This window comes from Isoptericola sp. BMS4 (assembly GCF_011634835.1).
Taxonomy (GTDB): Bacteria; Actinomycetota; Actinomycetes; order Actinomycetales; family Cellulomonadaceae; genus Isoptericola.
The window spans coordinates 3,947,822-4,004,501 of the sequence record NZ_SIRP01000001.1 but is presented as its reverse complement, the minus strand read 5'-3'; the positions used below and the strand labels follow the sequence as shown (position 1 = coordinate 4,004,501).

General features: G+C 76.3%; 51 protein-coding genes (2 of these 51 cut by a window edge). 37 read left to right on the top strand and 14 right to left on the bottom strand.

Annotation, left to right across the window (positions count from 1 at the left end; all coding sequences use genetic code 11):
- From EYB28_RS18050 to EYB28_RS18010, 9 genes are all read left to right on the top strand, one after another.
- Positions 1–789, top strand: partial view of an ABC transporter permease gene (locus tag EYB28_RS18050; RefSeq protein ID WP_166850793.1) — the 3' portion only. It extends 30 nt beyond the left edge of the window; only the last 789 of its 819 coding nucleotides appear in the window; its start codon lies beyond the left edge, outside the window; the stop codon is at positions 787–789.
- A gap of 153 nt (positions 790–942) precedes the next feature.
- Positions 943–1,242: a type II toxin-antitoxin system Phd/YefM family antitoxin gene (locus tag EYB28_RS18045; RefSeq protein ID WP_166850790.1), complete on the top strand. Its 300-nt coding sequence runs from the start codon at positions 943–945 to the stop codon at positions 1,240–1,242.
- 64 nt (positions 1,243–1,306) lie between these two features.
- Entirely contained in the window at positions 1,307–1,732 is a 426-nt protein-coding gene (locus EYB28_RS18040; RefSeq protein WP_166850787.1) for a type II toxin-antitoxin system VapC family toxin, read from the top strand.
- 35 nt (positions 1,733–1,767) lie between these two features.
- Complete coding sequence (locus tag EYB28_RS18035; protein WP_240930634.1) at positions 1,768–2,079, top strand: DUF2516 family protein; 312 nt, start codon at positions 1,768–1,770, stop codon at positions 2,077–2,079.
- Positions 2,080–2,081: 2 nt separating this feature from the next.
- On the top strand, positions 2,082–3,116 hold the full coding sequence (locus EYB28_RS18030; RefSeq protein WP_240930633.1) for an asparaginase: 1,035 nt from the start codon (positions 2,082–2,084) through the stop codon (positions 3,114–3,116).
- Complete coding sequence (dtd, locus tag EYB28_RS18025; protein ID WP_166850784.1) at positions 3,113–3,538, top strand: D-aminoacyl-tRNA deacylase; 426 nt, start codon at positions 3,113–3,115, stop codon at positions 3,536–3,538. Before EYB28_RS18030 ends, dtd begins: the two co-directional genes overlap by 4 nt.
- 94 nt (positions 3,539–3,632) lie before the next feature.
- A complete protein-coding gene (locus EYB28_RS20555; RefSeq protein ID WP_304599256.1) occupies positions 3,633–5,231 on the top strand; it encodes a helix-turn-helix transcriptional regulator in 1,599 nt (532 codons plus the stop codon).
- Positions 5,232–5,476: 245 nt separating this feature from the next.
- On the top strand, positions 5,477–7,756 hold the full coding sequence (locus tag EYB28_RS18015) for a glycosyl hydrolase family 18 protein (protein ID WP_205710957.1): 2,280 nt from the start codon (positions 5,477–5,479) through the stop codon (positions 7,754–7,756).
- A 104-nt stretch (positions 7,757–7,860) separates the two neighbouring features.
- Positions 7,861–9,504, top strand: coding sequence for a glycosyl hydrolase family 18 protein (locus EYB28_RS18010; RefSeq protein WP_240930632.1), 1,644 nt, complete (start codon positions 7,861–7,863; stop codon positions 9,502–9,504).
- A 112-nt stretch (positions 9,505–9,616) separates the two neighbouring features.
- Here EYB28_RS18010 and EYB28_RS18005 read toward each other — a convergent pair whose 3' ends face one another.
- Positions 9,617–10,357 (bottom strand): LPXTG cell wall anchor domain-containing protein, encoded by a 741-nt coding sequence (locus EYB28_RS18005; protein WP_166850778.1) that lies wholly within the window; start codon positions 10,355–10,357, stop codon positions 9,617–9,619.
- Between the two features lie 113 nt (positions 10,358–10,470).
- Positions 10,471–12,360, bottom strand: coding sequence for a DUF4012 domain-containing protein (locus EYB28_RS18000; RefSeq protein ID WP_166850775.1), 1,890 nt, complete (start codon positions 12,358–12,360; stop codon positions 10,471–10,473).
- A gap of 130 nt (positions 12,361–12,490) precedes the next feature.
- On the opposite strand from EYB28_RS18000, the gene EYB28_RS17995 reads away from it, so the two are divergent.
- The 3 genes from EYB28_RS17995 to EYB28_RS17985 all read left to right on the top strand — a co-directional run bounded on the left by EYB28_RS17995 (position 12,491) and on the right by EYB28_RS17985 (position 15,119).
- Positions 12,491–13,042, top strand: coding sequence for an RNA polymerase sigma factor (locus tag EYB28_RS17995; RefSeq protein ID WP_240930631.1), 552 nt, complete (start codon positions 12,491–12,493; stop codon positions 13,040–13,042).
- A 54-nt stretch (positions 13,043–13,096) separates the two neighbouring features.
- The gene (locus EYB28_RS17990; protein WP_166850772.1) at positions 13,097–14,575 is read left to right on the top strand and encodes a hypothetical protein; all 1,479 of its coding nucleotides are present in this window, start codon (positions 13,097–13,099) and stop codon (positions 14,573–14,575) included.
- Between the two features lie 100 nt (positions 14,576–14,675).
- Complete coding sequence (locus EYB28_RS17985; protein ID WP_166850769.1) at positions 14,676–15,119, top strand: OsmC family peroxiredoxin; 444 nt, start codon at positions 14,676–14,678, stop codon at positions 15,117–15,119.
- A gap of 62 nt (positions 15,120–15,181) precedes the next feature.
- On the opposite strand, the gene EYB28_RS17980 is transcribed toward EYB28_RS17985, so the two are convergent.
- Positions 15,182–15,838 (bottom strand): FMN-dependent NADH-azoreductase, encoded by a 657-nt coding sequence (locus EYB28_RS17980; RefSeq protein ID WP_166850767.1) that lies wholly within the window; start codon positions 15,836–15,838, stop codon positions 15,182–15,184.
- A gap of 119 nt (positions 15,839–15,957) precedes the next feature.
- Positions 15,958–17,016: an NAD-dependent epimerase/dehydratase family protein gene (locus EYB28_RS17975; protein WP_166850764.1), complete on the bottom strand. Its 1,059-nt coding sequence runs from the start codon at positions 17,014–17,016 to the stop codon at positions 15,958–15,960.
- Between the two features lie 270 nt (positions 17,017–17,286).
- On the opposite strand from EYB28_RS17975, the gene EYB28_RS17970 reads away from it, so the two are divergent.
- The 5 genes from EYB28_RS17970 (at position 17,287) to EYB28_RS17950 (ending at position 24,738) form a co-directional block, all read left to right on the top strand.
- Positions 17,287–18,090 carry a hypothetical protein gene (locus EYB28_RS17970; protein WP_166850761.1) on the top strand — a complete coding sequence of 268 codons (804 nt, stop codon included), beginning with the start codon at positions 17,287–17,289 and terminating at the stop codon, positions 18,088–18,090.
- A complete protein-coding gene (locus tag EYB28_RS17965; protein ID WP_166850759.1) occupies positions 18,087–20,309 on the top strand; it encodes a YhgE/Pip domain-containing protein in 2,223 nt (740 codons plus the stop codon). The genes EYB28_RS17970 and EYB28_RS17965 overlap by 4 nt, the downstream gene beginning before the upstream one ends.
- Before the next feature lie 105 nt (positions 20,310–20,414).
- Positions 20,415–23,438, top strand: coding sequence for an FAD-binding and (Fe-S)-binding domain-containing protein (locus EYB28_RS17960; protein ID WP_166852732.1), 3,024 nt, complete (start codon positions 20,415–20,417; stop codon positions 23,436–23,438).
- Positions 23,439–23,549: 111 nt separating this feature from the next.
- Positions 23,550–24,155, top strand: a complete 606-nt coding sequence (locus EYB28_RS17955; RefSeq protein ID WP_166850756.1) for a nitroreductase family protein — start codon at positions 23,550–23,552, stop codon at positions 24,153–24,155.
- A gap of 73 nt (positions 24,156–24,228) precedes the next feature.
- On the top strand, positions 24,229–24,738 hold the full coding sequence (locus EYB28_RS17950; RefSeq protein WP_240930630.1) for a hypothetical protein: 510 nt from the start codon (positions 24,229–24,231) through the stop codon (positions 24,736–24,738).
- 40 nt (positions 24,739–24,778) lie between these two features.
- Here EYB28_RS17950 and EYB28_RS17945 read toward each other — a convergent pair whose 3' ends face one another.
- A complete protein-coding gene (locus EYB28_RS17945; protein WP_166850753.1) occupies positions 24,779–26,200 on the bottom strand; it encodes a PLP-dependent aminotransferase family protein in 1,422 nt (473 codons plus the stop codon).
- 77 nt (positions 26,201–26,277) lie between these two features.
- Between EYB28_RS17945 and EYB28_RS17940 the strand changes: the two genes are divergently transcribed.
- Complete coding sequence (locus EYB28_RS17940; protein WP_166850750.1) at positions 26,278–27,258, top strand: aldo/keto reductase; 981 nt, start codon at positions 26,278–26,280, stop codon at positions 27,256–27,258.
- Here the strand turns inward: EYB28_RS17940 and EYB28_RS17935 are convergent, their stop codons facing one another.
- The 3 genes from EYB28_RS17935 to cofD form a co-directional block, all read right to left on the bottom strand.
- Positions 27,259–27,588, bottom strand: a complete 330-nt coding sequence (locus EYB28_RS17935) for a cupin domain-containing protein (protein ID WP_205710956.1) — start codon at positions 27,586–27,588, stop codon at positions 27,259–27,261.
- Positions 27,589–27,628: 40 nt separating this feature from the next.
- Positions 27,629–28,342 carry an NTP transferase domain-containing protein gene (locus EYB28_RS17930; protein WP_166850747.1) on the bottom strand — a complete coding sequence of 238 codons (714 nt, stop codon included), beginning with the start codon at positions 28,340–28,342 and terminating at the stop codon, positions 27,629–27,631.
- Between the two features lie 89 nt (positions 28,343–28,431).
- Positions 28,432–29,400 (bottom strand): 2-phospho-L-lactate transferase, encoded by a 969-nt coding sequence (cofD, locus tag EYB28_RS17925; protein WP_166850744.1) that lies wholly within the window; start codon positions 29,398–29,400, stop codon positions 28,432–28,434.
- A gap of 115 nt (positions 29,401–29,515) precedes the next feature.
- On the opposite strand from cofD, the gene EYB28_RS17920 reads away from it, so the two are divergent.
- Both EYB28_RS17920 and EYB28_RS17915 read left to right on the top strand, forming a co-directional pair.
- Positions 29,516–29,848, top strand: a complete 333-nt coding sequence (locus EYB28_RS17920) for an MTH1187 family thiamine-binding protein (protein ID WP_166850742.1) — start codon at positions 29,516–29,518, stop codon at positions 29,846–29,848.
- Between the two features lie 150 nt (positions 29,849–29,998).
- Complete coding sequence (locus EYB28_RS17915; RefSeq protein ID WP_166850739.1) at positions 29,999–31,582, top strand: hypothetical protein; 1,584 nt, start codon at positions 29,999–30,001, stop codon at positions 31,580–31,582.
- A 16-nt stretch (positions 31,583–31,598) separates the two neighbouring features.
- On the opposite strand, the gene EYB28_RS17910 is transcribed toward EYB28_RS17915, so the two are convergent.
- Entirely contained in the window at positions 31,599–32,558 is a 960-nt protein-coding gene (locus EYB28_RS17910; protein WP_166850737.1) for a zinc-binding dehydrogenase, read from the bottom strand.
- A gap of 65 nt (positions 32,559–32,623) precedes the next feature.
- Between EYB28_RS17910 and EYB28_RS17905 the strand changes: the two genes are divergently transcribed.
- On the top strand, positions 32,624–33,613 hold the full coding sequence (locus EYB28_RS17905) for a hypothetical protein (protein ID WP_166850734.1): 990 nt from the start codon (positions 32,624–32,626) through the stop codon (positions 33,611–33,613).
- Between the two features lie 24 nt (positions 33,614–33,637).
- Here the strand turns inward: EYB28_RS17905 and EYB28_RS17900 are convergent, their stop codons facing one another.
- The 3 genes from EYB28_RS17900 to EYB28_RS17890 all read right to left on the bottom strand — a co-directional run bounded on the left by EYB28_RS17900 (position 33,638) and on the right by EYB28_RS17890 (position 36,766).
- Positions 33,638–34,054, bottom strand: a complete 417-nt coding sequence (locus EYB28_RS17900; RefSeq protein WP_166850732.1) for a VOC family protein — start codon at positions 34,052–34,054, stop codon at positions 33,638–33,640.
- Between the two features lie 112 nt (positions 34,055–34,166).
- A complete protein-coding gene (locus EYB28_RS17895; protein WP_166850729.1) occupies positions 34,167–35,393 on the bottom strand; it encodes a homoserine O-acetyltransferase in 1,227 nt (408 codons plus the stop codon).
- Complete coding sequence (locus EYB28_RS17890; RefSeq protein ID WP_166850728.1) at positions 35,390–36,766, bottom strand: bifunctional o-acetylhomoserine/o-acetylserine sulfhydrylase; 1,377 nt, start codon at positions 36,764–36,766, stop codon at positions 35,390–35,392. Before EYB28_RS17890 ends, EYB28_RS17895 begins: the two co-directional genes overlap by 4 nt.
- A 359-nt stretch (positions 36,767–37,125) precedes the next feature.
- On the opposite strand from EYB28_RS17890, the gene EYB28_RS17885 reads away from it, so the two are divergent.
- Entirely contained in the window at positions 37,126–38,652 is a 1,527-nt protein-coding gene (locus EYB28_RS17885) for an NlpC/P60 family protein (RefSeq protein WP_166850727.1), read from the top strand.
- 67 nt (positions 38,653–38,719) lie between these two features.
- Here EYB28_RS17885 and EYB28_RS17880 read toward each other — a convergent pair whose 3' ends face one another.
- Together EYB28_RS17880 and EYB28_RS17875 are read right to left on the bottom strand one after the other, a co-directional pair.
- Positions 38,720–39,781 (bottom strand): zinc-binding dehydrogenase, encoded by a 1,062-nt coding sequence (locus tag EYB28_RS17880; RefSeq protein WP_166850725.1) that lies wholly within the window; start codon positions 39,779–39,781, stop codon positions 38,720–38,722.
- 38 nt (positions 39,782–39,819) lie between these two features.
- Complete coding sequence (locus tag EYB28_RS17875; RefSeq protein ID WP_166850724.1) at positions 39,820–40,320, bottom strand: inorganic diphosphatase; 501 nt, start codon at positions 40,318–40,320, stop codon at positions 39,820–39,822.
- A gap of 245 nt (positions 40,321–40,565) precedes the next feature.
- Between EYB28_RS17875 and EYB28_RS17870 the strand changes: the two genes are divergently transcribed.
- The 15 genes from EYB28_RS17870 to EYB28_RS17800 all read left to right on the top strand — a co-directional run.
- Entirely contained in the window at positions 40,566–41,981 is a 1,416-nt protein-coding gene (locus EYB28_RS17870; RefSeq protein ID WP_166850722.1) for a D-alanyl-D-alanine carboxypeptidase/D-alanyl-D-alanine-endopeptidase, read from the top strand.
- 43 nt (positions 41,982–42,024) lie between these two features.
- Complete coding sequence (locus EYB28_RS17865; RefSeq protein WP_166850721.1) at positions 42,025–43,122, top strand: zinc-dependent metalloprotease; 1,098 nt, start codon at positions 42,025–42,027, stop codon at positions 43,120–43,122.
- 46 nt (positions 43,123–43,168) lie between these two features.
- Positions 43,169–44,332, top strand: coding sequence for a tRNA lysidine(34) synthetase TilS (gene tilS / locus EYB28_RS17860; RefSeq protein ID WP_166850719.1), 1,164 nt, complete (start codon positions 43,169–43,171; stop codon positions 44,330–44,332).
- 3 nt (positions 44,333–44,335) lie between these two features.
- Positions 44,336–44,887 (top strand): hypoxanthine phosphoribosyltransferase, encoded by a 552-nt coding sequence (gene hpt, locus EYB28_RS17855; protein ID WP_166850716.1) that lies wholly within the window; start codon positions 44,336–44,338, stop codon positions 44,885–44,887.
- A 151-nt stretch (positions 44,888–45,038) separates the two neighbouring features.
- Positions 45,039–47,114, top strand: a complete 2,076-nt coding sequence (gene ftsH, locus EYB28_RS17850; RefSeq protein WP_166850714.1) for an ATP-dependent zinc metalloprotease FtsH — start codon at positions 45,039–45,041, stop codon at positions 47,112–47,114.
- 23 nt (positions 47,115–47,137) lie between these two features.
- Positions 47,138–47,725 (top strand): GTP cyclohydrolase I FolE, encoded by a 588-nt coding sequence (gene folE, locus EYB28_RS17845; protein WP_166852724.1) that lies wholly within the window; start codon positions 47,138–47,140, stop codon positions 47,723–47,725.
- A gap of 79 nt (positions 47,726–47,804) precedes the next feature.
- Entirely contained in the window at positions 47,805–48,716 is a 912-nt protein-coding gene (gene folP, locus EYB28_RS17840) for a dihydropteroate synthase (RefSeq protein WP_166852721.1), read from the top strand.
- The gene (gene folK, locus EYB28_RS17835) at positions 48,713–50,920 is read left to right on the top strand and encodes a 2-amino-4-hydroxy-6-hydroxymethyldihydropteridine diphosphokinase (protein ID WP_205710955.1); all 2,208 of its coding nucleotides are present in this window, start codon (positions 48,713–48,715) and stop codon (positions 50,918–50,920) included. Before folP ends, folK begins: the two co-directional genes overlap by 4 nt.
- Position 50,921: 1 nt before the next feature.
- Positions 50,922–51,413, top strand: a complete 492-nt coding sequence (locus tag EYB28_RS17830; protein ID WP_166850712.1) for a DUF3180 domain-containing protein — start codon at positions 50,922–50,924, stop codon at positions 51,411–51,413.
- Between the two features lie 114 nt (positions 51,414–51,527).
- On the top strand, positions 51,528–52,046 hold the full coding sequence (locus EYB28_RS17825; RefSeq protein WP_166850710.1) for a PH domain-containing protein: 519 nt from the start codon (positions 51,528–51,530) through the stop codon (positions 52,044–52,046).
- Between the two features lie 2 nt (positions 52,047–52,048).
- Positions 52,049–53,650 carry a PH domain-containing protein gene (locus tag EYB28_RS17820; protein ID WP_166850708.1) on the top strand — a complete coding sequence of 534 codons (1,602 nt, stop codon included), beginning with the start codon at positions 52,049–52,051 and terminating at the stop codon, positions 53,648–53,650.
- Positions 53,647–54,666 carry a Rossmann-like and DUF2520 domain-containing protein gene (locus EYB28_RS17815; protein ID WP_166850707.1) on the top strand — a complete coding sequence of 340 codons (1,020 nt, stop codon included), beginning with the start codon at positions 53,647–53,649 and terminating at the stop codon, positions 54,664–54,666. Before EYB28_RS17820 ends, EYB28_RS17815 begins: the two co-directional genes overlap by 4 nt.
- Positions 54,663–55,640, top strand: a complete 978-nt coding sequence (gene panC, locus EYB28_RS17810; RefSeq protein ID WP_166850705.1) for a pantoate--beta-alanine ligase — start codon at positions 54,663–54,665, stop codon at positions 55,638–55,640. The genes EYB28_RS17815 and panC overlap by 4 nt, the downstream gene beginning before the upstream one ends.
- An 88-nt stretch (positions 55,641–55,728) precedes the next feature.
- The gene (gene panD / locus EYB28_RS17805; protein WP_240930764.1) at positions 55,729–56,142 is read left to right on the top strand and encodes an aspartate 1-decarboxylase; all 414 of its coding nucleotides are present in this window, start codon (positions 55,729–55,731) and stop codon (positions 56,140–56,142) included.
- Positions 56,139–56,680 carry the 5' end (the start) of an L-aspartate oxidase gene (locus EYB28_RS17800; protein WP_166850704.1) on the top strand. The gene runs 1,183 nt beyond the window's last position, so the window shows 542 of its 1,725 coding nt (coding positions 1–542); its start codon is at positions 56,139–56,141; its stop codon lies off the right edge, out of view. Before panD ends, EYB28_RS17800 begins: the two co-directional genes overlap by 4 nt.

Here is a 56,680-nt window from a genome sequence, read left to right as displayed (position 1 = left end):
GCGCGGACCGGGGCCCTCGTCCAGGCCGCGCTGCTCACCGGCCGCCAGGCGCGCCAGGGCATGCGTATCCCCGTATTCATGGTGATGAACCTGCTGCAGCCGATGATCTGGCTGCTGCTGTTCGGCCAGCTCTTCCGGTCCGTCATCGAGATTCCTGGCTTCGCGGGCGGCGCCGACGTCACCTACCTGGAGTACCTCACGCCCGGCGTGGTGATGATGACGGCGATGGGCGGCGCCGCGTGGGCCGGCACCACGTTCGTGCAGGACATGGAGCGGGGCGTCATGGACCGCTTCCTCGCCTCGCCGACCAGCCGGGGCGCGCTGCTCGCCGCGACGATGGCCTGGTACGCGCTGCTCGCGTGCGCGCAGGCGCTCGTGGTGGTCGGGGTGGCCTGGCTCGGCGGCGCCCGGTTCCCCGGCGGGTGGGCCGGGGTCGCGGTGATGCTCGTGGCCGTGGCGCTGCTGAGCTGCCTGTTCGCGGCGCTCTCCGGTGCCGTCGCGCTGCTCACCCGGCAGCAGGAGGCGCTGATCGGCGTCTCCCAGCTGCTCACCATCCCGCTGATGTTCCTCTCGTCGGCGGTCATGGACCCGTCGCTGGCGCCCGACTGGATCGCCGGCGTCGCGCGGTTCAACCCGTTCGACTGGGCCGTCGTCGTCGCGCGGGACGCGCTGCAGGGCTTCGCCGACCCGGCCGCCGTCTGGGGCCACCTGGCGCTGCTCGCCGCCGCCGTCACGCTGATGGGGGCGCTCGCGACGTCGGCCTTCCAGGCCTACCGTCGCTCGCTCTGAACCGCGCGGGTCGCGACCAGGCGCTTCCTGGGTGCCGAACATGTGGTTGGTCCGGGACTCAGGTCATGAGTCCCGGACCAACCACATGTTCGGCACCCAGGTCGGGCATGTTGGGCCGGAGGGTTCGGGGCGGGCAGGGTACCGTCGTCGGTCATGGAGGTCGCCGTCAGCGCCCTGCGCGCCGAGCTGAAGTCGTGGATCGAGAAGGCCCGCGCGGGCGAGGAGGTCGTCATCACCGACCGCGGGGTCCCCGTGGCGCGGCTCAGCGGGGTCGAGTCGGCGGACCTCGTCGCCGGGCTGGTGCGCGACGGGCTCCTCACCCCGGCCACGGCCGACCGCCCCGCGCACGCCGTGCCCGACGGGGCGCCGACGACGGGCGGCCCGCGCCCCGGCGGGCGCTCGCCGTCACGCGTGTCGGGCATGTCCGAGCTCGTGCGGCGCATCCGCCGCTGACGGCCCGACCCACGACGACGCACCCCGCGACGACCGCACCCACCCACGGACCGGACGGAGCACGATGGCCCTCGTCTACCTCGACGCGAGCGCACTGGTGAAGCTGTGCGTGCGCGAGCCCGGCTCCGAGCTCGCCAGCGCCCTGTGGAACCGGGCCGACGTCGTGGCGACCTCCCGCGTGGCGGACGCCGAGGTCCGCGCGGCGCTGGCCGCGGGGGAGCGCGCCGGCGTGCTCGACCCGCTCGCGCGGCGCCGCGGCCTGGCCACGTGGGAGACGCTGTGGCCGGCGCTGCACGTCGTCGAGGTGTCGCCTCAGGTCACCGAGCGCGCGGCGGAGCTGCTCGACACCTGCCCGGTCCCGCTGCGCGGCGGCGACGCCCTGCACGTGGCCAGCGCCCTGACCGTCGGGCACGACGACACGGTCGTCGCCGCCTGGGACGAGCAGGTCGCGGGCGCCGCGCGCGCGGCCCGGCTGCGCGTCCTGCCGTAGCCGCCCGCGTGGCGTTCTCCCGTAGGCTCGAACCCGTGCTCCCGACCTTCATCATGTTCGTGCTCAGTCTGGTCGTGTTCGCGGTTCAGGCTGTCGCTTTCGTCGACGCCGTGCGACGCCCCGGCAAGGCCTTCACCTCCGAGGGCAAGCTCACCAAGAACATCTGGCTGCTGATCCTCGGCATCGCGGGGGCACTCGGCCTGCTCGCGGTCCTGGGGGTGCCCATGGGCTTCCTCAACGTCTTCGCGGTGGCCCCGGCGATGATCTACTGGGTCGACGTGCGGCCCCGCATCCAGCCGTACGGCACCGGCAAGCGGCGCCCGCAGGGCCCCACGGGCGGGTGGTGACGGTGACCGTGCCGACGACGGCGCCCGTGGCGCGGCAGGCGGTCCCGCTCGCGGAGGTGGTCCGCGGCGACCTGGTGGAGTCGGTGCACCTGGGGCACCTCGTGGTGCTCGACCCCGCCGGCGAGGCGCGCCTCGCGCTCGGTGATCCCGCCACGACGATCTGGCCGCGCTCGTCCGTCAAGCCGCTGCAGGCCGTGGCGATGCTCCGCTCGGGGCTGGACCTGCCCGACGGGCTGCTGGCGCTCGCCGCCGCCAGCCACAGCGGCGACGCCGGCCACCTCGCCGGGGTGCGGGAGATCCTCGCGGGCGCCGGGCTCGACGAGTCCGCCCTGCGCAACACCCCCGACCTGCCGCTCGGCGCCGCGGAGGCGCTCGCCTGGCAGGAGTCCGGCCGCGGGCCCGAGCGCGTCGTGCAGAACTGCTCCGGCAAGCACGCCGCCATGCTCGCGACGTGCGTCGCCGCGGGCTGGGACACGGCGTCCTACCTGGACACCGGCCACCCGCTGCAGGCGGCGGTGCGGTCCGCGGTCGTCGAGCTGACGGGCGGGGACGACGACGGCACGCACGGCACCGTCGACGGCTGCGGCGCGCCGCTGTTCTCGACGACGGTGCTCGGCCTGGCGCGGTCGTTCGGCCGGCTGGCGGCCGAGGCGTCCGACGGCGGGTCCACGGACCTCGGCCGGGTCGGGCGCGCGATGGCCGCCCACCCGGAGATGGTGGCGGGCCGCGGCCGCGAGGACACGCTGGTGATGCGGGCCGTGCCCGGCGCGGTCGCGAAGATCGGGGCCGACGGCGTGTGCGCGGCGGGCCTCCCGGACGGGTCGGCCGTCGCGTTCAAGATCCTCGACGGCGCGAACCGGCCCCGGCCGGCGATCCTCGCCGCCGCCCTGCGCGCCGCGGGCGCGGCCGGCGTGCCCGGCGCCGACCCGGCGGCCCTGGACGCCGCGGGGGACACGCCCGTGCTGGGCGGCGGCCGGCCGGTCGGGCTGGTCCGGGCGGTGCTCGACGGGGCGCTCGACCGCGAGACCGCGTCGTGAGGGCGGTGGTCCAGCGCGTCACGCGGGCGAGCGTCACGGTCGACGGCGAGGTCGTGGGCGCCATCGACCGTCCGGGTCTCCTGGCGCTGGTCGGGGTGACGCACGACGACGGCCCCGCCGAGGTGGCGACGGTCGCGCGCAAGATCGCCGAGCTGCGGATCCTGCGCGACGAGCGCGCGGCCGTGGACGTCGGGGCGCCGGTCCTCGTGGTTAGCCAGTTCACCCTGTACGCGGACGTGCGCAAGGGGCGCCGCCCCACCTGGAACAAGGCGGCCCCGGGCGCGGTCGCGGAGCCCCTGGTGGACGCGGTCGCCGCCGACCTGCGGCAGCGCGGGCTCGAGGTCGCGACCGGCCGGTTCGGGGCCGACATGGCGGTCGAGCTGGTGAACGACGGCCCGGTGACTATCCTGGTGGAGACCTAACAAACCGCTGAACTGCCCGTTCGCGCTGACCGGGAGGCGTCGGCGGAGAAGGCCGGGTCCGGCGGCGACGCCGCCCGGCATCGGGAGGCCGACGATGACCTCGACCCCGGACGGCCCCGCCACCCTGCCGGCGGGCGCACGGCCCGCCGCGCCGCACGTGGCGCGCCGTGTCGCGCGCCTCGTCGGCGACGACCGCGTCGCCGTCGCGGAGACGCTGGCCCGTCTCTCGCCCGAGCAGGTGGCGGGCCAGGCGGCCCTGCCCGACCCGCTCCCCGTGGCGCCCGCCGTCCGCGCCGCCGTCGAGGAGGCCCGTCTGCACGACGCCGCGCGCCGTGTGGTGCTCGCCGCCGGCGTGCTCGTGCTGGATCGCGTCGACGTGCTCCTGGGCGCGACGGGCGCCCCGGTCGAGCACCTGCTCGTCCCACCGCTCGTCGATCACCTGCGGCCGGCTGACGGGCGGTTCCGGCGCGTCGACCCGCGGGTGCGGGCCGTCGTCCACGAGGACGCCGGCATGGGTGACCGCACACGGGTGCACGCGGACCTGGCGGCGGAGCTCGACCGCGCCGGCGAGCCGGAGGCCGCGCGCTGGCACTCCGCCCTGTCGACGCTCGCGGGTGACCCCGCCCTGGCCGACGGGCTGGTGCGGTTGGCGGAGGACAGGCTCCTCCTGGGCGGGACGGTCACGGCGCACGCGATCGCGCGCGAGGCCGCGAGCCACGGCACGGGCGAGGTCCGGGCCCGTGCCTTCCTGGCCGCGGGCAGGGCAGCCTTGCTGTCCGGCCACCTGGACGACGCCGCGGCCTGGCTGGACCGGGTGACCAGCACCGGCGTGGCGTCCGTGCACGACGACGCAGAACGGGCCCGGGGGGCGGTGCGGGCCCTCGGCGGCCCCGGGGCGCGGGTCGGCATCGGCGCCGGCCCCGAACCGCCGGGCACGACGCTGGCCCGGATGGTGGTGCCGGTGGCGCAGGCTGCGGTGTCCCCGGCGGACATCGCGGCGCTCGTGGCGGTCGTCGATGCTCTCGCCCGGCTGGAGAGGGACCCGCAGGCGGTGGACGCGGTCCTGGCGCGCGCGGTCGTGTCTGCGGTGCCCGCGCGCGAGCCGTGCTCCTGGGACGAGCGGGGCGCGGTGCTCTCGCCGCTGGCCGAGGCGCACCTGCGTGTCGTGCAGGCGCTGGCGCTGCTTCGAAGCGGGGACGGTGCCCGGGCCGGGCACGTGCTCGCCGAGGCCGCGGCCCGGCTCCCGGTTGCTCAGGTGGGCGGGGGACTCGCCGCCGCGGTGGCCGGGTGCGTCCCGGACGGCGAGGAGCTGGCCGAGTCGCTGCGCGCCGTCGGCACGGCGCACGTTCCGGCGGCGTCCGCCGTGTGCCGTGCGGACTCGAGCCGCCCGGACCCCGGGGCCGCGGTGGTGCGCTCGCTGGTCGGCGTGGCGTGCGTGGGAGCCGACGACCGGGTCGCAGCGGAGCCCGGACGGCCCGGAGGGGGCGTCTGGGAGCGCTGGGCGGACGTGCTGACGTCGCGCGAGCTCGACGTCGCGCGGCTGGTGGCCGAGGGGCTGGCGAACAGGCAGGTCGCCGACAGGCTGTGCGTCTCGGTCCGCACGGTGGAGGTCCACCTCGGGCGGGTGTTCCGCAAGGTGGGCGTGGGCTCGCGCGCCGAGCTCACCGTGCGTGCGCTGAGCCCTGCCTCCTGACCGCCACCCGCCGGCCTTCTAGGTGGAATCGCTTAGGTCGGTGCGTGCGGCGTGAGCCACTTCCTGTGGACATCCCGGATGGCAGCGATAGGAAACTCTCCTAACTTTCTCACCAGGGTCATCGTCGACCACGAGGGAGATCGAGGGAGATCATGCGAGCCTCACCTGCCGGACGTCCCACCGCACCCCCTGCCGCTCCGGGCCACGGTCGTGCCCGGTCGTTCGCGGCCGTCACTGCGCTGGCGGTGAGCCTCACGACCGCCCTGACGGGCGGCGCGGCCACCGCGCTCGTGCAGGACACCCCGCCCGCCGCCGCGACCGGGCAGGCCGTCGCGGCCGCCGACCCCGACGAGGCGTGCCGCCCCGACGGCATGCGCCCGACCCCCGGCGTCGCCACGCCGTACTGCGACGTCTACGACACCGACGGGCGCGAGAAGCTCCCCCACGGCCTCGACCGCCGCGTCATCGGCTACTTCTCGTCCTGGCGCACCGGGACGGACGGGCAGCCCGCCTACCTGGCGGGCGACATCCCCTGGGAGTCGCTGAGCCACGTCAACTACGCGTTCGCCCATGTCGGCCCCGACGACCGGGTGTCGGTCAACGCCGACGTGCCCGGCAACCCGGCGACCGACATGACGTGGCCGGGCGTCGCGGGCGCCGAGATGGACCCCGGCCTGCCGTACACCGGCCACTTCAACCTGCTCGCGAAGTATCGCGCCGCGAACCCCGGGGTCAAGGTCATCCCCGCCGTCGGTGGCTGGGCCGAGACCGGCGGCTACTTCGACGGCGAGGGCGACCGCGTCGCCGACGGCGGCTTCTACACGCTCACCGAGTCGCAGGACCGGATGGACACGTTCGCGGCGTCGGTCGTGGACTTCGTCCGGGAGTACGGCTTCGACGGCATCGACATCGACTACGAGTACCCGACGTCCAACGCCGACGCCGGCAACCCGGACGACTTCGAGATCTCCAACGCCCGCCGCGGCGAGCTCTTCGCGGGCTACGTCGCGCTCATGAGGACGCTGCGGGAGCACCTCGACCGGGCGGGCGCCGAGGACGGCGAGTACTACCTGCTCACCACCGCCACGCCGTCGTCCGGCTGGCTGCTGCGCGGCATGGAGGTCTACCAGATCACCGAGTACGTCGACTACGTGAACCTGATGACGTACGACCTGCACGGCGCGTGGAACGAGTACGTGGGCGGCAATGCCGCGCTGTTCGACGACGGCAAGGACCCCGAGCTGGCCGCCGGGAACGTGTACGGCGCGTACGACGGCATCGGCTACCTCAACGGGGACTGGGCGGCCCACTACTTCCGTGGCGCCATGCAGGCGGGCCGCATCAACCTGGGCGTGCCGTTCTACACGCGCGGCTTCCAGGACGTGACCGGCGGCGAGGCAGGGATGGGCGGCCGCGCCCCGGCCCCCGCCGGGTCCACCTGCCCCGCCGGGACCGACGGCAGGTGCGGCAACGGCGCGGACGGCATCGACAACCTCTGGTACGACACCGACCCGCAGGGCAACGCCGTCCCGGCCGGGGTCAACCCGATCTGGCACGTCAAGAACCTGCAGGACGGCGTCGTCGGCGACTACGCAGAGGCCTACGGCGTGCCCACCACCATCGCGGGCACCTACGAGCCGCACTTCGACCCCGTCACCAAGAACCAGTGGTGGTGGAACGCCGAGACGGCGACCTTCCTGTCCGGTGACGCCGCCGAGGCCGTCGGCGCCAAGGCGGACTACGTGGCCGAGACAGGGCTGGGCGGCATGATGATCTGGGAGCTCGCCGGCGACTACGCCTACGACGAGGCCGCCGGGCAGTACACGACGGGCAGCACGCTCGTCGACCTGATGCACGACAAGCTCTCCACGACGACGCCCTACGGCGCCACCAAGGCGGAGCACGCGATGCCCACCGAGGCGCTCGACGTCGACGTCGACTACACCGAGTTCGCGCTCGGCGACAACAACTACCCGATCGCTCCGAAGGTCGTCTTCCGCAACGACGGCGCCACCGGCATCCCGGCCGGCGCCACGGTGTCGTTCCAGTACTCGACCACCGACACGGGGGAGATGAGCGACTGGTCCGGGCTCGGCACGACGACGACGCCCGGGCGCAGCGGCCCGAACGTCGGCGGGCTCGGCGCGAGCTTCCACACCGCGACGTTCGAGGTGCCTGCCGGGGGGATCCCGGCGGGCGGGTCGATCACCAACCAGCTGAAGTGGGCCCTGCCCGTGGCGCAGTTCTCCAACGTCACGGTGACGATCGACGGCACCGAGTACGCCACGACGTACGACCATCCGCGCGGTGCGACGGTCGTCGAACCGGGCGCGGGCGGCGACGACGGCGGCTCCGACGGCGCGCCCGGTGCCTGTGACGCCCCCGCCTGGGACGCGGCCACGGTCTACACCGGCGGTGACGCGGTCTCGTACGGCGAGCACGAGTACACCGCGAAGTGGTGGACCCAGGGCGACGAGCCGGGCGGCTCCGCGTGGGGCCCCTGGGACGACGCCGGCGCCTGCTGACCGCACCACGAGTCACCGGCCGTGCCCCGTCCCCCGTTCGATGGGCGCGGCCGGTACCCACGGCCCGACGACGAGAGCGCGGGCCCCGAGGGAAGGGAACGATGATGTCCAGACACGTCACGAGGGCGCGCCGCGGGGCGGCCGCCCTGGCAGCCGCCGCCATGGTGGTCGCCGGCAGCGTGAGCGCCGTAGCCGCGTCCGCGTCGACGGGTGCCGAGGCGGCGTCCGCCGTCGCCGACCCCGGCGACAGCGCGATCAACGGATACCGCAACGTCGGGTACTTCACCCAGTGGGGCGTCTACGGGCGGGACTTCCAGGTGCAGGACCTGGACACGTCCGGCGCCGCCGAGCAGCTCACCCACGTCAACTACGCGTTCGGCAACATCCACCACGAGACGCTCACCTGCTTCGAGGCCAACAAGGCGCAGGGATCAGGCCCGAACGGCTCCGACGGCGCGGGCGACGCGTACGCCGACTACGGCAAGAGCTACTCCGCCGCCGACAGCGTGTCGGGCGAGGCCGACGCCTGGGACCAGCCGCTCGCCGGCTCGTTCAACCAGCTCAAGCAGCTCAAGGCGAAGCACCCGCACCTCAAGGTCATGCTGTCCCTCGGCGGGTGGACGTGGTCGAAGAACTTCTCGAAGGCCGCCGCGACGCCCGAGTCCCGGCAGAAGTTCGTGTCGTCCTGCGTCGACCTGTACCTCAAGGGCGACCTGCCCGTGATCGACGGGCGCGGCGGGCCGGGTGCGGCCGCCGGCGTGTTCGACGGCTTCGACATCGACTGGGAGTGGCCCGGCTCGCAGAACGGCAACGTGGGCAACCACGTCGACGAGGAGAACGACGCCGCGAACTTCAAGGCGCTGCTCGCGGAGTTCCGCCGCCAGCTGGACGCGTACGGCGCCGAGACCGGCGAGGACTACCTGCTCTCGGCGTTCCTGCCGGCCAACCCGGCCGACATCGCCGCCGGTGGGTGGAACGACCCGGCGGTCTTCGACTCGCTCGACTTCGGGAACGTCCAGGGCTACGACCTGCACGGCGCCTGGGACCCGGCGCTCACCGGCCACCAGATCAACCTGTACGACGACCCGGCGGACCCGCGGGAGCCGAGCCGGCAGTTCTCCGTGGACAGGGCCGTCCAGGAGTACGTCTCGGCGGGTGTCGACCCGGCCCAGCTCGGGCTCGGCATGGCGATGTACGGCCGCGGCTGGACGGGGGCGACCTCGGCGGAGCCGTGGGGACCGGCGACCGGCGCCGCCCCCGCGACGTGGGAGGCCGGCATCGAGGACTACGACGTGCTGAAGTCGCTCGGCACGGGCCACTACGACGAGGCCGTGGGCGCCGCGTGGCGGTACGACGGCAACACCTGGTGGAGCCTGGACACCCCGCGGACCGTCGCGCAGAAGTCCGGATACGTCCGCGAGCAGGGCCTCGGCGGGGCCATGTGGTGGGACCTGTCCGGCGACGAGCCGGGCGAGCTGCTCGACGCGGTCGAGGCGGGGCTGCTCACCGGGGACCCCGGGCCGGTCGACCCCGGTGAGCCGGGGACCGACCCGGAGCCCGACCCGGACCCGACGGACCCGCCGGCAGGTGACTGCGCGGCCGGCGCCTGGGACGCCTCCGCCGTGTACACCGGCGGCGACGTGGTGGCGCACGGCGGCCACGAGTGGCGGGCGCAGTGGTGGACGACCGGGGAGGAGCCCGGCACCACCGGCGAGTGGGGCGTCTGGCGCGACCAGGGCGCCTGCTGAGAAGACCGGTGACGACGGCGGGCCCGCCTCCCGCAGGGGGGCGCGGGGGCTGCCCGCCGCCGTCACCGGGGCCTGTCCTCCGGCCCGGGGTCCGGGGCGGAGCTCGTGCCGGTCAGCGCTGCGCGCGTCGCCGGCGGACCGTGCCGACGGCCAGCGCCCCCGCCCCGACCAGCAGGGCGGCGAGAGCGGCGAGGCCGGCGACCTGTGCCCCGGTGCGGGGCAGGGCCACGGGCCCCTGGGGAGTCGCCGACCCCGGGGGCACGGCCGCCGGCACGGTCGACTGGGAGGCGGGGGTGGTGTCGTCGCCCGGCTCGGGCGGGGTGCTCGGCGGCTGCCCGGGCGGGTTCGTCGCGCAGTCGGGGGACGACGGCGGGTAGTCGGCCGTCAGCGTCAGCTCGGGGTTGACCTCGAACAGCACGTCCACCGAGGGGCGCACCCAGTCGTACTCGTCGCCGACCACCCAGGTGCCGTCCTCGAGGCGCCAGCCGGGCCAGTCGAGCGGCGTGCCGTCGTCGGCCACCTCGGCGCCGGGCCACAGCACCCGCCCGGACAGCGGCAGGCCCGCCTGGACGACGTCCGCGCCCGAGGGGTGGATCCAGGTGATCGTCACGGTGTCGTTCTCCGTGCCCGTGGCCTTCACGGCGTAGCGCAGGTAGGGCACGTCGCCGTCGCACACGGGCTCGAAGATCTCGGCGGTGAGCGTGGGCTCCTCGGGCGGCTCGTAGCCGTCCGCGCCCGGGCTCGGCGTCGTGGCGGCTCCGGCGGACGTCGCGCCGACCGCGCCGAGCGCGAGCAGGGTGCCCGTCACGGTGCCGATGACGGGAGCCACGAGCCTGCGTCCGGCGATGCCCATCTCGACTCCTTCAGCGGTGCTGCGACGGTGGTGCTGCGTGCCGTTCACGCTAGCCGCGCCCGGGCAGGTGAGAACCGTGCTCACCCGGGTGAAAGGCGCGCCGTGCGGGGGATTCACCCGCAGCGGGGCACCGGCACGTCCAGCAGCCCGCCGGCGGAGACCGTCGGGGTGGACCACACCTCGAGCCTGCCCGGCGGCGTGGCCGGGCCGGGCTCGGCGGCGGCCGGGACGCGCAGCCGCAGCGTGGTCGACGCGCCCGGGTCGAGCCGGACGGTCACGGCCGTCGTGGGGCGGCCGTGCGTGGTGGCGGACCGCCCGCCGAACGGGTCGCCGTCCCGCTCCAGCCGCGGCGCCGGGCCGCCGCGGGGGCCGGCGACCGTCACCCCGACCAGGAGCGTGCCGGGCGGGGCCTCGCCGCCGGGCAGGCCCGCCACGTACCAGGGCAGCGCGGTCGCGGCGTCGGCGGGGGCCGTCGACGCGAGCCGGAGCTCGAGCACGTCGACCCTGCCCTCCGGGGTGCAGCGCGAGCGCGCGTGCGTCAGCGACACGTCGAGGTAGGCGGACATCTTGCCGGAGACGTGGTCCGTGAGGAGCACCCCGACGGCGTCGGCCGCCCGCGGCCCGTCGTCGAACCCTCCGGCGAGCACGGTGCCCGCGAGGCGGCGCTGCTCCGCGTCGTGGGCCGACCACACCCGCAGGCGGTGCTCGCCCGCCGCGGCGCGCAGGCCGCCCAGCAGGGCGCCGGGGGCGACGTCGGGCGCCGTCGCGCGGGCCAGGACGGCGCCCGCCACGTCGGCGAAGAACAGGTCGGCGTCGTCGGGCTCCAGGAGGTCGTAGGCGCGCCGGAGCAGCACGTCGACGGCGTCGGCACCGCCCACCTCGACGTGCCGGCGGCCGAGCGCGTCGGCGACCCGCCCGGAGAGCGGGACGTCGACCGGCCCGGTCTCCGTGAGCAGCGCCGCCAGGGCGACGGGATCCGTGGCCAGCACCCCGTCGACCTCCTCGCCCTGCGCCCGGGCCCACATCGCGGCGGCCAGCCGGGCGGACGTCGGGAAGTGCGGGGTGGCGGTGACGTCCTGCACGAACCGGCCCAGCCGCGGCGTGTAGGCGGCGACGTCGTCCGGCGCGAGCGGCAGCACGGGCTCGTCGAACGGGCCGACGGCGGACGCGGGCACCTGGCGCACCAGCTCGACGCGCCCCTCGTCGACGCGCAGCAGGATCAGGGCGCCGGGGATGCCGCCGCCGGCGCGCAGCTCGGCGGAGTTCATCCCCAGCACGAGGTACGTGCGCGGCCCGTCGGCGCCGAGCATGGCGGGGGCCAGCACGGCGGCACGCTCCGCGGTCGCGGCGGCGCCGGCCAGGTCGCCGAGCCGGTCGTGCAGGGTGCGGACCGGGCCCGCGAGCTCCGGCAGCAGGGCGTCGGGGTCCACGCCGTCGAGGCGGGCGCGGGCGGCGTCCACGGTCGCGCGCGCCTCGGTGGCCGCCGGCGCCGCCGCCCGGAGGGGGCCGAGGTCGAGGCCGCCGTCGGGCGTGCGCCCCGTGGCGGCGACGGCGTCGGCCACCTCGACGAGGCCGGGCAGCGCGCGGTCGGCCACGTCGTCGAGCACGAGCGCGACGTCGGCGACCGCCCGGGCCGACGGGCCGACGACGGGCGCGCGGGCCGCGAGCCACCACAGGGGGCCGTCGGTCGCGGCGCGGGCCTCGTCGGTGGCGCGGACGAGCTCTGCGAGCGCGGCCTCCACCTGCGCGCGGTCCGCGCCGTCGGAGCTGTCGCTGCCCGGCGAGGCGGCGTCGCGCAGCTCCTGCTCCACGGTGGGGACCTGCACGGCGACCGCCGCGAGGGCCTCCCGGGCGGCGAGGGCGTCGCGGACCAGCAGGACGGCGCCGGCGAGGCCGGCGGCCAGGAGCACCAGCAGCACGAGCAGGACCCACCGGCCCGTGTGTCGGCGTGTCCGTGCCCGTCCGGGGGCCGGACCGTTCCGCGTGCCGGCGTCCACCGTCATGCTGGAACGGTAGGGCCGCCGCGACGCGGTGGCGGGATGAATCTGCGGGTGAGATCCGCCGGCCGTGCAAGGGTGCGGCGCCCGGCGACACAGGCGGGGTGGAAGCGGACGCAGGACCACGGGAGGCCCGGTGAGCCCAGAGACAGACCCGGCGCCCGTCGACGTGCGCGGGGCCGGGGCGGACGCCGCCTGGTTCGACGCGGTGTTCGCGGCGCACGCCGGCGCGGTGCAGCGCTACCTGGTGCGCCGGCTCCCGGCCGGCTCGGACGACGCCGAGGACCTCGCCGCGGACGTGCTGGCCACGGCGTGGCGGCGGCGTGCCGACGTGCCGCGCGGGGCCGAGCTGCCCTGGTTGTACCGCACGGCCGGGTTCGTGCTGGCGAACCACCGCCGCAAGGCGCGGGCGACGCCGGTCGCCGTGGTGCCCGAGGAGCCCGACGACGTGGACCCGGCCGACCTGGCCGTCGACGACGACCGCGTGCGCGCGGTGCTGGCGAGGCTGTCGGCGCGGGAGCGGCGCGTGCTGCTCCTCGTGGCGTGGGAGGGGCTGGACGGCGACGGCCTCGCGGCGGTGCTCGGCGTCTCGCGCGGGGGCGCGGACGCCGCGCTGTCCCGGGCGCGTGCGCGGCTGCGCGCCGCCTGGGAGGCGGAGGCGGACGAGGTGCAAGCCGGTGCGCGCTGAGCACACAGACCGGGCAGGGGGCCGCAGCGGGCGGCCGGGACCGAGGAGGTCGGCATGAGCCACGACGACGGCCACGACGGCCACGGCGAGAGCACGGGGCGCGCCGCCGGCGACGGGCCCCCGGACGAGGCGTTCGACCGGCTGCGGGCCGCGGACCCGGCGGAGCGCGTCCGGGTGCGCGAGGGCGTGCTGCGGGCCGCGGTGGACGACATCCTCGGCGCGGAGCCGCCCGCTGCCGACGGCGATCCCGACGAGCCTGCCGCGAGGGCGGAGACCGCGGGGGCCGGCGCCGCCGAGGGCGCCGGTGCCGGGACGGAGGGCGACGAGCTCGCGGCGCGCCGGCGCCGGCGCGCGTCGTGGCTGGCGGCCGCTGCCGTGGCGGTCCTGGCCGTGGGCGGTGGCGGCTACGTGCTGGGCACGCAGGCGGGGGAGCCTGACGCGGTCGTGCCGGGCTCGGCCGAGCCCGCGGTCGTGCTGGGCGGCGCCGGCGACGGCGCTCCGGAGCGGGCGGGCACCCTCCCGGGTGCCGCGGACGCGGGTGGCGACGCGGCCGCCGCCACCGAGCCGGGCGCCGCCGACATGGCGTACCCGGGCTGGTACTCCGGGCGCGCGGTGTTCCACGCCCGCGGGCTGTCCACGGAGGCGGGCGAGGCGACGGCCTACGGGGTCGACGCCACGGGCGTCGCGACCCGGGACGGGGCGGCGCGGGTCGCCGCAGCGCTCGGCGTCGACGGCGAGCCGCGCCGGGACCACGGGTCGTGGAGCGTCGGCCCCCGGGACGGCGGGGGACCGAGTGTCTGGCTGTCCGCCGACGGCACGGCGTCGTTCGGCTACCAGGACCCGTCCGCGGACCCGTGGCGCTGCGGCGAGGTCGTCGAGGAGCGTGGCGACGCGGCGACGTCCGACGGCGGGACCGAGCCCGCCGGGTGCGCCGAGCCGGGGGGCGAGGCGGTCACGGCCGGGCAGGCGGTGGACGCCCTGCGCGAGGCGATGCGGTCGCTCGGCGTCGACCCGGCGGGCTTCGAGCTCGAGGCCGACGAGACGGAGGACGAGCCCGCGCGCTGGGTGACCGCCCACCAGGTGGTCGACGGCAGGCGCACCGGGGCGCAGTGGAGCGCGACCGTCGGCGCGTCCGGCATCGCCTGGCTGGACGGGTCGCTCGGGTCCCTCGTGGACCTGGGGGACTACCCGGTGGTCAGCCCGGCCGCGGCGGTGGAACGGCTCGGCGACCCCCGGTTCGCGGGGTCGGCGTGGCCGATCACGTTCGCGGAAGGCGCCGACGTCGACCGGCCCGTCGAGGAACCGACCGAGCCGACGCCCCCGCCCGCGCCGCCGGCGCCGGGCGACCCGGTGCGCTGGCCGGTGTCCGACGTGGAGATCACGAGCGCCCGGCTCGGCCTGACGCAGCAGCACCAGGAGGACGGCGCGGTCCTGGTGGTGCCGGCCTACGAGCTGTCCGACGCCGACGGCAACGTCTGGTCCGTGCTGGCCGTCGCGGACGAGGCGGTCGACTTCACCGCGCCGTCGCGGTGACGGAGCGCACACCGGCGTGCCGCGCGGGAGCGCGTGCCGGGGGCGCGTGCCGGGGGATACCGTCGCAGTGACCTGTCCCGGAGCACGAAGGAGATCTCCTATGCCCACCCGTACCGCACGCACCGCCTGGAACGGCTCGCTCGAGGAGGGGTCCGGCCAGGTCCAGCTCGCCAGCTCGGGCGCCGGCACGTTCGACGTGTCCTTCCCGAAGCGCGCCGCCGAGGACGCCGACGGCACGACCAGCCCGGAGGAGCTCATCGCGGCCGCGCACTCGTCGTGCTTCGCGATGGCGTTCTCCCTGGAGGTCGCGAACGCGGGCGGCACGCCCGGCAAGACCGACGTGAGCGCCGACGTGACGCTGAGCCCGGCCGCCGGCGGCGGCTTCGAGATCTCGAAGGTGCTGCTGAGCGTCGTCGGGTCCGCGACGGGGATCGACGCGGACGCCTACCGCGCGGCGGCCGAGGCCGCGAAGGCCGGCTGCCCCGTCTCCAAGGCGCTCGGGGGCGTCGGGCAGATCGTCCTCGACGTGAAGTTCGAGGGCTGACACCGAGGCGGTGAGGGAGCGGGCGAGGTGGTCGGCCACCTCGCCCGCTCTCGCACGTGGGGTCAGCTCGCGGCGGCCGCCAGCGCGCGGGCAGAGCTCAGCGCGCGGCCGGCCTCGACGGCCTCCCGCTCGGCCTGCGCGGCCATGGCGGCGGCGGGCTCGGCGAACCGGTCGAGCGCGGGGTTGATGCCGACGAGCGTGAACTCGCGCTCGACGACGGTGAGGTCGGCGCCCCAGATGTCCACGAGGATGCGGCGCAGGTAGTCGGTGTTGTGGTCCCAGCCCTCGCGGGGCGTGCCCTCGGCGTACGACCCGCCGCGGGTGGTGACGAGGACGACGGGCTTGCCCTCGAGGATCGGCACGCCGGTGCCGCCGCCGACGATAGCCAGGTCGATCCACGTCTTGGCGTGCTGCGAGACGCCGTAGTTGTACAGCGGCATGGCGAGCACCAGCATCTCGGCGGATCGGGCCTCGTCGGCCAGCGCGGTGGCGAGCTCCGTCGCGGCCCGCTGCTCGGCGGTGCGCTCGGCCTCCGGGACGAACCCGGCGCCGTAGGCCAGCGCCCACGCGTCGGCGGGCAGCGGGTTCTCGCCGAGGTGGCGGGTGACGACCGGCGCGTCGGGGTGCGCGGTCCGGTACTCGCCGACGACGAGGTCGGCGAGGGCGGAGCTCGCCGACCGGTCTCCCTGGATGCTGGTGTCGAGTCGCAGGAGCGTCATGGGTGTGGTCCTTCGGTACGGGGTGCCGACGCGGCGTACGCGCGCGCGTCGACGGAGACGTCGCCCCGACCGTAACCTGATTGCCTGGGAAAACCGTCCGCCGTCCCGGCTCGACCGCCTCAGCCGCTCAGGGGCGGTGAGCCGGCGCCGGCGCCGGCGATGACGCCCTCGACCGTCTCGCGGAGGACGTCCGCGGGGTCGTGGGTCGGCGCCCAGTGCAGCAGCTCGCGGGCGCGGCTCGCGTCCAGGACGACGTCGGCCCGTGCCATGTCGAACCAGCCGACGTCGATCGGGGCGAGGTACAGCCGGGAGGCGACCGCCAGGCCCGTCCGCGCCAGGTCGGGGGAGACGGGGACCCTCCGCCCGCCGGCGAGCGTGTGGGCGAGGTCGTCCCCGGTGAGCCAGCCCTCGGGGGCGACGTTGAACGCACCCGGGTGCCGCCCGACGACCACCGCCCGGTAGGCGTCCGCGGCGTCGTCGGCGTGCAGCACCTGCAGGCGCAGCCCGTCCGGGAAGGGCAGCGCCGGGAGCAGGGCGCCCTCCGGCGCGCGCTTGGCGACGGCCCGGAGGCCCCACGTGCCCAGCGGGCCGAGGAAGTAGCGGGCGAGCTCGGCGCCCGCCTCGCGCTGGAGCATCAGCGACGGGCGCACGCGCGTCACCACGAGGCCGGGGTGCCGCTCCGCGAGGTCGTCGAGCATGCGCTCGACCTCGACCTTCTGCACCGAGTACGCGGAGGTGGGCACGCCGCGCAGCGGCCAGGTCTCCGGGACGGTGCCGCCGGCCGGCCCTGGTGCGTACACGCCGGAGGTGGAGCCGAAGACGAGGTGCGGCACGCCCGCGCGCACCGCGGCCTCGGCGACGGCGCGCGAGCCGTCCAGGTTGATGCGCCGCATGACGTCGGGGTCGCGCGTCGACGGGGACGCCCACACCAGGTGGACGACGGCGTCCGCGCCCCGCACGGCCTCGTCGAGGCCGGCGATGACGGCGTCCGCGGTGTCCGTGAGGTCGACGCGCACCCACCGGGCCGCGTCGTGGGGGAACTCCACCGTGCTGGACCCGTCCGCGCGCGGCACCCGGCGCGCGACCCCGACGATCGAGGTCACGACCGGCTCGCGCGCCAGGGCTCGCAGCACGGCCGTGCCGACGTTCCCGCTGGCTCCGACCACGACGACTCTCACGTGCCCGACCGTAGTCGTCCGAGCGGCAGCGCGCTCGGTGTGTCGGCGCTCACGGGTGAGGCGCCTCACGGAACGGGGCGCGGGCCCCATCTGGGCCGATACATGAGCGTATCCTTTTGGATACAACATTGTATCGAACGGCGGTCGTGCCGGGTGGTCGTGTTCCGCGTGCCGATCGGCGCCCGACGGTGCACCGTCGAGACGCCGGGCCGTCCGGCGCGGCACGACCGGGGGAACGAGGGACGAACGGTGCGGATCAGCCTGCGGGGAGTGAGCGTGCAGGGGCGGCGCGAGCCCGCCCTCGAGCCCATGGACCTCGATCTGTCCACGGGGGAGTGCGTGCTGGTGGCGGCCGAGCCGGGGCACGGGCACACCGCGCTCGCGCTGGTGGCGACCGGGCGGCTGCGCCCGTTCGCCGGCACGGTCGAGCTCGTCGAGGGGCATCGCGCCACCCGCAGCTCTCGCGCCCTGCGAGCCGTCACCGCCGTCGTCGACGTGCCGGGCGTCAACGAGCCCGAGGAGGCGCTGACCGTCGCCGACGTCGTCGCCGAGGGGCTCGCGCTGGCACGCCGCCGCTCCCTGCCGCCCGACGTCTCCCGCTGGCTCGCCGACCAGGACCTCGCCGACGAGCGCCGCCGGCGCGTCGACCAGCTCCCGGGCGTCCTGCGGACCTCCCTGCTCGCCGAGCTCGCGGCCGCCGACCGCGACGTGCGATTCGTCGTGCTCACCGTCCCCGACCGGCACGGCGGCGACCCGTGGGGCTGGTGGTCGGTCGCCGAGACGCTCGCGGCGACCGGGTACGGCGTGCTCGTGCAGTGCACCCGGTCCTCCGCCCGCGACCTGGGCGTCGACCTGCCGCCCGCCCGGGGCCGGACGATGCACGACCCGCCGCTCGAGGTGCTGCGCACCCGGCCCGAGCTGCCCGCCGCTCCCGTCGAGGTGCCGCCGGACCCGCCGTCCGACGACGACGCGGACGCCGAGACCGCAGCCGCCACCGAGGCGGACGTCGAGGCGGGCACCGAGGAAGACACCCAGGCAGACGCCGAGGCAGAGACCGAGGAGACCACCCGATGACCGCGATCCGCCTGGCGCTGTCCGAGCTGCGCCGCATGACGGCGGGCACGCTGCCGAAGCTCGCCGTCCTGGCGCTGGCGCTCATCCCCACCCTCTACGCGGGGCTGTACCTCTTCGCCAACTACGACCCGTACGGGCGCCTGGCCGAGGTGCCGGCCGCCGTCGTCGTCCAGGACGAGGGCACCACGACCACCGACGCCGCGACGGGCGACGAGGAGGACCGCGACTTCGGGCGCGACGTCGCCGACCAGCTCCTCGACGACGGAGGGTTCGGCTGGGTGGAGACGACCCAGCACGACGCCGAGCTGGGCGTGCGCGACGGGCGGTACGACGCCGCGCTCGTCATCGGCCCGGAGTTCTCCGCCGACCTCGTCTCGTCCGGCCGGTTCGAGCCCGAGCAGGCGAGCCTCACGCTCATCACCAACGACGCCAACAACTACCTCGCCCGGACGATCGCCGACACCATCGTGGACCAGGTGCGCGACTCGATCGCCTCCCAGGTCGGCACCGAGGCCGCGGACACGTTCCTGCGCGGGTTCGGCTCCATCCACACCAACCTCGCCGACGCCGTCGACGGCGCGGGCCGGCTCCTCGACGGCACGAAGCAGCTCCGCGCCGGTGTGGCGTCGGCCGACGACGGCGCCCACGACCTCGCCGACGGCGCCGGACAGGCCGCCGACGGCGCGGCGACCCTGGCGGAGAAGGTCGGGCCGCTGTCCGACGCCGTCGGGCAGCTCGACGACGGCGCCCGCCGGCTCGACGACGGCGCGGCCGACCTCGCGGACGGGCTCGGCACGCTGCGCGCGGGGACGGCGGACCTGCCCGCCCAGACGCGGCGGCTCGCGGACGGCGCGCGGCAGGTCGCGGACGGGAACGCGCAGGTCGCGCAGTACGGCGACCAGGCCGCCGCGGCCGCCCGGCAGGTGCTGCCCACCCTGGACGGCGCCCGCTCCGACGCGGCCGACGCCCTCGACCAGGGGCGCAGCGACCTGGACGCGCAGCTCGCCGAGCTGTGCGCGCAGGCGGCCGAGTCGGGCGACGACCTGGGCGCGCGCTGCGAGGAGCTCCGCGCCGACGCCCTCGACCGGCTCGACACCACACGGTCCGACGTCGACGCCGCCCTGGACGCCCAGCGGCAGGACGTGACGTCCGCCGTCGACCAGGTCGAGGACGCCTCCGCCCGGCTCGACCGGCTCGCCGACGGGTCGCAGGAGGTGGCCGACGGCGCGGCGACCCTGGCGGCCGCGACGCCGCGGCTGGCGTCCGGCATCGCGTCCGCCGCCGACGGCGCGGGCACGCTCGCCGACGGCGCCGGCCGGCTGGCGGACGGGACCGGCGAGCTCGCGGCGTCCACCCCCGCGCTGGTCGACGGCGTGCGGCGGCTCGCGGACGGCACCGGGCAGGTGTCCGACGGCGCCGCGCGGCTCGCCGACGGCACGTTCGAGCTGCGCTCCGGGGCGAAGGACCTCGTGGGCGGCACCACGGACCTGCGGGACGGCCTGGCCGACGGCCTCGGCCAGGTGCCGAACCCCGACGACGCCACCCGCGAGGACACGGCGGAGACCATCGGCAACCCCGTCGAGGTGCGGAACGACGCCCTGTCGTCGGCGGGGACCTACGGCGGCGGCCTCGCCCCCTTCTTCCTGTCGCTCGCCACCTGGATCGGCGCCTACGTGCTGTTCCTCCTGGTCAAGCCGCTGTCGACCCGGGCGCTCGCGGCCGGGCGCTCCGCGTTCGCCACGGCCTTCGGCGGCTGGTCGGCGCCCGCCGCGATCGGCGTGCTGCAGGTGGCGGCCATGTTCACCGTGACGAAGTTCGCGCTCGACATCCAGCCCGCCTACCCGCTCGCCACGGCGCTGTTCATGGTGCTCGTGTCCGGGACGTTCATCGCGATCGTGCAGATGCTCAACGTCTGGCTCGGCGCTGCCGGCCAGTTCCTCGGCCTGGTGCTCATGCTCGTCCAGCTGGTCACGGCGGGCGGCACGTTCCCCTGGCAGACGATCCCCGAGCCGCTGCGCGGGCTGCACCACGTGCTGCCCATGTCGTACGCCGTCGAGGGCCTGCGTCAGCTCCTGTACGGCGGCAACCTGGCCACGGTGTGGCGCGACGTGGGCGTGCTGGCCGGTGTGCTGACGGCGGCGCTCGCGGTCACGACGCTGCTCGCGCGGCGCCGGCGCGTGTGGACGCCGGCGCGCCTGCAGCCCGAGCTCGTGCTCTGAGCCCGCCCGCGGCCGCCGTGGGTCGTGCCGCGCCTGGACCGGTCCTCCGGGAGCGGCGCGACTGGTGCGACAATCGCCCACGTGCCCGCCGAGAACGACCAGACCGTGAACGACGCCGCAGGACAGGACGCCGCCCCGCAGCCCGGGCCGGCGCGCGCGGACGCGGAACGGGCCGCGGCCGAGGCGCGCGAGGCCCTCGCCGACGCGCTGCGCACCGTCGTCGCGGGGGAGGTCGACACCTCCACGCGGCGCCGGGCCGAGTACTCGACCGACGCGTCCAACTACCGCGTGGTGCCCGACGTCGTGGCCTTCCCCCGCAGCACGGCCGACGCCGTGCGCGCGCTGGAGGTGCTGCGCGAGCTGAAGGTCCCGTTGACGGCGCGCGGCGGCGGCACGTCCGTGGCCGGCAACGCCGTGGGGCCGGGCGTCGTGCTGGACTTCTCGCGGTACATGAACGAGGTCGTCGACGTGAACGCCGCCGCCGCGCCGGGCGAGGGCGTCGCCCGGGTGGAGCCGGGAGCGGTCATGTCGAGCCTGCAGCGCGCGGGCGCCCCGGACGGGCTGCGGTTCGGGCCGGACCCGTCCACGCAGAACCGCGCGACGCTCGGCGGCATGATCGGCAACAACGCGTGCGGCCCGCACGCCGTCGCCTACGGCCGCACCGCCGACAACGTGCTGGAGCTCGACGTCGTCGACGGGCGGGGACGGCGCTTCACCGCCGGGAGCGGCGACCCGACGTTCGCGGCCGTGCCCGGGCTGGCGGAGCTGGTGCGCGAGAACCTCGCGCTCATCCGCACCCAGTTCGGGCGGTTCGGCCGGCAGGTGTCGGGCTACTCGCTGGAGCACCTGCTGCCGGAGAACGGGTCCGACCTCGCCAAGGCGCTCGTCGGCACGGAGGGCACCTGCGTCACCGTGCTCGGCGCCACGCTGCGGATGGTGGCGGTGCCCAGCGCGCCGACGCTCGTCGTGCTCGGGTACGCCGACATGCCGTCGGCCGCCGACGACGTGCCGCACCTGCTCGGCCACCACCCGCTCGCCGTCGAGGGCCTGGACGCCCGGCTCGTCGACGTCGTGCGGCGGGCCAAGGGCGACGCGGCCGTGCCGGACCTGCCGGAGGGCGCGGGCTGGCTGATGATCGAGGTCGGCGGCGACACCCAGGCCGAGGCGATGGCGCGTGCGGAGGCGATCGTCGCGGCGTCGTCGTCCAAGTCCTCGCTCGTGCTGCCCGCCGGGCCCGACGCCTCCAAGATGTGGCAGATCCGGGCCGACGGCGCCGGGCTCGCCGGCCGCACGCCCGCGGGCGAGCAGGCGTGGCCGGGCTGGGAGGACTCTGCCGTCCCGCCCGAGCGCCTGGGCTCCTACCTGCGCGACCTGCAGGAGCTCATGGACCGCTACGGCGTCGACGGGCTGCCGTACGGGCACTTCGGCGACGGCTGCGTGCACCTGCGCATCGACATCCCGATGGAGACCAGCGGGTCGGTGCTGCGCACGTTCATGACGGACGCCGCCCGGCTCGTGGCGTACCACGGCGGCTCCCTGTCCGGGGAGCACGGCGACGGCCGCGCCCGCTCGGAGCTGCTGCCGCTCATGTACTCGCCCGAGGCGATCACGCTCATGGAGCGGTTCAAGGCGCTGTTCGACCCGGACGACCTGCTCAACCCGGGCGTCGTCGTGCGGCCCGCCGCCGTGGACGCGGCCCTGCGCCGGCCCGCGGCCCGGGCGGTGCCGTCGACCGCCCCGGTGGGGGAGCGCGGCCTGCTCGGTTCCGGGCCGCTGCGCGGCGTCGCGAAGAAGGCGGGGTACGCCGGGTTCTCCTTCGGGCACGACCACCACGACCTCACCACCGCCGTGCACCGCTGCGTGGGCGTGGGCAAGTGCCGCGCGGACACGTCCGCCTCGGGCGGCTTCATGTGCCCCAGCTACCAGGCGACGAAGGACGAGAAGGATGTCACCCGCGGGCGGGCGCGCGTGCTGCAGGAGGCAGTCAACGGCACCCTCGTCGGCGGCCTGGCGGCGCCCGAGGTGCGCGAGTCGCTCGACCTGTGCCTGAGCTGCAAGGCCTGCTCGTCCGACTGTCCCGCCGGCGTGGACATGGCCCAGTACAAGGCCGAGGTGCTGCACCGCACCTACAGGGGGAAGCTCCGGCCGGTGGACCACTACGCGCTGGGCTGGCTGCCGCGCTGGGCGCGTCTCGCCGGCGGTATGCCGCGGCTCGTCAACAAGGTCCTCGGGGTGCCGTGGATCGCCAGGGCCGTGCTGTGGGCCGGCGGCATGGACACCCGCCGTCAGGTGCCCGAGTTCGCCGAGATCCCGTTCCGCACCTGGTGGCGGCGTGGCAGCGCCACCTACGGCGTCCCCGGGCTGGCGACGCGCCAGCTGCCCGGGACCCCCGGCATCCAGGGACGCCCGAAGGTGGTGCTGTGGGCGGACTCGTTCAGCGACGCGCTCGCGCCGTCCGTCCCGCAGGCCGCGGTCAAGGTGCTCACCGAGGCCGGCTACGACGTCGTCGTGCCGGACCAGCAGGCGTGCTGCGGCCTCACGTGGATCTCCACCGGGCAGCTCGACGGCGCCCGGCGGCGGCTGTCGTCGCTGCTGTCCGTCCTCGGGCCGTACGCCGTGAACGGCATCCCGATCCTCGGCCTGGAGCCCTCGTGCACCGCCGTGCTGCGCTCCGACCTGCTCGACCTGTTCCCCGACGACCCCCGCGCGAAGGCCGTCGCCGGTGCCACCCGGACGCTCGCCGAGCTGCTCACCTCGCCCGACACCGCGCCCGGCCCGGAGACGGGCTGGACGATGCCGGACCTGTCCGACCTGACCGCCGTCGTGCAGCCCCACTGCCACCAGCACTCGGTGATGGGCTTCGAGGCGGACCGGAGGCTCCTCGCCGACGCCGGGGCGACGGTCACCGAGCTCGCCGGCTGCTGCGGCCTCGCCGGGAACTTCGGCATGCAGAAGGGGCACTACGACGTGTCCGTGGCGGTGGCGGAGAACGCGCTCCTGCCCGCGCTGCGTTCTCGCCCCGAGGGTGCGGAGTACGTCGCCGACGGGTTCTCCTGCCGCACCCAGGCCGTGCAGCTCGAGGGCGTCGAGGGCAAGGCGCTCGTGGAGGTCATCGCCGAGCGGCTCTGACCCGCCCGCCCCCCGGTGCCGAACATGTGGTTGATCCGGGATTCAGCCGCCGAATCCCGGATCAACCACCTGGTGGGCAGCCAGCAACCACATGTTCGGCAGGATGGGGTCGTGGAGTTCACGGAGGTCGTCCGACGACGGCGGATGGTGCGGCGGTTCACGGACGACGCGGTCGACCCGGAGGTGACCGACCGGCTGCTGCGGCACGCCGTGCGCGCCCCGAGCGCCGGGTTCACGCAGGGATGGTCGTTCCTGGTGCTGGAGACGCCCGACGAGCGCGCCGCGTTCTGGGCGGCGGCCGCGCCGTCCTCGTCCGAGCGCGACATGTCCGGCTGGCTCGCCGGGATGTCCACCGCCCCGCTCCTCGTCGTCGTGCTGAGCTCCCGCGACGCCTACCTCGACCGGTACGCCGCCGTCGACAAGGGGTGGACCGACCGGGACGAGGCCCGCTGGCCGGTGCCGTACTGGCACGTCGACGCCGGGATGGCGTCGCTGCTCATGCTGCAGACCGCCGTCGACGAAGGGCTCGGCGCATGCTTCTTCGGCGTCCCCGCCGGGCGGGTGGACGCCGTCCGGGACGCGTTCGGCGTGCCGGACGCGTGGTCGCCGACGGGAGTCGTCGCGGTCGGGCACCCCGCGGACGGCGGCGCGGCAGGCTCGCCCGCCCGGAGGCGCCGCCGCCCGATGGACGACGTCGTGCACCGTGGCCGGTGGTGAGCGGGACCTGGTGAGCCGGCCCTGTGGACGGCGTGCCGGCGGGCGCCCCGCGCCTCGGTAGAGTGACCGACCGATGCCCCGGACGACCGCCGCCCCGCACGGACCCGCGCCTCGCCGGGCGGGCGCGTGCGACGACGAGTCGGGCAGGATCATGCTGCTCACGCTCGGCTGCGTCGTGCTCGGCCTGATGATCGTCGCGATGGTGGCGTCCGCGACGGCCGTCCACCTCGAGCGCAAGGCGCTGTACGACCTCGCGGACGTGATCGCCCTCGACGCCGCCGACGGCGCCGCCGCCGGTGCCGTCATCGGCGGCGCAACCGGGGACCCCGGTTCCGCCACGCTGACCCTCACCGACGCGGACGTCCGCGAGTCCGTCACCGCCTACCTCGCCGCGCACCCCGGTACCGCCGCCGAGTTCGACGGGTTCCGGGTGGCCGGGGCGTCGTCGCCGGACGGCGCGAGCGCCCGGGTGACCCTCGTCGCGACCTCGCACCCGCCGCTCGTGCGGTGGTTCACCGAGTCCTTCGACGCGGGCATCGGGCTGAGCGCGACCTCGTCCGCGCAGGCCCGCCCGCACTTCTGAGCGGGGCACGGTCCGGTGCCAGGCGGTCGGTGGACGACGCTCAGGCCCGGGCGTCGTGGACGGCGGCGGCGAGGCGGGCGACGGCCTCGTCGACGCGGGCGTCGGCGAGGTTGCCGTAGCCCAGGACGAGCGCGTCGCACGGGCCGCGGGTGAGCCGGTAGCGGTCGAGGTCGGCCACGGTGACGTCCCGCGCGGCGGCAGCCCGGACCACGGCGGCGGCGCTGACGCCGTCGGGCAGCGTGACGACGACGTGCAGCCCCGCGGCGATGCCGCTCACGGACAGGCCGGGCAGGTGCCGGCCCAGGCTGTCGAGCAGTGCGGCCCGGCGTCGCCGGAACCGGGCGCGGGCGGCTCGCAGGTGCCGTTCGTAGCCGCCCCCGGTGACGAACCGGGCCAGGGCGAGCTGGTCGACGGTGGACGGCGGGGCACCGCCGAAGCCGGGCCCCAGGCGCTCGCGCCACCGGCGGGGGAGCGTCATCCAGCCGAGCCCGAGCGCCGGCGAGACGGTCTTGCTCAGCGACCCGACGAGCGCCACCCGGTCGGCGTCGAGGCCCTGCAGCGCCCCGACGGGCCGGCGGTCGTAGCGGAACTCGGCGTCGTAGTCGTCCTCGATCACCAGCCCGTCGACGGCCCGCGCCCAGGCGAGCACCTGCTCGCGCCGTGCGGGCGCCAGCAGCGCCCCGGTGGGGAACTGGTGCGCCGGCGTGAGCAGCGCGGCACGCGCCCCGGTCCGCCGCGCCGCCCCGACGAGCGCGGGCACGTCGGGGCCGTCGTCGTCGACCGGGACGGGGACGAGGGTCAGCGCGGCGTCCCGGGCGACGTCGCGCAGCCGCCCCCAGCTGGGGTCCTCCACCAGGAGCGTGCGGTGCCCGGCACCGCGCAGGGCCCGCGCGAGCCGTGTCATGGCGTCGGTCGCGCCGTGCGTGACGACGACGTCGTCCGGGGTGACGGTCGCCGCCCGGGCGCGGGAGAGGTAGCCGGCGACCGCGGTCCGTGCCGCGGGTGCGCCGGCGGGGTCGGCGGTGCCGAGCTCGGCGTCGGCGGCGTCCCGCAGCGCGTCGTGCACGGCCCGCGCCCATGCGGTCCGCGGCACGTGGCGCAGGTCGGGGACGCCAGGGCCGAGGTCGAAGGGGGCTCGCGGCTCCGGGAGAGGAGCCGTCCGCGTCGGGGCGACGGGCCGGGGGCCCGCGTGCGCGGACACCCGGGTGCCCGACCCGACGCGTGCCTCGCAGAACCCCTCGGCCACGAGCTGCCCGTACGCCTCGGTGACCACCCACCGGGAGACGCCCAGCGTGTCGGCGAGGGCGCGGCTGGGCGGCAGCGCCGCCCCGGGCGGCACGCGGCCGGCGTGCACGGCCCCGCGCAGCGCACGTTCCAGCCGCTGCACCAGCGGTTCCGGCCCGTCGCCGAGGTCGAGCACCGTGTCCCAGGCGAGCACCGCATTGGCCTGGCTATCTGCCATGTCAATGGACGGTACACCCGGACCGATCGGTCCGTAGCGTCGTGCGGGACAGCACCCGCCAGACAGGGAGAACCCCCATGCGCTACCGCACGATCGGTGACGGCACGACGTCGTTCGAGGTCAGCACGCTGTGCCTCGGCACGATGTGGTTCGGCACCCGCACGGACGAGACGACGTCGTTCGCGATCCTCGACCGCTTCGTCGAGGCGGGCGGCACGTTCCTCGACACCGCGAACAACTACAACGCCTGGGGCGAGGGGTACGGCCGGGACAGCGAGGACGTCATCGGCCGCTGGCTCGCCGAACGTGGCAACCGTGACGAGCTGCGCCTCGCCACCAAGGTGGGCGCGGCCAAGAAGGACCCGAACCTGCCGCTGCAGCACGTGCCGCCCATGAACTACCAGGGCCTCGGCGCCGAGACCATCGCCGCCGAGGCGCGCGAGAGCCTGCGCCACCTGGGCGTCGACCACCTCGACGCCTACTACGGGCACGTCGACGACGTCGGCACGCCGCTCGCCGAGACCGTCGGGGCGTTCGGCAAGCTCCAGGCCGAGGGGCTCGTCGGGGTCACGGGCATCTCGAACGTCGCGCTGCACCGCGTGGTCGAGGCGCGCGAGGAGGCCCGGCGGCAGGGCGTGGCCCCCTACGGCCTGGTGCAGCAGCAGCTCACCTACCCGTACCCGCGGCCCGATGTCGGCCGGCGCAACTGGGCGTCGTACGAGCTGCTCGACTACGCCCGCGCGTCGACGGAGGCGGGCAGCCCGCTCGCCGTCGTCGCATACTCGCCGCTCATGCAGGGCGCGCTGGTGCGCGAGGACAAGCCCCTGTGGGCAGGCTTCGACCACCCGACGACGCACGAGCGCCTGCGGGTGCTCCGCGAGGTCGCGGCCGAGACCGGCGCGACGCCGAACCAGGTGGTCCTCGCGTGGCTGACGGGCGCTGACGTGCCTGTCGTCCCGATCGTCGGGGCGAGCAGCGTGGCGCAGCTCGACGAGCTGCTCGGGGCGGCCGACCTCGACCTCGACCCCGCGCTGCGGGCTCGTCTCGACGCGGTGTGACTACTCCAGCCACTCGGTGACGAACCGGTCGTTCGCGTGGACGTGCAGGGCCTCGTAGGTCTCGGGGCCGACGACGGCGAACCGGTGCGGTGTCCGCGGGGGCGCGACGAGGATCTGGCCGCCCACCGCGACCACCTCGTCGTCCCCCACGCGGAACAGGGCGCGCCCCGACCGGATGATGAACGTCTCCGTGTACGGGTGGCGGTGCAGGCGCGGCCCCGCGCCGTCGCGGTCGATGCGTTCGAACATCACCGAGACGGTGGAGCCGTGCAGGTAACCCTCGAAGTCGGCGTCGGGCAGCGTGTCCTGGTCGATCAGCTCGATGCTCATGGGGGATGGACGCGCCCGCGGGGCCCGACTCATCGCCCGGTCAGGGCAGCGACGACCCGACGGCGTCGCGCAGGCGCCGGCGGGCGTCGTCGGGCAGCTGCCCCCAGTCGTCGAGGGTGTCGAGGTCGACGGCGGTCCCCGGGCGGCGCACGACGGCGACGGCGAGCCCGTGCCGTGCGGCCTCGGCCTCGTGCGCGGCGCGGGACCCCGCACCGAACCGGAAGCGGAATGCGGCCGTCGCGGGGACGACGAGCAGGTTCGTGCCGGCGTCGTGCCGGTCCGTCCCGACGACCACCGGGATCTCGTCGGCAGTTCCGGTTCTGGTCGGCAGTCCGGACTGCCGACCAGAACCGGGACTGCCGCGGTGACCGCCCGTGGTGAGCATCGCGGTGACGTCGTCGGCCGCCAGCATCGGCAGGTCGGCATGGGCGACCAGCAGGCGGCGTGCCCCGCGCGCGGCCGCGTGCTCGCGGCCGACGTCCAGCGCCGCGTTCAGGCCGGGCCGCGCGGGCGGCTGTGCCACGACGTCGACGGGAGCGTCGCCGGGACCGCGGGCGAGGCCGCCGAGGGCGGCGCGCGTGAACGGCACGTCGGCGGTGACGACGAGCACGCGCTCCACGCCCTCGTGCGCCGCCAGCACGCCGACGACGTGCCGGGCCAGGTCGGCGACCAGCCGCCGCCGGGCCACCGGGTCGAGGTCGGCGGCGAGCCGCGACTTGCCGGACACGCCGTCGCGCAGCGGCACGACCGCCACGACCCGTCGTTGCCGAACAGGTGGTTGTTCCGGGTTTCCGGCCGTGAATCCCGGAGGATCCACCTGTTCGGCACCGACGATGCGCATGGTCAGCGCGGTGCCGGCCCGACGGCGGTGAGCAGCTCGCGCGCGAGCCGCTCGCGCCCGGCGGGGCCGCCCATGATCGTGTCGGTGACGACGACGTCGAGCCCGAGGTCGCGGATCGGGTCGGCCAGGGCGGCGTCCGCCTCGTCGACGCACATCACGTCCACCAGCCCGGTGTACAGGCGCGCCACGCCCAGCGCGGACACCTCGTGCCCCAGTGTCTCGAGCACCTGCGCGGCCGGTCCCTTCAGCGCCCGGCCGCCGACGATCGGGCTCACCGCGACGCGCCGGGCCGACGTCGCGCGCAGGGCGTCGCGCACCCCCGGCACGGCGAGCAGCGGCTCCACGGACAGGAACGGGTTCGACGGCGCGACGACGAGCACCTCGGTGTCGCGGACGGCGGCGAGCACCCCGGGCGCGGGCCGCGCCGTGTCGGCGCCGTCGAACGTCAGCCCCAGCACGGCGTCGGCGTGCTGCCGCCGCACGAAGTACTCCTGGAACGCGACGCGGCCCGCTGGGGTGTCGACCAGCGTGCGCAGCCGGTCGTCCGTCACGGGCAGGAGGGTGGCGTGCACCCCGAGCGCCGCGCACAGGCGGGCGGTCACCGCGCTGAGGGGCTCGCCGTCGCGCAGGGCGGCGGTCCGCACCACGTGGGTCGCGAGGTCCTTGTCGCCGAGCGTGAACCAGGTGTCCTCGCCGAGACGGGCGAGCTGGTCGAGGACGCCGTAGGTCTCGCCCGTCAGCCCCCAGCCGCGCTGCTCGTCGTTGAGCCCGGCGAGCGTGTACATGACGGTGTCGAGGTCGGGCGAGACGAGGAGCCCGTGCCGTTCGGTGTCGTCGCCCACGTTGCCGACGATCCGCAGGTGCTCCGCGCCGCCGTCGGGCAGGGCGAGCGCGAGGCCGTGGGCGAGACGGGCGCCGCCCACCCCGCCGGCGAGGAGGGTGACGCGAGGGGCCGAGGGGGAGCTGTCCACCCGCCGAGCCTATGCCGCTGCCCCCCGGGTGCCGAACATGTGATCGGTCCGGGATTCAGACTTGGAATCCCGGACCGATCACATGTTCGGCACCGAGGGAGCGCATGATGGCGACATGGCTGTCTTCGCGTTCTCCGTCGCTCCGCTCGGCGCGGGCGAGTCCGTCACGGACTCCGTCGCCGAGGCCGTCCGCATCGTCCGCGAGTCCGGGCTGCCGAACCGCACCACCGCGATGTTCACCGAGATCGAGGGGGAGTGGGACGAGGTGATGCCCGTCGTGCAGCGGGCCACCGAGGCCGTCGCCGCGGGCGGGCACCGGGTGTCGCTCGTGCTCAAGGCGGACATCCGCCCCGGCCGCACCGGGCAGCTCGACCAGAAGGTCGCGCGGGTCGAGGAACGGCTCGCCGGGAGGCCCGCGGTCCATGACGACGGCAGCCCCGCGGAGTAACCTCGACCGCTGTCCGGGAACCCCGCGACCACCGACCGTCCGAGGCCGTGCCCGTCCGCCGGACCCGTGCGCCGGGCGCACAGGAGGCTGGCCTAGGCTTGGTGCGGAACGCGGCCGCGGGGGTCGTGATCCGAGCCGGGAGTTGGATGCATGCCGCTGTTCGAGGTCGATGGTCAACGGCCGCTCCTGGTGCAGTCTGCCCGCCAGCAGGTCGCCCGGGAGCCGGGTGTCGGCACCACGGCGCACACCGTCGTCGAGACGCACATCGACGGCCTGCTGGGTGAGCAGATCTTCCCCGTGGCGCCGGGGAACGGTCCGGACGAACCGCACCTGCTGGCGCTGGACGCGACGGGCTCCCCGGTGGTGGTCGAGCTCGTCGCCGACCTGGACCGGTCGGCGCTGACGCGCGCGCTCGACCACGCGGGCGCCGCCGGGCGCCTCACCCGCGGCCAGCTCGCGGCCCGCTACCACGGCGGCGAGCAGGCGTTCCACCGCGACGTCGCCGCCTTCTACGACAGCGTCCCCCTCACCCGGTCCCAGCCCGGCCGCAGCAGCGCCCGCCTCATCATGATCTGCCAGGAGGCCAGCGAGGAGATCCTCAACGCCGTCGACTTCCTGCGGCAGCCGACGATGCCGGTCGAGGTCCTCAAGATGGGCGTGGTGCACAGCGCGGACGGCCGCCGCTTCGTGGACGTGTCGCCGCTGGTCATCCACCCGGCGTCCTCCCCGGCCGCACCACAGCTCTCCGCCGATACCCGGGGCGGCGCGGCCACGGGCGACGCCGCCGGCGGGGAGGCCGAGGTCGTGAGCCCGGCCGAGCCGGCCGCGGAGCGCGAGCCGGAGAGCTTCGCGGAGGGCGTCGCCGTCGGGCTGGCGCTGCACGACAAGGCGCCGGCCGAGGCCCGCAGCCGGTCCGAGGACGCCCCGACCCGGTCCGGGCGCCGCCGCGCGGCCGCGTCCCGCGATCTCGCCGTCCCGGAGCCGGCGCCCGCCGCCGACGACACCCCGCCGCGCGGGGTGCCCGCCGCGCCGCCGACCCCGGACCTCCCGACGTCGCTGCCGGGCGGGGTGCCCGCCCCGCGCCGCCGCACCGCTCCCGCGCGCCGTCGCTCCCGCACCGACCGCTTCTCCGGCGGGGTGCACGACACGTCCCCGCTGCCGCCGCTGCCGGCCGACCCGCCGGCCGCGCCCGCACCGGCCCCGCCGCCCGGGGCGTCCACGCACCGGCCCGGGCTGGACCAGGAGTTCGCCGCCGCCGCGGCGCCCGCCTTCGACCTGCCGCTGCCCGCGCCGCGGCGTGAGCGGCCCGCCGTCCCGCCGCCGCGCTGGTCCGGCGCGGCCGACGACCTCCCCCGGCTGCAGGTGCCGCCGCTGGAGCCCCCGCGGCTGAGCGTGCCGCCGCTGGAGGCGCCGCGACTGTCGACCGCCGCCCCCGCGTGGGCGTCCTCCGAGGAGGACAGCGAGGACGAGGTCGACCCGGACCTCGCAGCGCTCGCCGGCCGCCTCGGCGTCCCGACCCGGTTGCGCTGGTCGCGGCCGCGACGGCGCCAGCACTTCGAGGCCGTCCTGCAGCCCGACGGCGCCATCGAGCTCCCGGGCGGCGGCCGGTACCGGCACCCGGACCTCGCGGCCTCGGTCGTCTCGGGCTCGCCGACCGTGGACGGATGGACGGTGTGGCAGCTCGCGGACGGCTCCGGGTCGCTGCTGGACGCCTACCGCGCCCGCTTCGCCTAAGAGGTCGCGCGGGTCGTCAGGGCACGACGACGACCTTGCCCTGCTGGTCGCCGGCCTCGAGCCGCGCCAGTCCCTCGCCCACCCGGGCGAGCGAGACCTGCGAGTCGACGACCGGTCGCACGCCGGTGCTGGCACAGAACCGTGCCAGCGCGGCCAGGTCGTCGCGCGACCCCATCGTCACGCCCTGCACCCGGATCTCCGTGAAGAAGATCCGCGCCAGCTCGGCCGGTGCGGCGTCCCCCGACGTCGCACCGCACACGACGACGGTGCCGCCCGGGCGCACCGACCGCACCGAGTGCGACCACGTGGCCTGCCCCACCGACTCGAGGACGGCGTCCACGCGGGCGGGCACGCGCTCGCCCGGCTCCAGGGCGTGCGCCGCCCCGAGCTCCAGGGCGCGGGCCCGCTTCGCCGCGGACCGCGACGTGACGGTCACCTCCAGCCCGGCCGCGGCGCCGAGCACGGTCGCCGCCGTCGCGACGCCGCCGCCGGCGCCCTGCACGAGCACGCGGTCGCCCGGAGAGAGGGCGGCCGCGCCGAAGAGCATCCGGTACGCCGTGAGCCAGGCCGTGGGCAGGCACGCGGCGTCCGTGAAGGACAGCTCGGCAGGCAGCGGAACCAGGTTGGCCGTCGGGACCGCGACCCGCTCCGCCAGGGTCCCCGGGTAGCGCTCCGACAGCAGCGAGCGCGGTTCGCGAGGCCCGACGCCGTGCCCGTCCGCGCCGATGACGCCGTGCACGACGACGCGCTCCCCGTCGGGCGTGACGCCGGCCGCGTCGGTGCCGAGAGTCATCGGCAGCTGCTCCGCACGCAGCCCGACCCCGCGCAACGACCACAGGTCGTGATGGTTGAGGCTCGCGGCCCGCACGTCGACCGTCGTCCAGTGCTCCCGGGCCGCGGGCTCCGGTCGCTCGGTCACCTCCAGGCCGTCGAGCGGGGAGTCGGGCGAGAACCGGGCGACGGTGGCAGCGAGCATGCGTCCAACCTAGCGGCCGTGCCCGCCGAGACCGAGGCGGGCGGCCCGGCGGTAGGTTGGCGCGCATGACACACGCCACCTCCCCGTCGCCGTCCCAGCCCGCAGACCCGGCCCCGAGTGCGGGCGAGGCGGTCGAGGTCGAGCTGGGCGCCGCCCGCGCCGCCGTCGACGAGCGGCGCCGTCAGGTGGCCCGGCGCGGCCGCGCCGCCGAGGAGCTGTCGGCGGCCGAGGCCGCGCGGGCCGAGACCCGGTCGAGGCTCGACGACGAGACCGCGGACGTCGAACGGCTCGAGAAGCTCAGCCTGACCCGGGTGTGGGCAGGCCTGCGCGGCGACCGCGACGAGCGGCTCGGCGCGGAGCGGGCGGAGCAGCAGGCGGCCGAGTACCGGGTCGCGGCGGCGGAGACCCGCGTCGCCCAGGCGCGCCGGGAGCTCGACGCGGTCGACGCCGGGCTCGTGGCCCTGGGCGACGCCGAGGAGCGCTACCGCCGGGCCCTGGCCGCCAAGGAGCGGTGGGTGCACGACTCGGGCGCCCCGCAGGCCACCGCGCTGGCGGACGTCGCCGAGCAGGTGGGCGCCCTGCGCGCCGAGCAGGTCGAGATCGCCGAGGCGCAGACGGCGGCCGAGCACGCGGCCGGCGCGCTCGCCCAGGCGTCCGACGTGCTGCGCAGCGCCGACGGCTGGTCCACCTACGACACGTTCTTCGGCGGCGACATGCTCGCGAGCATGGTCAAGCACGACAAGCTCGACCGGGCCGCCGCACTGCTGCGTGCCGCGGACGGTGCGCTCGCCCACCTGCGCGTGGAGCTGGGCGACCTCGGTGAGACGGGCGTGGCCGACGTGGGCGTCGGCGGCCTGACCCGCACCCTCGACATCTGGTTCGACAACATGTTCACCGACTGGGCGGTGGCGAACCGCATCAGCGAGGCGCGGCAGCGGGTCGCGGGCGCCGGGCAGGCGGTCGACGGCGTGCGGGCGCGGCTCGCCGACCGGGAGCGCGGCGTCACCGGCCGCCTCGGGGAGCTGGCGGCCCGCCGCGAGGCGCTGCTGCACTGACCCCGGGCCCGCCGGGCGGGGCGCTCACTCCCCGACGTCGAACATCCAGGTGATGCCGTACCTGTCGGTGAGCTGCCCGTAGTGGTCGCCCCACGGCGCCTTCTCGAACGGCATGACGTCGGTCGCGCCGTCGGACAACGCCTCCACGGCCGACCGGACGTACTCCAGATCCTCGGGGCCGGACCCGGTGAGCGACACGGACATGCCGGCCGTCGGCCGGACGTGCGGCATCATCGTCCCGGTGTCGGACGCCATGAGGGTGAGGCCGTGCGGGGCGTCGAGCTGGCCGTGCATGACGAGCTCCTGCTCGGCCGGGTCAACGCCCATCTCGGGCAGGCTGCCGTACGTCCTGATGTCCAGCTCGCCGCCGAGCGCGGACCGGTAGAACTCCAGCGCCTCGCGGGCCTGGTCCTTGAAGCTGAGGTAAGGGTTGAGCCGCATGACGTCGCCTCCGGTCGCGGGGTGCCGGCCACCGAGCTGTGGCGGCCTCACCCACGGTAGGTGCGCCTCCCGGCACCCGCCGCCGGAGCGGCCGGGGCCGCTCCGGCGGGCGTCAGTCGCGCCGCTCGGGGTCGGCGCCGTCCGGCACGCCCGCCCGGGCGAGGAAGTCCGCGACCACCGGGCCCAGCTGGTCGAACTCGATGAGGAACCCGTCGTGCCCGTAGTCGGAGACGACGAGGCGCAGGGGCTCGGCGGCAGGCAGCCCCTCCGCGATGCGCTCCGCCTGCTCGGGCGGGAACAGGCGGTCGGTGTCGACGGCGACGACCAGCGCACGCGCCCGGATCTGCGCCAGCGCGGCCTCCACCCCGCCGCGGTCGCGTCCCAGGTCGTGGCTGAGCATCGACTCGGTGAGGATCAGGTACGAGTTGGCGTCGAACCGGCGGGCGAGCTTGTCGCCGTGGTGGTCGAGGTACGACTGCACGGCGTAGCGCCCGTCCGTCAGCGGGTCCTCGCCGCCCTGCGGCAGGCGGCCGAAGCGCGTGTCGAGCTCGGGCGCCGTGCGGTAGGTGGTGTGCGCGATCTGGCGGGCGATGGCGAGCCCGGCGGAGGGCCCGTCGCCGTCGGGAGCGTCGTAGTAGTCGCCGCCGCGCCACCGCGGGTCGGCCCGGATGGCCCCGAGCTGCGGGTGCGCCCAGGCGATCTGGTCGCCCGACGTCTGCGCCGTCGTGGCGATCGGCGCGACGTTGCGCACCTCGATGCCGGCCTCCGGGCCGAGGACCCCCCACTCCAGGACGCGGAGCCCGCCCATGGACGCCCCGATGACGAGCTCCCACCGGCTGATCCCGAGCTGGCGGGTCAGCTCGATCTCCGCCGCCACCTGGTCGCGCGTGGTCAGGCGCGGGAAGCGCCCGCCCCACGGGCGCCCGTCGGGGGCGGTCGACGCCGGGCCGGTGGTGCCCTGGCAGCCGCCGAGCACGTTGGGCGCGACGACGAAGTACCGGTCGGTGTCGATCGGGGCGCCGGGGCCGATCATCTGCTCCCACCAGCCGGCGGTCGCCTGCCCCGGCCCGGCGGGACCGGCGACGTGCGCGTCGCCGGTGAGCGCGTGCAGCACGAGGACGGCGTTGGAGCCGTCCGGGGCGAGCGTCCCCCAGGTCTCGTAGGCGACCCGCACGTCGGGCAGCACGCCGCCCGACTCGAGCTCGACGGCGCCGACGTCGGCGAACCGGCGCGCCCCGGCCGGGTCGCCGTCGCGCCACGCCCCCGTCGCCGGCACGGGGCCGAGGTCGGCGCCGCGCGGGGCGGCGGGCGCCGTGGGGCGACGGGTGGCGACGCTCACGCAGCGGCCTCCTCGGTCGCGACCTCCGCCGCGGCGGCGAACCCGAGCTCCAGGTCGGCGAGGATGTCGTCGACGTGCTCGAGCCCGACGGCGAGCCGCACCAGCCCCGGGGTGACACCGGACGCGGCCTGCTCGGCCGGGGTGAGCTGGGAGTGGGTGGTGGACGCCGGGTGGATGACCAGGGAGCGCACGTCGCCGATGTTGGCCACGTGGGAGTGCAGCCGCAGCGCGGACACGAACGCGCGGCCCGCGGCCGCCGCCCGGGCGTCGTCGTCGGCGCGGAGCTCGAAGGCGAGCACGGCGCCCGCGCCGCGCGGGGCGTAGCGGCGGGCGTTGGCGTGCCACGGCGACGACTCCAGGCCGGCGTAGTGCACGACGCCGACGTCGTCGCGGGACTCGAGCCACTCGGCGACCCGCCGCGCGTTCTCCACGTGGCGCTCGAGGCGCAGCGAGAGGGTCTCGAGGCCCTGGGCGAGGAGGAAGGCGTTGAACGGCGAGATCGCGGGGCCCAGGTCGCGCAGCAGCTGGACGCGCGCCTTGAGGATGAACGCGAGGTTGGCGCCGAGGGGCGAGCCGACGCCGAGGTCGCGGGCGTAGACGACGCCGTGGTAGCTGGGGTCGGGCTCGTTGAAGTCGGCGAACCGCTCGGGGTGGGCGGCGTAGTCGAAGGTGCCGCCGTCGACGATGACGCCGCCGATCGAGGTGCCGTGCCCGCCGAGGTACTTGGTGGCCGAGTGCACGACGACGTCGGCGCCGTGCTCGATCGGCCGCACGAGGTAGGGGGTGGCGACGGTGTTGTCGACGATGAGCGGCACGCCCACCTCGTGCGCGACGCCGGCGACCGCCGCGATGTCCAGCACGTCGGCGCGCGGGTTGGGGATGGTCTCGCCGAAGAACGCCCGGGTGGTCGGCCGGGCGGCGGCGCGCCAGGCCTCCGGGTCGTGCGGGTCGTCGACGAACGTGGTCTCGATGCCGAGCCGCGGCAGCGTGTGGTGCAGCAGGTTGTACGTGCCGCCGTAGAGGCTCGGGCTGGCCACGACGTGGTCGCCGGCGCGGGCGACGTTGAGGAGTGCGAGCGTCTCGGCGGCCTGGCCGGAGGCCACGAGCAGCGCGCCGACGCCGCCCTCGAGGTCCGCGATCCGGTTCTCGACCGCCTCGGTGGTGGGGTTGCCGATGCGCGTGTAGATCGGGCCCAGGTCCTGGAGCGCGAAGCGGTCGGCGGCGACGTCGGCGGACGGGAACTCGAACGACGTCGTCTGGTAGATGGGCAGGGCCCGGGCGCCGGTGGCCGGGTCGGGCGTCGTGCCGGCGTGGATCTGGCGGGTCTCGAAGGACCAGGCGGGCTGCGGCGTGCTGTCGGTGGCGGTGCTCATGGCTGCTCCTGGGCGGGTCGACGGCGGGGCGGTCGGTCGCGGAGCCCCAGAAGGCCTGCACGCTGGAGGTGGACCGCGACGGTGGGGTGCGCACGAGGGGTCAGGAGGCTGCGGTGCGAGCGACCGCAGGCAGGCGAACGTGCGCGGTGGTCAGCGGCACATTCGACGAGTCATGGCCCGACCGTAGCCGCGGTCGACGGCCGGCGACAGAGGTGTCTCGCAAATTGAGACCACGATGCGGACGGCGTGTCGTGTTGCCCGAGGCCGGTGTGGCGTGCTTTCCGGTGGCGTCGGGGGCCCGTCGGGGCGAGCCTGGGCGGGGCCGCCCGCAGTCCTGGGCGGGCAGGGAAGGAACGATCATGCTCCACACGCGTCGCGCGCCGTCGCGCGCCACGACGACGGGGGCACGGCCCTGGACGGCCCGGCGGCCCGGCCGCGCGATCGCCGTCCTCGCCGCCGCGCTGCTCGGCATCGGGCCCGCGCTCGCCACGGGCGGCGCCGCCCGGGCCGAGCCGCCCGGTGACGACGAGGTGGCCGCCGCCCACGCCGCCGTCGACGCGGCCCGCCTCGACGTCGGCGGCGCCCAGGACCGGCTCGACGCCATCCGCGCCGACCTCGCGGCCGCGGAGGCGGCCGTCCAGACGGCGGCCACCGACTACACGCAGGCGGCCGCCGACCTCGACGCGGCCCGGGACGCCACCGCCGAGGCCCGGGAGCGCGCCGAGACGGCGGCCGAGGCGGAGGCCGCGGCGCGTGCCGCGATGGCGGAGACGTACCGGACGGGGGCGCGGTCGGCCGGGGCCCTCGGCCCGCTGGCCGTCGTGACCGGGGCCCAGAGCCTCGACCAGGTGACCGCGACCGGGTCCGCCCGCCGCGCCGTTGAGCGCAAGCTGGCGGCGACGCTCACCGCGCAGGCCGACGCCCGCGCCGCCGCGCGCCAGGCGGACGCCCGCTGGAGCGCCGCCCGCGACGCACAGGCGGAGGCGAAGGAGCGCGCCGCCGAGACCCTCGCCCGAGCGGAGGACGCCGTCGCCTCGCTCGAGGCCCGCTCGGCCGCGGCCGAGCGGGAGCGGGACGCGCTGTACGGGCGCCTGGCGGACCTGCGCAGCACCAGCGTCGCGCTGGAGCGCGAGCGGGACGAGGCGCGGCAGGCCGAGGCGGACCGGGCGCAGGAGCGCCGGGCCCGCGAGGCCGTCGAGGACGGGGGTGCGCCCGGTGCAGGGCCGGCGGGCGGGCAGGACGACCGGCCTGCGGCCGACGACGGCGCGCCGGACGAGGCCGCGGCGAGCGACGAGCCGGCCGGTTCCGGCCCCGGCACCGCGGGGGAGGCCGAGGACGCGGGACGGACCGGCGGGACGGCGTCGTCCGGCGACCCGGCGCCGGCCGAGGACACGTCGGCGCCCGACCCCGACCCCGCCCGCACGCGCGAGCCCGACCCGGAACCCGAGCCGGAGCCGACGCGGACGAGCGAGCCGGAGCCCGACCCGCAGCCGGTCGTCACGGTGGGACGCAGCACCGCCGCGCAGGGGCGAGAGGCGCTCGCGTGGGCGCGCGCCAGGATCGGGGTCGAGTACCAGTGGGGCGGTGAGGGGAACCCGGGCTACGACTGCTCGGGGCTCACGTCGCAGGCGTGGAAGGCCGCAGGGCTGTGGATCACGCGGACCACGCGCACCCAGTACCAGGAGGTCGCCAAGATCCCCTACGACCAGATGCGGCCGGGCGACCTCATCTTCTACGCGAACGACACCTCGGACCCGTCGACCATCCGGCACGTGGCCCTCTACGCCGGCGGCGGGACGATGGTCGAGGCGCCGCGCCCCGGCATCGACGTCCGGGAGACCGCGATCCGCTGGACCGACGTCATGCCCTACGCCGGCCGCCCGTGAGCTGTGGGTACGCAGATGGCGTGGACTCACCCGTGAGTCCACGCCATCTGCGTACCCACAACGTGGCTCAGGGGCGCAGGAGGACCTTCGTGGCGCGGCGCTCGTCCATCGCGGCGTAGGCCTCGGCGACGTCGGCCAGCGGCAGCTCGCGGTCGAACACCCTCCCGGGCTCGATCTCGCCGGACAGGACCGCGGGGAGCAGCTGCTCCATGTAGTGCCGGGCGGACGCCATGCCGCCGCCGACGGTGAGGTTGCGGTCGAACATGCGCCGCACGCTCAGCTCGGGACCCCCGTGCGGCACGCCCACGAAGCCGATGCGGCCGCCGCCGCGCACCGCGTCGAGCGCGGTGTCCATCGACTGCTTCGTGCCGACGCACTCCAGGGCGGCGTCGGCGAGGTCGCCGTCGAGGAGCTCGCGCAGCGCGGCGATCGCGTCGTCGCCCCGCTCCGCGACGACGTCGGTGGCGCCGAGGTCGCGGGCCAGCGCGGCCCGGTCCGGGTGCCGGCTCATGGCGACGACGCGCCCGGCGCCGAGCAGCCGCGCGGCGATCACGCCGCACAGCCCGACGGCGCCGTCGCCGACCACGACGACGGTCTCGCCCTCCGCGACGCGCGCGGAGGCGGCGGCGTGGTAGCCGGTCGACATGACGTCGGCCAGCGCGAGCAGGTGCGGGACCAGGCCCGCCGCCTCGATCTCGGCCTCCGTGCGGCCGACGGGGAACAGGGAGTGCTGCGCGAGCGGGATGCGGACGCGCTCGCCCTGCGCGCCGTCCACAGGGTGGCCTTCGCGGTCGGTGCCGCCGAAGCCGGTGACCAGGTCGCACGCGGCGGTCACGCCGGCGCGGCAGGCCTGGCAGGTGCCGCAGCTCATGGTGAAGGGCAGGACGACGAAGTCCCCGACCCGCGCGGAGGTGACGTCGTCGCCCAGCTCCTCGACGACGCCCACGAGCTCGTGCCCGATGGGGCGGGGTCGCTTCGTCGGCGTGACCCCGCGGTAGGGCCACAGGTCGGAGCCGCACACGCAAGCGGCGACGACGCGCACGACGGCGTCCCCGGGCGTCAGGATCCGCGGGTCGGGGCGCTCCTCGGCGCGGACGTCTCGGGCGTCGTGGATGACGGAGGCAAGCATGCGCCTACCGTACGACCGGCGCGGCCGGCCGGCGCACGTCAGTGCTTGTCGTAGTAGCCGGTCTCCTTGGCGCGCTGGAGCGAGCGCTCGATCTCGGCCTCGGCCTCGGCCCTGCCCACCCAGTGCGCGCCCTCGACGGACTTGCCCGGCTCGAGGTCCTTGTAGACCTCGAAGAAGTGCTGGATCTCCAGGCGGTGGAAGTCGGAGACGTCGTCGATGTCCTGCCGCCACGCCATGCGCTGGTCGCCCGTCGGGACGCACAGCACCTTGTCGTCGCCGCCCGCCTCGTCGCGCATGCGGAACATGCCGAGAGCGCGGCACGTGATGAGGCAGCCGGGGAACGTGGGCTCCTCCAGCAGGACCATCGCGTCCAGCGGGTCGCCGTCCTCGCCGAGCGTGCCCTCGATGAACCCGTAGTCGTCGGGGTAGCGGGTCGAGGTGAACAGCATGCGGTCGAGGCGGATGCGCCCCGTCTCGTGGTCGACCTCGTACTTGTTCCGCTGGCCCTTCGGGATCTCGATCGTGACGTCGAACTCCACTGTTCCTCCATGCTTGGACGTGCCTCGGACGTGCGTGGTGGCGGGCATTCCCGGTGCAGACGCCCCGTCAAAGTCTGCCATGCGCGCCGGCGCGGACCGGGCCTCCGACGTGGCGCGCGGCGCCCCGCGGACGTGGGAAGATACACAACGAGCACGCCACGGGCGCCGGGCTGTGACGATGCTCACGAAGCGCTCGACGCGCGCTCGGCGGTAGCGTCGTGGGGACACGGGAACGAGGAGGCCGCATGGGCTGGCGGGGAAACGTCACCGCCACCGCCGTGACCGCCGTCGTGCTCCTCGGGGGATACCTGGTCGCCGACGCCTACGACGTCGTCCCGGGCATGCTCACCACCTCGCCCGCCCCGGCCGCGCCGGCGCCCTTCCCCAGCGCACCCGGCGCGACCACGGGCCCGGACGTCGAACGCTCCCTGCCCGGCCTGCCCGAGGACGCCCCCGTGCCGGCGGCCGGCCAGGTGGGGAACCTCGTGGGCGACCTCGCGAAGGACGACCGCCTCGGCAAGCGCGTCGGCGTGGTCGTCGCCGACGCGCGCTCGGGCGACCTGCTCGGCACGGCCGCCCCCGACCGGCTGATGACGCCGGCGTCGGTCCAGAAGCTGCTCACCGCGACCGCCGCGCTGGCCGGGCCCGGCGGCGACCGGACGCTGCCCACCACGGTCGTGCTCAGCGGCGACTCCGACCTGGTGCTCGTCGGCGGCGGGGACATGATGCTCGCCGCGGGCGACGGCGACGAGGAGGCCGTCAACGGCCACGCCGGCCTGGGCGGGCTCGCCGACCAGGTCGCCGCGAAGCTCCTCCTGAGCGGGCGGGACTCCGTCACGCTCGCCGTCGACGACACCCTCTTCACCGGCCCCGCCGTGGCCCCCTCCGTGCCCGCCAACGACGTGCGCGACGGGTACGTCGCGCCCGTCGCCAGCGTGGGGGTCGACGTCGCGCGGCTCACCGACGCCGAGTACGGGCCGCGAGCCAAGGACCCGGCGCTCGCCGCCGCACGGCAGCTCGCCGACGAGCTCACCGACCGCGGGTTCACCGTGCGCGGACGGGTGACGCACCAGACCGCGGCGTCCTCGGCGCGGGAGGTCGCGCGGGTCGAGTCGGCGCCGCTGCGCGACGTCGTCACCTACCTGCTGCACCACTCCGACAACACGATCACGGAGGTGGTCGGGCGGATCGTCGCCCTCGACGCCGGGCGGCCCGGCAGCGGGCAGGCCGCCCGCCAGGCGGTGCGGGCGCAGGTGGAGAGGCTCGGCGTGGACCTCGAGCGCGCCGAGCTCACGGACCTCTCCGGCCTGGGCAGGGGCTCGAGGATGACGCCGCGCCAGGTCGCCGACGTCCTCGCCCTCACCGTCGACCCCGACCACCCGGAGCTGCGCGACGTCGCGCGCGGGCTGCCGGTCGGCGGACTGTCCGGCACGCTCGCGGACCGGTACCCGCAGGGCAGCCCCGGGCGCGGGTACGTCACCGGCAAGACGGGCAGCCTGCCGCGGACGACGGCGCTGGCGGGCACGGTCGTCACCGCCGACGACCGCCTACTGGTCTACACGCTGATGGCCGACGCGGTGCCGAAGGACCAGACGTACGGCGCGCGGATCATCTTCGACCGGTTCACGGGGAGCCTCGCCGCGTGCGGCTGCACGCCCTGACCCCGGGCGCCCGGCCCGCGGACGCCCTGGTTACCGTGGTCCCGTGACCACACCCACCCCGGCCCCCGACCGGGCCGTCGAGCCGCTCCTGGACTGGACGGCCGCGGCCCAGCTCGCCGGTCGCCTGGCCAGGCCCGGGCTCACCGCCCCGCGCGCCGAGCTCGCCGACCTCGTCGACGGGCTGCGCTCTGCCGCCGGCACCGCCGTCGAGCACGTGCTCACCACCACCCGCATGACGCCCGGCGCCGGCCGGGCGCCGGAGGACCTCGGCGACGTGCACGTCGTCGACCGGGCCACCTGGGCGCGGGCGAACCTGACGTCCATGCGGACCATGACCGAGCCGGTCGCCCGGTCGCTCGCGCCGGAGGCCGTCACCACGTCGTCGGCCGCGCGCCTCGCCGGAGCCGCCGAGGTGGGCGCGCTCCTCGCGCTGCTCTCCGGGCGCGTCCTCGGCCAGTTCGACCCGTACGGCACCGCCTGCGGGCGGCTGCTGCTCGTGGCGCCGAACATCCTCACGACCGAGCGGGCGCTGGACCTGCGCCCGCGCGACTTCCGGCTCTGGGTGTGCCTGCACGAGCAGACGCACGCCCTGCAGTTCGCCGCCGCGCCCTGGCTCGCCGACCACCTGGGCGCCCGGGTGGGCGACCTGCTGCAGGACGTCGCGACCGGCTCGGTGCGGATGGTGAAGGCGCCGCTGCGGGACAAGCTCGCGGTCGCCGGCCGCACGGTCCTGCGTGCGGTGCGGGGCGAGCTCGTCACCCCGCTCGACGAGCTCCTCTCCGCGGCGCAGCGCCAGGAGCTGGCGGAGATCACCGCCGTCATGGCGCTCCTGGAGGGCCACGCCGACGTGATGATGGACGCCGTCGGGCGCCGCGTGGTGCCCACCGTGCGCACCATCCGGGCACGGTTCGAGAAGCGGCGCTCCGGGGAGGGCGCCCCGACGCTCGACGCGGTGCTGCGCCGGGTGCTCGGGATGGAGGCCAAGCTCGCGCAGTACCGCGACGGCGCCGCGTTCGTGCGCGGCGTCGAGGGACGCGTCGGCCGCGACGGCCTCAACGCCGTCTGGTCGTCGCCGGAGCACCTGCCGTCCTCCCGCGAGATCCACGACCCCCGCGCCTGGGTGCGGCGCGTGCACGGCTGACCGCCGCGACGAGCGACCCGTCGACCCGTCGAGAGGCGTGATCCGGATGGCACAGGTGGACCCCGCCCTCGCGGCCGCGCGCGGCGCGGTCCGGGCGGAGCTGGCGGACCTCGCCGACGGCGGTCTCGCGCCGGGCGGCCTGGTGCTCGTCGCCTGCTCCGGGGGCGCGGACAGCCTGGCGCTCGCGGGCGCGACGGCGCTCGAGGCGGGGCGCGTGGGCCGGTCGGTGCGCTCGCGCGGGTTCGCGGTCCGTGCCGGCGCCGTCGTCGTGGACCACGGGCTTCAGCCGGGGTCCGACGACGTCGCGGCGGAGGCCGCGCGGCAGTGCCGCACCCTGGGGCTCGACCCGGTCGTGGTGCGGACGGTCGCGGTCGACGACGGGCCGGGCGCGGGCGGGCTCGAGGCCGCCGCGCGCGAGGCCCGGTACGCGGCCCTCGCCGAGGAGGCCGCGGCCCGCGACGCCGCGGCCGTGCTGCTGGGCCACACCCTCGACGACCAGGCGGAGTCCGTGCTGCTGGGGCTGGCGCGGGGGAGCGGGGCGCGCTCCCTGGCGGGCATGCCGCGGCGGCGCGGGCCGCTGCGCCGGCCGTTCCTGGGGCTGCGACGGGCGCAGACGGAGGCCGTCTGCGCCGCCCTCGGCCTGGAGTTCTGGACCGACCCCACCAACCTGCTGCCCGCCACCGATGCCGAACATGCGGTTGCTCCCGGTTTCACGGCCGAAGAACCGGATCAACCACATGTTCGGCACGTGCCGGGGCGGACCCGGGTGCGCGGTGCGGTGCTGCCGGTCCTGGAGGCGAGCCTGGGGCCGGGCGTCGTCGAGGCGCTGGCGCGCAGCGCCGACCAGCTGCGCGACGACGCGGACCTGCTCGACGAGCTCGCCTCCGAGGTGCTCGCCTCGGCGACGGCGCAGGACCCGGCCGCGAGCCGGGGGGAGCTCGTGCTGGACGCCGGCGTGCTCGCCGCCGCCCACCCGGCCCTGCGCCGTCGCGCGCTGCGGGCGGCGGCCCTCGCGGCAGGGTGCCCCGCCGGGGCGACGACGGCGCGGCACGTCGACGCGCTGGACGCCCTCGTCGTCTCGTGGCGTGGGCAGGGCCCCGTCCACCTGCCGGGCGACGCCCGCGCCCGGCGAGCGTGTGGCAGTCTTTTCCTGCACCCGCCGCTCACCGCCGCGGGTACGCCCCAGCACTTCCCGCGCCCTGAGGAGTAACACGTGGACCAGTCGGACGTCTCCGGCGATCTCGCCGACATCCTGCTCACCGAGGAACAGCTCGGGGAGAAGCTCGACGAGATGGCGGCGAAGATCGACGCGGACTACGCGGGCCAGGACCTCCTGCTCGTCGGCGTCCTCAAGGGCGCGGTCATGGTCATGGCGGACCTCGCCCGCCGGCTGCACCACCCCGTGCAGATGGACTGGATGGCCGTGTCGTCCTACGGCTCCGGCACCAAGTCCTCGGGCGTGGTGCGGATCCTCAAGGACCTCGACGCCGACCTGACCGGGCGCAACGTGCTGATCGTCGAGGACGTCATCGACTCCGGGCTCACCCTGTCCTGGCTCGTGGCGAACCTGCGTTCGCGCGGGCCGGAGTCGGTGGAGATCGCGACCATGCTCCGCAAGCCGGACGCCGCGAAGGTCGAGGTCGACGTGCGCTACGTGGGCTTCGACATCCCCAACGAGTTCGTCGTCGGCTACGGGCTGGACTACGCGGAGAAGTACCGCAACCTGCCGTTCGTGGGCACGCTCGCCCCGCACGTGTACAGCTGACGCCCCGGCGCCCGCGGGCGGAGCGCCCGGCCCCCCCTGTGGGCCGCGTCCAGCCGTGGGCGAACACTCACCGTTCGTCCACGTCCAGCGTGTAGCGTCGTGGGCACAGATTGCCCGACGGAAGGGAAGCGGGGCACCGTCCCCGTCGCCGATGAACATCAAGAAGATCCTCAGCGGCCCGATCATCTGGATCGTGGTCGGCCTGCTGCTCGTCTCGCTGGCCTTCAGCGCGTTCAACACCGAGCGGGTCTCCCGCATCGAGACCTCGCAGGGCCTCGAGCTGCTCGCCGGCGACACGGTCGACCACGCGCTCGTCGTGGACGGCGACCAGCGCGTCGTGCTCGAGCTGAACGAGAAGTACGTCACGGACGCCGGGACGGACGACGAGCAGGACCACGGGGAGAAGGTCGAGTTCTTCTACGTGGAGCCGCAGGGCGACACGGTCGCCAAGGCCGTCAGCGGCGCCGACCTCGCCGACGGCTACGACTCCGAGGTGCCCCAGCCCAGCTTCTGGGGCTCCATGCTGTCGTTCATCATCCCGTTCCTGCTCATCGGCGTCGTGTTCTGGTTCATCCTGTCGCGGATGCAGGGCGGCGGCCGGAACGGCGTCATGGGCTTCGGCAAGTCCAAGGCCAAGATGATCACCAAGGACATGCCGCAGGTGACGTTCGCCGACGTCGCGGGCGTGGACGAGGCAGTCGAGGAGCTCCACGAGATCAAGGAGTTCCTCGCCGAGCCGGACAAGTTCCAGGCCGTGGGCGCCAAGATCCCCAAGGGCGTGCTGCTGTACGGCCCGCCCGGCACGGGCAAGACCTTGCTCGCGCGAGCCGTCGCGGGCGAGGCCGGGGTGCCGTTCTACTCGATCTCCGGGTCCGACTTCGTCGAGATGTTCGTCGGCGTCGGCGCCTCCCGCGTGCGCGACCTGTTCGAGCAGGCCAAGAACAACGCCCCCGCCATCATCTTCATCGACGAGATCGACGCCGTCGGCCGCCACCGCGGCGCCGGCATGGGCGGCGGCCACGACGAGCGCGAGCAGACGCTCAACCAGATGCTCGTCGAGATGGACGGCTTCGACGTCAAGACGAACGTCATCCTCATCGCCGCGACCAACCGCCCGGACATCCTCGACCCGGCGCTGCTGCGCCCGGGCCGCTTCGACCGCCAGGTCGCGGTCGAGGCACCGGACCTCAAGGGTCGCGAGCACATCCTCACCGTGCACGCGCAGGGCAAGCCGATGGTCGACACGGTCGACCTGAACGCCGTCGCCCGCCGCACCCCGGGCTTCACCGGCGCCGACCTGGCCAACGTGCTGAACGAGGCGGCGCTGCTCACCGCGCGCAGCGGCGCCCAGCTCATCGACGACCGCGCGCTGGACGAGGCCATCGACCGCGTGATCGCGGGCCCGCAGAAGCGCACCCGGGTGATGAAGGTCAAGGAGCAGAAGATCACCGCGTACCACGAGGGCGGGCACGCCCTCGTCGCGGCGGCGATGCGCTACACCGACCCGGTCACGAAGGTGACGATCCTGCCGCGCGGCCGGGCCCTCGGCTACACGATGGTCATGCCCACGGAGGACAAGTACTCCACGACGCGCAACGAGCTGCTCGACCAGCTCGCGTACGCGATGGGCGGCCGCGTGGCGGAGGAGATCGTCTTCCACGACCCGACCACCGGCGCGAGCAACGACATCGAGAAGGCCACCGGGACCGCCCGCAAGATGGTCACCGAGTACGGCATGAGCGAGCGCGTCGGCGCGATCAAGATCGGCTCCGGCTCCTCCGAGCCGTTCATGGGTCGCGACGCCGGGCACGGGCGCGAATTCTCCGAGGCCGTGGCCGGCACTGTCGACCACGAGGTGCGCAAGCTCGTCGAGGCCGCGCACGACGAGGCGTGGCAGGTGCTCACGCAGTACCGCGACGTGCTCGACGACCTGGTCCTGCGGCTCCTGGAGAAGGAGACGCTCAACCAGGCCGAGCTGGCGGAGGTGTTCGCCCCGGTCGAGAAGCGCCCGCCGCGCGACGTGTGGCTCTCGAGCGAGCAGCGCACCGTCCACACCCGCGGTCCGATCATGACCGACGCGGAGAAGGCGGCCGCGGAGACGAACGGTCACTCGAACGCCGTCGTGCCGCAGGACGAGGCGGCCACCTCCGACCGGAAGGACGTGCTGGAGGCGGGCCCCGGCGTGGGAACGGACGCGGAGCCCCCGGCGGCGGGGGACCACCGGTGACCGACCCGGTGACGGACCTCGGCATGCGCGCGGCCGCGGAGGTCCCGCCGTACGACGAGCCGCGGGCCGAGAAGGCCGTGCGCGAGCTGCTGCTCGCCGTCGGCGAGGACCCGGACCGCGAGGGTCTCCGCGACACGCCCGCCCGGGTGGCCCGCGCGTACCGCGAGATCTTCGCCGGCCTGCGGCAGGAGCCGGAGGACGTCCTCACCACGACGTTCGACCTGGGCCACGAGGAGATGGTCCTGGTCCGCGACATCGAGCTGTACTCGACATGCGAGCACCACCTCGTGCCGTTCCACGGCGTCGCGCACGTCGGGTACATCCCCAACACCGAGGGGCAGATCACTGGGCTGTCCAAGATCGCCCGGCTCGTGGAGGTGTTCGCGCGCCGCCCCCAGGTGCAGGAACGTCTCACGAGCCAGATCGCGGACGCCCTGGTGCGGATCCTGGAGCCGCGGGGCGTGCTCGTCGTCGTCGAGTGCGAGCACCTGTGCATGTCGATGCGCGGGGTCCGCAAGCCCGGCTCGCGGACGGTGACGTCGGCGGTGCGCGGGAGCATGCTGAACTCGGCGACCCGTGCCGAGGCCATGAGCCTCGTCACGAGGCGGTGACGACCCGGTGAGCCCCCACCCGCGCGACGCGGCGGTCGCCGGACTCCCCGAGCTGTCCGGGGTGGGACGCTGCCTGGTCATGGGCGTGGTCAACATCACCCCGGACTCGTTCTCCGACGGCGGCGAGTGGTTCGAGCCGGACGCGGGCGTGCGGCACGGCCTCGACCTGCTCGCCGACGGCGCGGACCTGCTCGACGTCGGCGGCGAGTCGACCCGTCCCGGCGCCGCGCGCGTGGACGAGGACGAGGAACTGCGCCGGGTGCTGCCGGTCATCTCGCGCCTCGCCGCGCACGGCGCCGTGGTCTCCGTCGACACGACGCGCGCGAACGTCGCCCGGCGTGCGGTGGAGGCGGGCGCGCGGATCGTCAACGACGTCTCCGGCGGCCTGGCCGACCCGCGCATGGTGCACGTCGTCGCGGAGACGGGTGTCGCCTACGTGGCGATGCACTGGCGCGGGCACGCCGACGTCATGGACGCCCGCCAGGACTACGCCGACGTCGTGACGGACGTGCGCGACGAGCTCGCCGCCCGCATGGATGCCCTCGTGGCGGCCGGGGCCGACCCGGGCCAGGTCGTCCTGGACCCCGGGCTCGGCTTCGCGAAGGCCGGCACCCTCAACTGGCCGCTCCTCACCCACCTCGACGCGCTGGAGACGCTGGGGCGCCCGGTGCTCGTGGGCGCGTCCCGCAAGCGCTTCCTGGGGCACCTGCTCGCCGGGACCCACGGCGGGCCGGCGGGCGAGCCCGTGCCGCCGCTCGCCCGGGACGACGCGACGGCCGCGATCTCCGCCCTCTCGGCCGCCGCGGGGGCCTGGGGGGTGCGCGTGCACGCCGCACGCGCCAGCGCCGACGCCGTCCGGGTCGCGGACGCCTGGACGACGGCCGGGGCGGACGGGGAAGATGCCGACGAGCTCGGTGCGCCGGGCACCTCCAGCACGACGAGTGCGAGGGGCGGCAGCTCCGCCCTCGCCGACGGAAAGGGCAGCTCGTGACGTTCGCCGCAGCCGTACCGGATCCCCGGGGACGACAGCTCGACCAGATCCGCCTCGACGGCGTGACCGCCACGGGACACCACGGCGTGCTCCCGCACGAGCGGGCCGAGGGCCAGGTCTTCAGCGCCGACGTCGTGCTGCACCTCGACACCCGGGCGGCGGCGTCGTCCGACGACCTGGGCGCCACCGTCAGCTACGCCGACGTGGCCCGGGACGTGCACGACGTGCTCGCGGGGTCCCCGGCCGACCTGGTCGAGACCGTCGCGGAGCGGATCGCCGCCGCGGTCCTGGCCCACGACGCCGTGCACACGGTCGACGTGCGCGTGCACAAGCCGCAGGCGCCCATCGAGGTGCCGTTCGACGACGTCGCCGTCGTGGTGCGGCGCGACCGGACCCACGCCCCGTCGGTCGACGCGCCCGCGCGGCCCGCCGAGGCCGCGTCGCCACCGGCCCCGGAGCCCGCCGAGGCCCCTGTCGCGCCCGCCCTGGGCGCGGCCGCGGTGACGGCGGCCGCGGCGGAGCCGGCGCCGGAGCCGGCGCCGGAGCCGGGGGCGACGCCCGAGCAGGCGCCGGTGCCGCCCGTGCCCGCGCCCGTCGAGCCCGAGGAGCCGGCCGTCGACCCGCTCGACGTCGTGCCCGAGCACCCCGTCGAGGCCGTGCTGGCCCTCGGCGCCAACCTCGGCGACGCGCAGGTGACCCTGCGCGAGGCGGTGACCGACATCGACCGGCTCGCCGGGGTGCAGGTCACGGACGTGTCGCCGCTCGCGCGGACCGGTGCCGTCGGCGGCCCGGACCAGCCCGACTACCTCAACGCCGTCCTCGTCGTGCGCACCACCCTCGCGCCCGTCGGCCTGCTGGACGCGCTGCAGGACGTCGAGGAGCACCACGGCCGGGTGCGCGAGAAGCGGTGGGGGCCGCGGACGCTCGACATCGACATCGTGCAGTACGGCACGCTCACGTCCACCGACCCGGACCTCGAGCTGCCCCACCCCCGGGCGCACGAGCGGGCGTTCGTGCTCGTCCCCTGGGCGGAGATCGCGCCCGACGCGGTGCTCGGCGGCCTCGGTGGCGGGATCGTGGGCCAGCTCGCCGCGACGGCGCCCGACCGCGCCGGCATCCGGTGGCTCGCCCTCGACTGGCTGACGGGGCCGACGCAGAGCACGGGCCAGGTCGCGTCGAGCGCCGCGTCCCCGGCGCCGTCGGCTCCCGTGCCGCAGGCACCCGACGCGGTCGAGCCGGACGCGCCCCGGCCGGACTCCGCCGCGCAGCCGGTGGCCCGGCCTCCCGCGCCCGCGGTCCCGGAGGACTCCCCGGAGGTGCCCTGGGCGCCGCCGGAGGACTCCCGGTCGGCGCCGTGGTCGGCCCCGGAGGACTCGTCGGCGGCACCGTGGGCGGGCCCGGAGGCGCAGCTCGCGCCTGAGCCGACCCCGGAACCGGCTCCCTCGCCGGCTCCGGAGCCCGCGTACCCGTCCGCCGCGGAGCCGCCCGCCCCGCACCCGGCGCCGGAGGCGTACCCCGCCCCGGCGCCGCAGGCCGCGGACGAGCCGGGGTTCGCGCCGGACCCGTGGCCGGCACCGCAGCAGCCCGGCCCGCAGGCCGCTGAGGCCGCCGGGCTCGAGCCCGGCGGAGCGCCCGCAGTGCCGTCCGAGCCCGTGGAGCCGCACCCCGCGGCCCCCTCGTTGCCGGACCTGCCCGACGTGCCGGACCCGCGGGACGACGTGCCGGACCCGGCCGCGCTGCCGCCCGTCCCGGGCCCGGCCTTCGACGTCCCCACCGGCCCGGAGCCTCGCACGGACCCGGCGCAGCCCACCCCGCCGCCGGGGATCATCGACTCCGTCCCGCGGACGACGCCCGCGCCGCACGCCCCGGTGCCGCCGGCCCCGGACCAGCCACCGGCCGCGCCGGAGGAGCCGGAGGCGCTGCGGCCGTACGCGGCGCCGACCGAGCAGCGGCGCCCGGTCGCCCCCGCGGAGCCGTCGGCCCCGCTCGGCGACGCCCATCGCCCGGTCCCGGCGGAGCCCCGCCCGGCCACGCCCGTGGAGCCGCACCCGCCCGTGCCGCCCGCGCCTCCGGAGACGTACCCGCCGTTCGGCGGTGAGCCGGCGCAGCTGAACCCGTTCGCACCGTTCGGGGAGCCGGACCCGGAGCCCCCGGCGCGGCCCGAGGAGCCGGGGCACGACGCGGGCGACGAGCGCGAACGCTGACATGCGCCGCACCTCCGTCCGCACGCTCGTCCTCGTCGCGGCCGCGGTCGCCGTCGTCGGGACGGTCGTGCTGCGGCTGCTGGAGTCGCGGGGCATCTACCTGCCGACCGTCGCGTGGGTGGAGTACGTCGCGATCCTCGGCCTCGCGGGCGGCATCTTCTGGGCCGGCTGGGCCGTGCGCGCCTACCAGCGGGGCGACCGTCCCGACCTCGACCCGCTGCGTGCGGCGCGCACCTTCGTGCTCGCCAAGGCCGCCGCGCTGACAGGTGCGCTGCTCGCGGGCCGCTACGTCGCCACCGTCCTGGTGGTCGCCGGCCAGCTCGACATCGAGGCCCGGCGGGACCAGGGCGTCGCCGCCGGCATCGGCGTGGCGTGCGCCGTCGTGCTCACGGTCGTCGGGCTCGTCGTGGAGAGGTTCTGCGAGCTGCCGCCTCCGGACGACGGCGACGGCGACGGCCGCGGCGAGGAGCGCGCGGACCCGCTCCCGTCCTGAGGCGCGGACACGCCGTGCCGAGGGCCGTCCTCATCCTTCCGGCGGACCCGGCCGGTGGCGGTCCCCGCCGTCCGGCCGATGTCGCGACGCGCGCACGGATGGGAAGATGGGGCCATGACCAGCACCCCCGCCGGCCCGCCGACGGCGCGGGCGACCGGACCGTTCGACCCGCCCGGAGTCGAGTGGCAGGGCGTCTCGCCCCGCCTCGTCCGGGCCCGTCTCATCCCCGCGTCCGTCGTCCTCGGCGTCCCCGTCGTCGCCGGCGCCGTGCTGACGGCGCTCGTCTCGCCGTGGTTCTGGCTGCTGGTCGGGGTCCCCGCCGCCCTGCTGCTGTGGACCGTGGTGCTCGTGCCCCGGCAGGTGCGCGCGATCGGGTACGCCGAGCGTGACGACGACCTGCTGATCCGCAAGGGCATCCTGTTCCGGTCGCTGGTCGTCGTGCCCTACGGGCGGATGCAGTACGTCGACGTCGAGGCCGGACCGCTCGACCGGAACCTCGGCATCGCGTCCGTCCAGCTCCACACGGCGTCGGCGAGCACGGACGCCGACATCCCGGGCCTCGTCCCCGACGAGGCCGAGCGCCTGCGTGACCGGCTCTCGTCGCGCGGCGAGGCGCGGCTGGCGGGCCTGTGAGCATGCCCACGACCCCGCCGTCCGGACGTCCGGCCACCCGGCACGACGGCGCGGCCGACGCCGCGGCGGGCGGCGCGGCGCGTGACGACCTGCGGTGGCGGCGCGTGCACCCGGTGACGCCGCTGGTGCGCGGCTGGGCCGTCGTCGTCGGTGCCCTGGTCGTCGTGGGCAGCCAGGTCGCGGACGACGTGCAGAGCGCCGCCGACCTGGCCGGGCGTATCGACGGCCTGTGGTGGAAGGTCGTCCTCGTCCTGCTCCTGATCGTGGGGATCGCCTTCGGCTACGCCGCCCTCGCCTGGCGGATGACGGCGTTCGCCGTCGACGACGACGCGGTCCACCTTCGCAAGGGCGTCCTGTTCCGTCAGCAACGGCACGCCCGCCTGGACCGGCTCCAGGCCGTGGACGTCCGCCAGCCCCTGCTGGCCCGGCTCTTCGGGCTGGCGGAGCTGCGGCTGGAGGTCGCCGGCGGCACCGACTCCGCCGTCGCGATCGGGTTCCTCACCGACGCCGACGCCGGGCACCTGCGCGCCGACCTGCTCGCCCGCGCGGCGGGGATCAAGGCGGCCCGCGCGGCGACGCCGGGCACCGGCCCCGCACCGGCGCCACCGGCCGGGGACGCGGCCGCGACGCCGGAGGGCTCGGCGGCCGAGGGCGCGGCGCCCCCGGGCACGGCGCCCGGGACCGAGCCGTCGGAGGCTCCCGAGGCCCCGGAGCGCACGGTGTACGAGGTGCCGCCGTCCCGGCTGCTGGCGTCGCTGGTGCGGCTGCCCGGGCTGTGGCTCGCGGTGCTGCTCCTCGCGGGCCTCGGCGTCGTCGTCACGGTGACGCGCAACGTGGGGATCCTCATGTCGGCGCTGCCCGCCGTCCTCGGCGTGGGCGGTTACCTGTTCCAGCGGTTCGCCGGGGAGTTCGGCTTCCGTGCGGCGCTGTCCCCGGACGGCATCCGCCTGCGGCACGGGCTGCTCGAGACCCGCGCCCAGACGATCCCGCCGGGCCGCGTGCAGGCCGTCTCCCTCACCCAGGGGCCGTGGTGGCGGGGCCCGGACTGGTGGCGCGTGCGGGTCAACGTCGCCGGCTACGGCGGCGGCGAGGGCGGCAACGGCGAGTCGCAGAACGTGCTGCTGCCGGTGGGGCCGCGTTCGGAGGCGCTCACGGCGGTCGGGCTGGTGCTGCCCGACCTGGACGCCGGTGACCTCGACACCACGCTCGCGCTGCTGGACGAGGCCCTCGTGGGCGACGCGCGCACCGACCGCTGGTTCCTCACGAGCCCCCGGCGCGCCCGGCTGCTCGACCCGTGGAGCTGGCGGCGCAACGGGTACGCCGTCACCGGCCGCGCGCTGCTCGCCCGCGGGGGCCGGTTCGTGCGCCGCCTCGAGGTGGTGCCCCACGAGCGCACGCAGTCCCTCGGCCTGGAGCAGGGGCCCTGGCAGCGCAGGCGCGGCCTCGCGTCCGTCACGCTGCACTCGACCCCCGGCCCCGTCATGCCCACCGTGCAGCACATGGACGCCGACGAGGCGGCCCGGCTGCTGGCGGAGCAGTCGGTGCGCGCCCGCGCCGCGCGGGCCCACGCCACCCCCGAACGCTGGATGGAGGACCCTCGATGACCCCTGCGCCGCCCACCGCGCCCGGGAGCGAGGGGGACGACGGCGCCCGCCGCCCCGGCCGCCTCGGCGTCGGCATCGTCGGGGCGGGCCGCGTGGGCGCCGTGCTCGGCAGCGCGTTGCGCTCCACGGGCCACGCGGTCGTCGGGGCGAGCGGCGTGAGCGAGGAGTCCCGCGAGCGCATCGCCACGCTGCTGCCCGGCGTGCCCCACCTGGAGGTGCCGCAGATCGTCGAGCGGTCCGAGCTGGTGCTGCTGTCGGTGCCCGACGACGCGCTGGCCGAGGTCGTCGGCGGCCTGGCCTCGCTGGGGGCCTGGCAGCCCGGCCAGCTGGTGGTGCACACCTCCGGCCGCTACGGCACGGACGTCCTGGAGCCCGCGCGCCAGGCCGGCGCGATCCCGCTCGCCGTGCACCCGGCGATGACGTTCACGGGCACGTCGCTGGACCTGCAGCGGCTCACCGGCTGCACGTTCGCCGTCACCGCGCCGGCCGCCGTCCAGCCCATCGGGCAGGCGCTCGTCGTCGAGGTCGGCGGCGAGCCGGTCGTCGTCGACGAGGGGGCCCGGGCGCTGTACCACGCGGCCCTCGCGCACGGCGCGAACCACCTGGTGACGCTGGTCGCCCAGGCGGCGCAGGCGCTCGAGGCGTCCGGCGTCGACCGACCGGGCCGGCTGCTCGCCCCCTTGCTCTCGGCGGCGCTCGACGGCGCCACGCGGGCGGCGGACGTGCGCGACGGCGTCGGGCCGGGCGCGATCGCGGCCCTGACGGGCCCGGTCGCCCGCGGCGACGTCGGGACCGTCCGGACGCACCTGGGCGCGCTGGACGCGCTGGCGACGGCGACGGGGGCCACGGACGTCGTGGCCTCGTACACGGAGCTGGCGCGCGGCGCCACGGTGCGGGCGCTGGCGTCGCACCGCATCGACGACGCCGCGGCGCGCCGGCTGCTCGACGTGCTCGCGGCCCCCACCGCGGCGCCCCGCGACCCGGGCGCCGACGACCCCTCGGAGGAGCAGGAATGACCGGCACCACCACGACGCCCGGCGCGACCGGCCGCCCGCGCCCCGCCGTCGTCCGCACGCGGGGCGAGCTGCGCGACGCCCTGACGTCGTGGGCGCTCACCGGGCCGGACGCCACCGACCGGCGCGCCGTCGTCATGACCATGGGCGCGCTGCACGACGGGCACCTGCGGCTCGTGCGCCGCGCGCGCGAGGAGGCGGGGGAGACCGGGCAGGTCGTGGTGACGATCTTCGTCAACCCGCTGCAGTTCGGCGCCGGGGAGGACCTGGAGGCGTACCCGCGCGACCTGGACGGCGACGTCGACAAGCTGGCGAGCGTCGGGGCCGACCTGGTGTTCGCCCCCACCCCCGACGTCGTGTACCCGGACGGCGACCCCGTCGTGCGCGTGTCCGCGGGCCGGTTCGGGGAGGTGCTCGAGGGGGAGCACCGCCCGGGGCACATGGACGGCGTGCTCACCGTGGTGCTCAAGCTGCTGCACCTCACCCGCCCCGACGTGGCGCTGTTCGGCGAGAAGGACGCCCAGCAGCTCCTCGCGGTGCGCCGCATGGTGCGCGACCTGGACCTGGACGTCGAGGTGGTGGGCGTGCCGACCGTGCGCGAGCCGGACGGGCTGGCGATGTCGTCGCGCAACGCGTACCTCTCGGACGACGAGCGGCGTCTCGCGCTCGCCCTGTCGCGGGCGCTGCGCGCGGGGGCGGACGCGGCGGACGCCGGGCACGGGGCGGACGACGTCCGCGCGGCGGCGTCGGGAATCCTGGAGGGTGCCGCCGGTGTTGACGTGGATTACCTCGCCCTCGTCGACCCGGCTACCGTGGGCCCGGTGCCCGCGGACCACCGCGGCCCGGCGCTCCTGCTCGTCGCGGCGCGCGTGGGCACCACCCGACTGATCGACAACCAGGCCGTGGAGGTCGCGGCCCCCGGGGAACCGGCGGGACGCGAGGACGACACCGCAGGCCAGGAGGCACATCGTGACTGACCAGCCCACGACCCCGGAGCCCGGGCAGGACGCCGCGCGCGCCGCGGGTCGCGCCCCCGCGCGCCGCCCGGCGTCGTTGCAGCGCCCGATGATGATCGGCAAGATCCACCGGGCCACGGTCACCCAGGCGGACCTGCACTACGTGGGATCCGTCACGGTCGACACCGACCTCCTCGAGGCCGCGGACCTGATCCCCGGCCAGCAGGTCGACGTCGTCGACGTCACGAACGGCGCCCGCCTGACCACGTACGTCATCCCCGGCGAGCCGGGGAGCGGCCAGATCAGCATCAACGGCGCCGCCGCGCACCTGGTGCACCCGGGCGACGTCGTCATCATCATCGCCTACGGCATGCTGTCGGACGCCGACGCCCGCACGTTCCTGCCGCACGTCGTCTTCGTCGACGGGTCGAACCGCATCGTCGAGGTGCACGACGACCCCGGCCAGGTGCCGGACGGGCACGGCCTGTCCGCGAGCGGCCTGCCGTTCGCCTCCGTGCGGTGACCGCCGCAGGCGGCCCGACGCCCCGGCTCGCCCGCGCCCTCGCCGCGCCGCCCGCGGGCTGGACCACCGAGGCCGACGCCGTGGTCGTCGGCTCCGGCATCGCCGGGCTCACGGCCGCCCTCGAGCTGCGTACTCGCGTGCCGCGCGTCCTCCTCGTGACCAAGGGCGAGCTGGCGTCCGGCTCGACGGTGTGGGCCCAGGGCGGGATCGCCGCGGCGCTGCACCCGGACGACACCCCCGAGGCCCACCACCACGACACGCTCGTGGCGGGCGCCGGGGTCGGCGACCCCGACGCGGTGCAGGTGCTCGTCACCGAGGGGCCGCGCCGCGTGCGCGAGCTCGTGGCCCGCGGGGCGGCGTTCGACGTCGCGCCCGACGGCGGCATCGCGCTCACCCGCGAGGGCGGGCACCGCGCGGACCGCATCGCGCACGCCGGCGGGGACGCCACGGGGGCGGAGATCTCCCGCGCCCTGGTCGCCCAGATCACCGCCGTGCGCGACGACCCCGGCATCGAGGTGATCGAGAACGCGCTCGTGAT

Bases quoted from the DNA above. Each gene is read 5' to 3' on its own strand.
- EYB28_RS17965 (WP_166850759.1), top strand. From the start codon at position 18,087: ATGACCGCGATCCGCCTGGCGCTGTCCGAGCTGCGCCGCATGACGGCG.
- EYB28_RS18005 (WP_166850778.1), bottom strand. From the start codon at position 10,357: ATGGGCATCGCCGGACGCAGGCTCGTGGCTCCCGTCATCGGCACCGTG.
- EYB28_RS18000 (WP_166850775.1), bottom strand. From the start codon at position 12,360: ATGACGGTGGACGCCGGCACGCGGAACGGTCCGGCCCCCGGACGGGCA.
- EYB28_RS17940 (WP_166850750.1), top strand. From the start codon at position 26,278: ATGCGCTACCGCACGATCGGTGACGGCACGACGTCGTTCGAGGTCAGC.
- EYB28_RS17950 (WP_240930630.1), top strand. From the start codon at position 24,229: ATGCCCCGGACGACCGCCGCCCCGCACGGACCCGCGCCTCGCCGGGCG.
- panC (WP_166850705.1), top strand. From the start codon at position 54,663: ATGACCGGCACCACCACGACGCCCGGCGCGACCGGCCGCCCGCGCCCC.
- EYB28_RS17920 (WP_166850742.1), top strand. From the start codon at position 29,516: ATGGCTGTCTTCGCGTTCTCCGTCGCTCCGCTCGGCGCGGGCGAGTCC.
- EYB28_RS17890 (WP_166850728.1), bottom strand. From the start codon at position 36,766: ATGAGCACCGCCACCGACAGCACGCCGCAGCCCGCCTGGTCCTTCGAG.
- EYB28_RS17830 (WP_166850712.1), top strand. From the start codon at position 50,922: ATGCGCCGCACCTCCGTCCGCACGCTCGTCCTCGTCGCGGCCGCGGTC.
- EYB28_RS17870 (WP_166850722.1), top strand. From the start codon at position 40,566: ATGGGCTGGCGGGGAAACGTCACCGCCACCGCCGTGACCGCCGTCGTG.
- EYB28_RS17980 (WP_166850767.1), bottom strand. From the start codon at position 15,838: ATGACGCTCCTGCGACTCGACACCAGCATCCAGGGAGACCGGTCGGCG.
- EYB28_RS18045 (WP_166850790.1), top strand. From the start codon at position 943: ATGGAGGTCGCCGTCAGCGCCCTGCGCGCCGAGCTGAAGTCGTGGATC.
- folE (WP_166852724.1), top strand. From the start codon at position 47,138: ATGCGCGCGGCCGCGGAGGTCCCGCCGTACGACGAGCCGCGGGCCGAG.
- panD (WP_240930764.1), top strand. From the start codon at position 55,729: ATGATGATCGGCAAGATCCACCGGGCCACGGTCACCCAGGCGGACCTG.
- EYB28_RS18010 (WP_240930632.1), top strand. From the start codon at position 7,861: ATGTCCAGACACGTCACGAGGGCGCGCCGCGGGGCGGCCGCCCTGGCA.
- EYB28_RS17990 (WP_166850772.1), top strand. From the start codon at position 13,097: ATGAGCCACGACGACGGCCACGACGGCCACGGCGAGAGCACGGGGCGC.
- folP (WP_166852721.1), top strand. From the start codon at position 47,805: ATGGGCGTGGTCAACATCACCCCGGACTCGTTCTCCGACGGCGGCGAG.
- EYB28_RS17910 (WP_166850737.1), bottom strand. From the start codon at position 32,558: ATGCTCGCTGCCACCGTCGCCCGGTTCTCGCCCGACTCCCCGCTCGAC.
- EYB28_RS17905 (WP_166850734.1), top strand. From the start codon at position 32,624: ATGACACACGCCACCTCCCCGTCGCCGTCCCAGCCCGCAGACCCGGCC.
- EYB28_RS17900 (WP_166850732.1), bottom strand. From the start codon at position 34,054: ATGCGGCTCAACCCTTACCTCAGCTTCAAGGACCAGGCCCGCGAGGCG.
- EYB28_RS17880 (WP_166850725.1), bottom strand. From the start codon at position 39,781: ATGCTTGCCTCCGTCATCCACGACGCCCGAGACGTCCGCGCCGAGGAG.
- EYB28_RS17820 (WP_166850708.1), top strand. From the start codon at position 52,049: ATGCCCACGACCCCGCCGTCCGGACGTCCGGCCACCCGGCACGACGGC.
- EYB28_RS17885 (WP_166850727.1), top strand. From the start codon at position 37,126: ATGCTCCACACGCGTCGCGCGCCGTCGCGCGCCACGACGACGGGGGCA.
- EYB28_RS17935 (WP_205710956.1), bottom strand. From the start codon at position 27,588: ATGAGCATCGAGCTGATCGACCAGGACACGCTGCCCGACGCCGACTTC.
- EYB28_RS17945 (WP_166850753.1), bottom strand. From the start codon at position 26,200: ATGGCAGATAGCCAGGCCAATGCGGTGCTCGCCTGGGACACGGTGCTC.
- EYB28_RS17825 (WP_166850710.1), top strand. From the start codon at position 51,528: ATGACCAGCACCCCCGCCGGCCCGCCGACGGCGCGGGCGACCGGACCG.
- EYB28_RS17915 (WP_166850739.1), top strand. From the start codon at position 29,999: ATGCCGCTGTTCGAGGTCGATGGTCAACGGCCGCTCCTGGTGCAGTCT.
- tilS (WP_166850719.1), top strand. From the start codon at position 43,169: ATGGCACAGGTGGACCCCGCCCTCGCGGCCGCGCGCGGCGCGGTCCGG.
- EYB28_RS17815 (WP_166850707.1), top strand. From the start codon at position 53,647: ATGACCCCTGCGCCGCCCACCGCGCCCGGGAGCGAGGGGGACGACGGC.
- ftsH (WP_166850714.1), top strand. From the start codon at position 45,039: ATGAACATCAAGAAGATCCTCAGCGGCCCGATCATCTGGATCGTGGTC.
- EYB28_RS18040 (WP_166850787.1), top strand. From the start codon at position 1,307: ATGGCCCTCGTCTACCTCGACGCGAGCGCACTGGTGAAGCTGTGCGTG.
- EYB28_RS20555 (WP_304599256.1), top strand. From the start codon at position 3,633: ATGACCTCGACCCCGGACGGCCCCGCCACCCTGCCGGCGGGCGCACGG.
- EYB28_RS17985 (WP_166850769.1), top strand. From the start codon at position 14,676: ATGCCCACCCGTACCGCACGCACCGCCTGGAACGGCTCGCTCGAGGAG.